Source organism: Pseudomonas sp. OG7 (genome assembly GCF_014192825.1).
In the GTDB taxonomy this organism is placed as follows: domain Bacteria; phylum Pseudomonadota; class Gammaproteobacteria; order Pseudomonadales; family Pseudomonadaceae; genus Aquipseudomonas; species Aquipseudomonas monteilii.
Genome location: NZ_JACHYK010000003.1, coordinates 55,970 through 110,681, shown reverse-complemented (window position 1 = coordinate 110,681; position 54,712 = coordinate 55,970). Strand labels below are relative to the sequence as shown.

The window sequence follows — 54,712 nt, the reverse complement described above, 5'->3', positions numbered from 1 at the left end:
GCTAGCGGCACCCTGGCCGACATGCTCGAACGCGTGGCCGACGACCAGGAGCGCGGCTTTGCCCGCCAGGTGGATACCGCCATGGCGCTGTTCGAACCCCTGATGATCCTGGTGATGGGCGCCGTGGTGCTGTTCATCGTGCTGGCGGTGCTGCTGCCGATCATGCAACTCAACCAGGGCCTGCAACTGTGACGACAAGGAGTTTTGCCATGCTGCATCGACGCAACCGCCAGCGCGGTTTCACCCTCATGGAAATCATGGTGGTGATCTTCATCATCGGCCTGCTCATCGCCGTGGTCGCGCCCAGCGTGCTGGGCAACCAGGACAAGGCCATGAAACAGAAAGTGATGGCCGACCTGGCCACCCTGGAGCAGGCGCTGGACATGTACCGGTTGGATAACCTGCGTTTCCCCAGCAGCGAGCAGGGCCTGGCCGCACTGGTGAAAAAGCCGAGCCAGGAACCACTGCCACGGGCCTGGCGCAACGACGGTTATGTGCGCCGCCTGCCGGAAGACCCGTGGGGCACTCCGTACCAGTACCGCATGCCCGGTGAACATGGTCGGGTGGATGTTTACTCGCTGGGCGCGGACGGCCTGCCCGGGGGGGAAGGCCAGGATGCCGACCTGGGTAACTGGGAACTGTAAAGGTGCGCCGTCAGCGGGGCTTCAGCCTGATCGAATTGCTGGTGGTGCTGGCCATCGCCGGCCTGATGACGGGCCTGGCGGTGGCGGGGCTTGGCAGCGGTCAAGCCAATGTCGACCAGGCGTTGCAGCGCCTGGCGGCCGAAACCCGAGCGCAGGCCGCGTTGGCCCGACATACCGGGCAACTGCGCGGGCTGCGCTGGAATGGCCCGCGTCCGGAGTTTGTGCGGCGCGAGGGCAATGCCTGGGTCGTCGAAGCCGTTGCGGTGGGCGACTGGCCCAAAGGCCTGCACCCGGACTGGCCCGTCAGCCCGCAGCCGCGCCTGGTGTTCACGCCGCATGGCTGGGCACAGCCGGGCAGCGTGATCTGGCGCTGGGCCGATGGCAGCCAGCAATGGGCCTGGGGCCGCGATGGTCGCTTGCAGGTGGCGCCATGAAGCAACGTCAGCGTGGCTTCACCTTGCTGGAGGTGACCGTAGCCTTGGCGATCGCTGCTGTGCTGGCGGTGATCACCAGCCAGGTCCTGCGTCAGCGCCTGGCCGTGCAGGACAACCTGCAGCAGCATCGCCTTGGCCTGCTGTGCGCGCGTGAGCTGCAAACCCGCTTCGCTGTCGAGCAGTTCTGGCCTGCCGCCAATCAGGCTAACGGCGAGCTGAACCAGGGCGGCCAGCCGTGCCATTGGCAATTGCAACTGCGCCGCACCGGCGTGCGCGACTTGCGCCGGGGCGAGCTGCAACTGTTCGCCGACCGTGACCAGCGCCTGCCGCTGGGCCAGTACACCGTGTTTCTGGAGCGCCCATGAAGCGCCGCCAGGCTGGCTTGACCCTGATCGAGCTGATGGTCGCCCTGGCCCTGACAGCCTTGCTCGGCATCATGCTCGCCGCTTTGGTCAACGGCTGGCTCAAGGTCCGCGAACGCCTTCAGGTCACCAGCCAACAAACCTCGGTGCTGGACTTTTGCCTGGCCTTGGAGCGTCGCTTCGACAGCCCGGTGCTGCGCCGGGTCTATGACCAGCGCCTGCCCTTGACCAGCCGCTGGCTGGACTGGCAACCGGCAAGCCACCAATTGCAATGGGTCGCCGCCACCGGCCTGCCAGAGGCCGAGGGCGGATCGCGCCTGCAGCGCCAACGCTTGCGCTTTGAGGCCCGCGATCAACGCCTGCTGCTGGAAAGCTCGGCCGACCTGTACGCGGCCGCCGCCCCGCGCTGGATACAACGCGAACACCTCGACCGGGTCAGCGTGATGAATGTCCTTTATTACCAGGGCGGCCGCTGGCTGACCTGGCCTTCTGACCAGCCCGCGCATCCCGGTCGTGGTGTGCGCCTGGAATTGCAGCGTGATGGAGCACCCTATGTCTGCACTTTCGCCCTCCCGTGGGGGCACTCATGAAATTTGAATGGCGGCGACGAACGCCGGCTCAGCCGTGGTTGTTGCTGCGCCCCGGCGTTGTCTGGCACTGGGCACTGACCGAGGGCGGCATCGTGCAGCGCCAAGGGCAGGGTGAGCCACCGGCGAACCTGCAAGCCCGGGTTGCACTGATTCTGCCTGCCGAGGCGTGCAGCTGCTTCCGCGTACCGGCTCCACCGGGGCTCAAGCGTGAAGAGTGGTCGTTGCTGCTTGAGGACTGCTTGCTGCAACCGCCGGACGAAGTGGCCTGTGCCTGCCTGGCCCGAGAACCCGGGTACCTTCGTCTGCTGGTTGTGGCACGCCAGAAACTGGAGGGCTGGCGTGGGCAGTGTGCCGCATGGGGCCTGCAAGTGGAGCGTTGCTGGGCAGAGCTGCAGTTGCTACCTGCGGTAGAAGCAGGCACTGCCTGGCACTGGCAGCGCCCACCCGGCATGTCCTTGTACAAAGGGTTGGGCGAAGACGAACAGGAACACTGGCTGGCGTGGCCGGATGCACTGGAAGAAATGCCGCAGCAACCTTGGGCACACCTGCAAAAGGTGCCACTGAGTGGCGACTGGCCAAGTGCGCTGGCGCCCCTCGCTTCGCTGCCTGGCTTGTTCGAGCGTGGCCGCAAGGCACCTTCATTGCCTGCCGTTTCGCGTCCGCAGCAACGGCTGTTGGCTGCTTGCCTGGTACTGGCGACTGTATGGGGCAGCCTGTGGTTGAGCCAGCAATGGCGCCAGGCGCAACTCTGGCGGGCCCAGGTCATTGCCGTGACAGGCGAACAGGCCAGCCCACGGCATGCCGCTCAGGCCCTCAAGCGCCTGCGTGAAAGTGGGTTGCAACAGCAAGTGCGCACACGCCAGCTCGAAGACTTGCAGGCAACGTTGCAGGCGTGGCTGCGGGATCACCCCGGCTGGCGCCTGCAAGCCGTGCGCTTCGATGGCCAGCGCTGGCGCGTGCGGTTGGCGGGCGAGGGGGCCGCGCCACCTTGGCAAGACATGGCCAGCGCAGCGGGCGCCGCCGTGCAGGTGCTAAGTGGCGAAGTGATCTTCGACTTGGGAGCAGCCCTATGAACCGTGACTGGATGCAACGTCATCGGTTGAAGTTCGCCTGGTTGTTGATTGCCGTGTTGCTGGCCTTCCTGGCCCTGCGCGGTGGCTTGGCGCAATGGCGCGAACTCAGTCAGTGGCAAGGGTTGGCTGAACAAGCCGCCAGTTTGCAAGGTGGCCCTGGCTTGAGCATGGAGCGTTTGAAGCAGTCGGCCGAGGCGCGGCGGGTGGCGCTGGCCGAGGTTGATGAACAAGGCAAAACCTGGCACATGCGCGGGCAGGTGGCCGATGAGCGGGCGCTGCAAGACTGGTTGCAGGCCCTGCGCACCGAAGGCGTACAGCCGCTGCAATGGGGGCTGGAGCAGGATGGCAAGGTGTTGCGCTTCGATCTGGTGATGCAGCCATGAGCCGTAAAGCTGCGGCGTGGGTGCTGCTCGTGTTCGCCGTGACACTGCTGGTGGAGCTACCTGCTAGCTGGGTGGCGCGCGGGCTCGGCCTGCCAATGCAGGATGCCCGTGGCAGCCTGTGGCAAGGTCACGCACAACAGTTGGGGCCAGTCGGGCCATTGCGTTGGTCGGTGGAGCCTTGGCGCATGCAGGCCACTGCGCAGCTGGGGTTCCAAGGGCAAGCCTGGCAGCTGCGTGCCGAAGGCTGGCCTTGGCGTTGGCGGCTGGAAGCAGCGGCCATGAGGCCCCAGGCTACGGTGGCGGCTGATTACCGCTTGGCTGGGCAGTGGCAGGGCGCAGTGCACCTGAGCGGGGTAGGGCGCCGGTGCCTGGCCAGCGAAGGCCGCGTAACAGTGAGTGATCTGGCACTGAGCCAACCCTGGTCGCTGGGCCTGGGGCAGGGCTGGCTGGAAATGGACTGCCGCAGTGGCTGGCGCCTGCGTGGCCAACTGGCGCAGCAGGGGCAGCATCAGTTGGCGGTGGATGCTGACCTGCCAGGTCGTCGGGCGCAGCTGGTATTCGAGTTGCAACCGGAGGCTGCGTTGACGCCTTTGTTGCGAGGGGCGCAGTGGCTGGGGCCGCAGGCGTTGGCAGGGCAACGCGACTTGCGCTGGTAAACCTGTCGAAGCGGGTACTTGCTTGTAGGGCTAAGGCCGAATCTCGATCAACGTCCCATCCCGCACCAGGTCCCACACTTCCTGCATGTCACGGTTACGCATGGCAATGCAGCCATCGGTCCAGTCCAGGGTATGGAAGTACCATTCCGGGTATTCGTCGTTGATCGGCGTGCCGTGGATCATGATCATGCTGCCGGCACTCACCCCTTCGCGGGTGGCACGGGCGGCGTCGCTGACGTTCGGGTAATTGATGTGCATGGCCAGGTTGAAGCGGTCGCTTTGCTTGCGCCAGTCCAGCCAGTACAGGCCTTCGGGGGTTTTTTTGTCGCCTTCGCGCTCTTTGGCGCCCTTGGGCTGCTTGCCCAGGGAAATGCGGTAGGTTTTCAGCGGCTCGCCACGGCTGATCAGCTGCAGGCGGCGCTCGGACTTGATCACCAGCACCTTGTCGATCAGCGGTTGCATGGCCTGCTGCGAAGGCGAAGGCGTTTGCGCTGCCGGTACGGGCTTGCGGATGATGGTCTCGGTGAAGGCCGCCTGGGACACCGAGGTAACGCAAAGGCAGAAAAGGGCAAGCAACCAACGCATGTAACGGTATCCCTGAAGGCTTTTCTATGTAGAGGTCGTGGTCGAGACGTTCATCGGCGGCAGGTACTCATGGCCAATGGGGTAGTGATGCCCGATGCGGTCGCGATAGTAGCATTCTAGTGTGCGCGTGACGGTGCGAAAAGCCAGCTCGCCCCACGGTACCTCATGTTCTTCGAACAAGCGCACCTCCAGGCTTTCGATACCCACATCAAAGGCAAGGTCCGCCAGCTCGGCGCGGAAGAACACGTGCACCTGGTTGATGTGCGGCAAATCGAACAGCTGGTACAGGCTCATCGACCCGACCCGGGCGCAGGCTTCCTCGACAGTTTCGCGACGGGCGGCCTGGTCGAGGGTTTCGCCGTTCTCCATGAAGCCGGCGGGCAAGGTCCAATAGCCCCGGCGGGGCTCGATGGCACGCCGGCACAACAGCACCTGGCTGCCCCAGGTTGGCAACACGCCAGCAACGATGTTGGGGTTCTGGTAGTGGATGGTCTGGCAAGACTCGCAGACATACCGCAGGCGGCTGTCGCCTTCGGGGATCTGCTGTATGACCGGCTGGCCGCACGCGCTGCAGAATTTCATGTGTAGGTCCTTTTGCTTGGGGCTATCTTGGCGCGCCGGCAAGGCCGCCGCAAGCGCAGGGGCTTGGGTGCTTCGCGGCTTTGGTGCATCATGCAAGGCAGGCCTTGGATACGAGTGTGCGCAATGCTGGACGAGCTACTTCGCCGAATGAGCAACCACCAACCCGCGTCATTGGAAACCGACCGGCGGTTCCCTGAAGCGGCGGTTCTTTTGCCCATTACCCGCAGCGAAGCGCCCGAACTGGTCCTTACCTTGCGCGCCAAGGGCCTGTCCACACATGGTGGCGAAGTGGCCTTTCCCGGTGGCCGTCGCGACCCGGAAGACCCGGACCTGGTGTTCACCGCGCTCCGTGAAGCCGAAGAAGAAATCGGCCTGCCGCCGGGGCTGGTGGAAGTGATCGGCCCGCTCAGCCCGCTGATTTCGCTGCACGGCCTCAAAGTGACGCCATTCGTCGGGGTTATTCCCGACTTCGTCGAATACCGCGCCAACGACGCCGAAATCGCGGCAGTATTCACCGTGCCGCTGGAATTCTTCCGCCAGGACCCGCGCGACCATACCCACCGTATCGATTACCAGGGGCGCAGCTGGTATGTGCCCAGCTACCGCTATGGCGAATACAAGATCTGGGGGTTGTCGGCGATCATGATCGTGGAACTGGTCAACCTGTTGTTCGATGCCGGCATCAGCCTGCACCAGCCCCCTGAGCGTTACATCGAAAACTGAGCGGGGCCAACCCCGCCGTCTGCGTTCCAGCCTGAGGAGCAAGCATGAAATACCGCCTGGGCGACCTGCGGGTCGAGAGCCACCCCACCAGTTGGGCCGCACCCAACGCCACACTGATTGGCAACGTGCGCCTGCAGGCCGATGCCAGCGTATGGTTTGGCGCGGTACTGCGCGGGGATAACGAGCTGATCGACATTGGCGAGGGCAGCAACGTGCAGGATGGCACGGTGATGCACACCGACATGGGCTCGCCGCTGACCTTGGGCAAGGGCGTGACCGTTGGCCACAACGCCATGTTGCATGGCTGCACGGTGGGCGACTACAGCCTGGTCGGTATCAATGCGGTGATTCTCAACGGCGCGCGCATCGGCAAGCACTGCATCATCGGCGCCAATGCATTGATCGCCGAGGGCAAGGAAATCCCTGATGGGTCGCTGGTAATGGGCTCGCCGGGCAAGGTGGTACGTGAATTGACCGAGCAGCAAAAGCGAATGCTCGAAGCCAGCGCCGCGCACTATGTGCATAATGCCCGGCGTTATGCGCAGGAACTGGTGATTGATGATGAGTGATGTTGTAGAGCGGCCGGTAGCCTCGCCGTGCGTGAGCATTTGTGCGCTGGACGAGCAGGATGTCTGCACCGGGTGCCAGCGTACCGTGGCGGAGATTGGCCGCTGGGGGCGGATGGACAATGACGAGCGCCGGGCGGTGTTGAAGCTCTGCCATGAACGGGCAGTAGCCGCCGGCCTCATCCTGTAGGTTGACGCAGAACCTGTGGGCATGCCCGCTCCCACAGGTTATGTGGTGCGGTGCCTGCGGGTTTACCCGCGAAGAAGCCAGCGGTAATCTGTAGGGCTTGCCCACAGACGACTCGCCATGTTCTATCTGATTGCCTACATCAGCAGCGTAGTGCTGATCAACTACGCCTTCTCTAGCGCCCCGCACCTGGACATCATCTGGTCCGCCTGGGGCGGCCTGGTGTTCATCCTGCGTGACATGGTGCAGACCCGCTTCGGCCACGGCGCCCTGGTGGCCATGCTGGTGGCCCTGGTGCTGTCCTACGTCACCTCGGAGCCGGCCATCGCCTTGGCCAGCGCCACCGCGTTCTTCATTTCCGAGCTGATCGACTGGCTGGTGTTCAGCATCACCCGCCGGCCGCTGCGCGACCGCCTGTGGCTGAGCTCGGCACTGAGCATTCCGGTGGATACCTTCATCTTCTTCGGCATGATCGGCGCCCTGACGCCGGTGATAGTCGGCACCGCCATGGCCTCGAAGTTTGCCGGTGTCACCGCCGTGTGGCTGGCCATGGCATTTCGCGCCCGACGGGCCGCCGTTGCGGGCTGATGGTGTAGAATAGCGGTCCTTTTTCAGCGGGCCGTACCAAGCCTGGTGCGACCCCGGATGCCTTCGAGGACCTGAAATGACCCGTATCGGAACCCCTTTGTCGCCCACCGCGACCCGTGTACTGCTGTGCGGCTGTGGCGAGCTGGGCAAGGAAGTGGTGATCGAACTGCAGCGCCTGGGCGTCGAGGTGATCGCCGTCGACCGCTACGCCAATGCCCCGGCCATGCAGGTGGCGCACCGCAGCCACGTGGTCAACATGCTCGATGGCGTGGCCCTGCGGGCCGTGATCGAAGCCGAAAAACCGCACTACATCGTTCCGGAAATCGAAGCCATCGCCACCGCCACCCTGGTCGAGCTGGAGAACGAAGGCTTCAACGTGGTGCCGACTGCCCGTGCCACCCAGCTCACCATGAACCGCGAAGGCATTCGTCGCCTCGCCGCCGAAGAGCTGGAGCTGCCAACGTCGCCCTACCACTTCGCCGACACCTATGAAGACTTCGCCAAGGGCGTGGCCGATGTCGGCTACCCGTGCGTGGTCAAGCCAGTAATGAGCTCGTCGGGCAAGGGCCAGAGCCTGCTGCGCAGCGATGCCGACTTGCAGAAGGCGTGGGACTACGCCCAGGAAGGCGGCCGCGCTGGCAAGGGCCGGGTGATCGTCGAGGGCTTTATCGACTTCGAATACGAAATCACCCTGCTGACCGTGCGCCATGTGGGGGGTACCACCTTCCTGGAGCCGGTTGGTCATCGCCAGGAGAAGGGCGATTATCAGGAATCGTGGCAGCCGCAGGCCATGAGCCCGAAAGCGCTGGCCGAATCGCAACGCGTGGCCAAGGCGGTCACCGATGCCCTGGGCGGTCGTGGCCTGTTTGGTGTTGAGCTGTTCGTGAAGGGCGACCAGGTGTGGTTCAGCGAAGTGTCGCCACGCCCGCATGACACGGGCCTGGTCACCCTGATTTCCCAGGACCTGTCGCAGTTTGCCTTGCATGCCCGCGCCATTCTCGGCTTGCCGATTCCGGTGGTGCGCCAGTTTGGCCCGTCGGCCTCGGCGGTGATCCTGCCGGAAGGGCAGTCGCAGCAGACCAGCTTCGCCAACCTGGGCGCAGCGCTGAGCGAGCCGGATACCGCCATTCGCTTGTTCGGCAAGCCGGAAATCAACGGCACCCGCCGCATGGGCGTGTGCCTGGCGCGTGATGAGTCGGTAGAGCAGGCGCGGGCCAAGGCGACCCGTGCATCGCAAGCGGTCAAGGTCGAGTTCTGATCCGATTGGGGCCGCAACGCGGCCCCATTTGTTTACAGTTCGGTATTGCGCGTCTCTTTCAGGCACAACACGGCAATCAGGCTGATCACCGCCGCCGCCGACACATACCCTCCCACCCAGCTCAACCCACCCATGCTCACCAGCTTCTGGGCAAAGAACGGTGCCGCCGAGGCCCCGACAATCCCGCCCAGGTTATACGCCGCCGAAGCGCCGGTATACCGCACGTGGGTCGGGAACAGTTCAGGCAGCAGTGCCCCCATTGGCGCAAAGGTCACGCCCATCAGGAACAGTTCGATGGCCAGGAACAGCGCTACGCCCGTGGTCGAGCCCGAGGTCAGCAGCGGCTCCATGGTAAAGCCCGACGCTACCGCCAGCAGGCCACCGACGATTAGCACCGGCTTACGCCCGTAACGGTCGCTGAGCCAGGCCGACAGGGGCGTGGCCAAGGCCATGAACACCACCGCGAAGCACAGCAGGCCAAGGAACGTCTCGCGGCTGTAGCCCAGTGTGGTCACGCCATAGCTCAGCGAGAACACTGTAGAGATGTAGAACAGCGCGTAGCACACCACCATGGCCGCAGCGCCCAGCAGGGTTGGCACCCAGTACTTGGAGAACAGGTCGACCACCGGCATTTTCACCCGCTCGTGACGGGCAACGGCCTTGGCGAACACCGGGCTTTCTTCAAGCTTCAGGCGCACATAGAGCCCCACCAGCACCAGCGCGGCGCTGAGCAGGAACGGAATACGCCAGCCCCACTCACGGAACTGCTCGTCGCTGAGCAGCAGGGCCAGGGTCAGGAACAGGCCGTTGGCAGCCAAAAAGCCGATCGACGGCCCAAGTTGCGGGAACATGCCGAACCAGGCGCGCTTGCCTTCCGGGGCGTTCTCGGTGGCCAGCAGCGCCGCGCCACCCCATTCGCCGCCCAGGCCCAGGCCTTGGCCAAAGCGCAGCAGGCAGAGGATGATCGGCGCCCACACGCCGATGCTGTCATAGCCTGGCAGCACGCCAATGGCCGTGGTGGACACACCCATCAGCAGCAGCGACGCGACCAAGGTTGATTTACGGCCGATGCGGTCGCCGAAATGGCCGAACAGCGCCGAGCCCAATGGGCGGGCAAGGAAGGCAATACCAAAGGTGAGGAACGCCGCCAGCATCTGCGCAGTGCCCGACCCCGACGGGAAGAACACCGGGCCGATCACCAGGGCAGCGGCGGTGGCGTAAACGTAAAAGTCGTAGAACTCGATGGCGGTGCCGATAAAGCTGGCTGTGGCCACCCGTGCCGGCGAGTTGACCGGCGCGGCAGGCGCTTCGGCATAGGTGCTGCTGGTTGTCATTAAGTAGGTCCCTAACAGTCTGGTCCGGCTCCATGGGCTTTGCCCGCGACGGTGTGCAATGCAAAAGGGCAGGCACAGATGCGCGGACGCCGGAGCGTTTTGTTGTTGTGTGCGCCCGACTGACGATAGCCCAAGGGGGATAGGGGCGGGGCGGGCTCTGTTCGGGGTGTTGAAGCAGGGCCGCAGGGCGTGTCAGTGGAGCGGACTGGCCGTGTAGCGCCGGGTGCGGGTAGCAGGCGGGACGGCGGGGCTGGGTAAGCGTGACCCGAGTATAGCTATCGGGTCACGGTCCACACCAGTACCTTGCTGGCACAATTGTCCTCCGTTTCGAGGATTTCCAGGCGATAGCGGCCGATCTTCAGGCAAACGGCGCTTTCCGGGATGCTCTCCAGCGCCTCGGTCACCAGCCCGTTGAGGGTTTTCGGCCCGCCGTCGCAAGGCAGGTGCCAGCCCAGGGTGCGGTTGATTTCGCGTAGCGAAGCGGTGCCATCGATGACGAACGTGCCATCGGTCTGCGGGTGTACATGGGGGTTGTCCAGGCTTTGCTCGTCCTCGAACTCACCGACGATCTCTTCGAGGATGTCTTCCAGGGTGACAATGCCAAGCACCTCGCCGTACTCGTCCACCACCACGCCCAGCCGGCGCTGTTGCTTGTGAAAGTTCAGCAGCTGCATTTGCAGCGGCGTGCTTTCCGGCACGAAATAGGGTTCGTAGCAGGCGCTGTGCAGCGCCTCCAGGGTCAGCTCGGCCTTGGGCAGCAGGTGGCTGATCAGCTTGGTGTTGAGGATCGCCTCAACCTGGTTGATGTCGTTGTGGTAAACCGGCAGGCGGGTATGGCGGCTGACGATCAGCTGCTCGATGATGCGCTCGATCGGCTCGTCGAGGTTGATGCCGTCCACTTCATTGCGCGGTACCAGGATGTCGTTGACGGTGATCTTGTCCAGCGATTGCAGGCCGTCGAGCAGCCCGTGGCGGGGTGTTTCGTGTTCTTCGTCTTCGTCGAAGTCATCGACTTCCTGCGGGTGCAGGGCCACTGCGGTTGGTTGCACGCGGAACGGGCGCAGCAGCAGTTTGGCGAAGCCGTCCAGCAGGCAGGCCAGCGGCTGCAGCAGGGCGAGGGGTGCTTTCAGCAGGCTGGCACCAAGGCTGACGAACGCCTGCGGGTTGCGCCGGGCCAGCCGCCGTGGCAGGTACTCGGCAAATACCAGCAAGGTGAAGGTAGCGGCCAACCCCGCCAGCCAGAAGCCGTGCTCGCCGCTATGACGCTGACCCAGCAGGCAGGCCAGGCCTAGCACCAGCAGCTTGCCAAGGCTGGCACACAGCACCAGGGCCTGGGCCGGCAGGGCGTGCATGCCGTCTTCGTGGCTGCGCAGCGAGCCATTGAGCTGCAGGCGGGCGGCATCCACGGCAGTGAACAGTGCTGACCACAACAGGGCCAGTGCGAGGGTGCCGAATAGCGGTGCGTACGGCAGGGTGTCCATGGGCGGCCGTCAGATATGCAGGATGAATTCGCGAACCAGCTTGCTGCCGAAGTAGGCCAGCATCAGCAGGCAGAAACCGGCCAGCGTCCAGCGGATAGCCTTGTGGCCGCGCCAGCCGAGGCGGGTGCGGCCCCACAGCAGTACGCTGAACACCACCCAGGCGACACAGGCCAGCAAGGTCTTGTGCACCAGGTGCTGGGCGAACAGGTTGTCGAGGAACAGCCAGCCGGAGATCAGCGACAGCGACAACAGGCACCAGCCGGCCCAGAGGAAGCCGAACAGCAGGCTTTCCATGGTTTGCAGGGGCGGGAAGTTGCGGATCAGCCCGGACGGGTGCTTGTTCTTCAGCTGGTGGTCCTGCAGTAGCAACAGCAGTGACTGGAATACTGCAATGGTGAACAACCCGTAGGCCAGGATCGACAGGAGGATGTGCGCGAGGATGCCGGGTTCTTCGTTGATCAGCGGCACCGTGCCGGGTGGCGCGAACTGCGCCAGCAGCGCGGTTATCGCACCCAGCGGGAACAGTAGCACCAACAGGTTTTCCACCGGTATGCGCAGGCAGGCCAGCAGGGTCAGGGCAATGACGGCTACGGCGATCAGGCTGGCGGCACTGAAGAAGTCCAGGCTCAGGCCCAGCGGGGTGATCAGCTGGAAGAACAGTGCACCGGCCTGGGCCAGCACCGCGAAGGCACCCAGCAGGCCAAGCAGGCGCTTGTCGGCCTTGCGGCCCTGGGCGAGGTGTGTGCCCTGGTAGATGGCCGCTGCTATATAGAGGCCGGCGGCGATCAGGTTGGGGATGAGGCTGGGTGAGGAGACCATAAGTCCTGGTTGGCGAGCCTTAAAGAGACGGAGTGTGGCATAGATTCCGCTGCTCTAGGAAGACTGGTAGGCCGTGTGGGAGCGGGCTTGCCCGCGAACAGGCCCTGGCAGCCACCGAATATCTCCCAGGCCTCCACCAAGGTGTGCGCCGCCGCCGCACTTCGCTATAATCGCCGCCTTGCTGTGCCCGGCGGGTGTGTATTTCCCCCAGGGCGCCTGACAAACCTCGGCTTTTACTGGGCCTGAAAGGATCACCATGTTCGAAAACCTGACCGACCGCCTGTCACAGACGCTGCGCCATGTCACCGGCAAGGCCAAGCTGACCGAAGACAACATCAAGGACACGCTGCGCGAAGTGCGCATGGCCCTGCTCGAGGCCGACGTTGCCCTGCCGGTGGTCAAGGATTTCGTCAACAGCGTCAAGGAACGTGCGGTCGGCACCGAAGTGTCGCGCAGCCTCACCCCGGGCCAGGCGTTCGTGAAAATCGTCCAGGCCGAGCTGGAAAGCCTGATGGGCGCGGCCAACGAAGACCTCGCGCTGAACGCCGCCCCGCCAGCCGTCGTGCTGATGGCCGGCCTGCAGGGCGCCGGTAAGACCACCACTGCCGGCAAGCTGGCGCGGTTCCTTAAAGAGCGCAAGAAAAAGAGCGTGATGGTGGTGTCCGCCGACGTCTATCGCCCGGCGGCGATCAAGCAGCTGGAAACCCTGGCTAACGACATTGGTGTCACCTTCTTCCCGTCCGACATCAGCCAGAAGCCGGTGGCCATTGCCGAAGCGGCCATCCGCGAAGCCAAGCTGAAGTTCATCGACGTGGTCATCGTCGACACCGCCGGCCGTCTGCACATCGACGCCGACATGATGGACGAGATCAAGGCGCTGCACGCTGCGGTCAAGCCGATCGAGACCCTGTTCGTGGTCGACGCCATGACCGGCCAGGACGCCGCCAACACCGCCAAGGCGTTTGGCGAGGCGCTGCCACTGACCGGCGTGGTGCTGACCAAGGTCGACGGTGATGCCCGTGGCGGTGCTGCGCTGTCGGTGCGTGCCATCACCGGCAAGCCGATCAAGTTCATCGGTATGGGCGAGAAGACCGAGGCCCTCGAGCCGTTCCACCCCGATCGCGTCGCTTCGCGCATCCTCGGCATGGGCGACGTGCTCAGCCTGATCGAGCAGGCCGAGCAGACCATCGACAAGGCCAAGGCCGACAAGCTGGCCAAGAAGCTGAAGAAAGGCAAGGGCTTCGACCTCGAAGACTTCCGTGACCAGCTGCAGCAAATGAAGAACATGGGCGGCCTGGGCGGCCTGATGGACAAGCTGCCGAGCATCGGTGGGGTCAACCTGTCGCAGATGGGCAACGCACAAGGCGCGGCCGAGAAGCAGTTCAAGCAGATGGAAGCGATCATCAACTCCATGACCCCGGCCGAGCGCCGCGACCCTGACCTGATCAGTGGTTCGCGCAAGCGCCGTATCGCCTTGGGTTCCGGCACTCAGGTGCAGGACATCGGCCGGCTGATCAAGCAGCACAAGCAGATGCAGAAGATGATGAAGAAATTCTCTGCCAAAGGCGGCATGGCCAAGATGATGCGCGGCCTGGGCGGCATGCTGCCTGGCGGCGGTATGCCGAAGCTGTAAACCTCTATTCCGGGCGCCTGCCTTTTGTCGGACAGGCGCCCAGAACCCCCGCCTTGGCGGGGCAACGGCCGCGGATTTCGCGGCGCAACCGGCAAATCTGGACGGTGGGGCAGGGCCTTGCCGAAAAAGTCATTTGCAAATGTCCGTGTATTCCCCGAGAATATGCGGCCTTTTGGGCACCCGTGTGCCTATTTGGCATTCAGATTTGCAGTACAAACTGCAACACCGACTATAGGAACGATGTTCACATGGTAACCATTCGTCTGGCCCGTGGCGGCTCGAAAAAGCGCCCATTCTACCACCTGACCGTGACCAACTCGCGTAACGCCCGTGACGGCCGTTTCGTTGAGCGCGTTGGCTTCTTCAACCCGATCGCATCGGGCGCCGAAGTCAAGCTGTCGGTCAACCAAGAGCGCGTCACCTACTGGCTGAGCCAGGGCGCACAGCCGTCTGAGCGCGTTGCTCAGCTGCTGAAGGACGCTGCCAAGGCCGCTGCCTGAACAGTATGAACGCGACGCCAGAAAAGGCTGATGACCTCATCGTCGTCGGCAAGATTTTTTCGGTTCACGGCGTTCGCGGCGAGGTGAAGGTGTATTCCTTTACCGATCCGATTGAAAACCTGTTGGATTATCCACGCTGGACGCTTCGGCACGAAGGCAAGGTAAAGCAGGTCGAGCTGGTCAGCGGTCGTGGCTCCCAAAAGGGCCTGGTCGTGAAGCTTAAAGGCCTCGAGGATCGTGATGAAGCCCGTCTTCTGAGCGGTTATGAAATCTGCATTTCGCGGAGCCTTTTGCCCAACCTGGCTGCCGACGAGTACTACTGGTACCAGTTGGAAGGCCTGAAGGTCATCAACCAGGACGAACAACTGTTCGGCAAGGTCGATCACCTGTTGGAGACCGGTGCGAACGATGTAATGGTGGTCAAGCCCTGCGCAGGCAGCCTGGATGATCGCGAGCGTCTGTTGCCCTATACGGCGCAATGCGTGCTCAACATCGACCTGGAAGCAGGCGTGATGCGGGTTGAATGGGACGCGGACTTCTAAACGATGGGTAACCTTCGCGTAGACGTCATCACGTTGTTCCCCGAGATGTTCTCGGCCATCACGGAGTACGGCATTACCAGCCGCGCGGTGAAACAGGGGTTGCTTCAGGTGACTTGCTGGAACCCGCGGGACTACACCACAGATCGTCACCACACGGTAGATGATCGGCCGTTTGGCGGTGGTCCGGGCATGGTGATGAAAATCAAGCCTCTGGAAGACGCCCTGGTTAGCGCCAGGCAAGCGACCGGAGCAGCGGCGAAGGTGATCTACCTGTCGCCACAAGGCCGCAAGCTGACTCAGCAGGCGGTCAAAGGCCTGGCCGAACAGGAATCGTTGATCCTGATCGCCGGTCGTTATGAAGGCATCGACGAGCGCTTTATCGAGGCTCATGTCGATGAGGAGTGGTCGATTGGCGACTATGTGCTTTCCGGTGGCGAGCTGCCGGCCATGGTACTGATCGATGCGGTTACACGGCTGCTGCCCGGAGCTTTAGGGCATGTGGACTCGGCGGAAGAAGATTCCTTCACCGACGGTCTGCTGGATTGCCCGCACTACACCCGACCTGAGGTGTATGCGGATCAGCGTGTTCCCGACGTGTTGCTAAGTGGCAACCATGCACATATCCGGCGTTGGAGGATGAAGCAGTCCCTTGGTAGGACCTTCGAACGACGCGCCGATCTTCTGGAAAGTCGCTCGCTTTCTGGAGAAGAGAAGAAGCTGCTCGAGGAATACCTCCGCGAGCGGGACGATAGTTAAACGTATCGATGGTGGATCGCGTATCCATCTTAGGAGCACAGCATGACTAACAAGATCATCCAGCAGCTCGAAGCCGAGCAGATGAGCAAGGAAATCCCGACCTTCGCACCAGGCGACACCGTTGTCGTTCAGGTTAAAGTGAAGGAAGGTGAGCGTTCCCGTCTGCAGGCGTTCGAAGGCGTTGTTATCGCCAAGCGTAACCGCGGTCTGAACAGCGCCTTCACCGTGCGCAAGATCTCCAGCGGCGTTGGCGTAGAGCGTACCTTCCAGACCTACAGCCCGCAAATCGACAGCCTGGCCGTGAAACGTCGTGGTGACGTGCGTAAAGCCAAGCTGTACTACCTGCGCGACCTGTCCGGCAAAGCCGCTCGCATCAAGGAAAAACTGTCCTGAGTACAGTTTGCCCGGTGGCCGAGGCCGCCTAGCGAGAAAAAAGCAGCCTTCGGGCTGCTTTTTTGCGTTTTGAACCTTTCAAAGATGTGAATGCCATGACTACCCGAGACCAGGAAATCCAGCGCCGTACCGAGCTGTCGGTGACTCGCGTGACCAAGGCGGTGTTCCCAAACACCACCAACCACCACAACACCCTGTTCGGCGGCACCGCCCTGGCCTGGATGGACGAAGTGTCGTTCATCGCCGCCACGCGCTTCTGCCGCCTGCCGCTGGTGACCGTGTCCACCGATCGCATCGACTTCAAGCACCCGATTCCGGCGGGCTCGATCGTCGAACTGGTAGGCACGGTAATCAAGGTCGGCAATACCAGCTTGCAGGTGCAGGTGGACGTGTTTGTCGAGAACATGTACCTGGACGGCCGCGAACGGGCCATTCACGGTGTGTTCAGCTTTGTCGCCATTGACGAGGACAAGCGCCCGGTGCCGGTGCTCCCGGGCGCCTGAGTGTCAGGGCTCCGGGGCTGGCTCGATCAACGCCACCAGGGTCCATCCCGGTTGCGGCTGTAGCGGGTTGTCGGGGCTGGCTACATGTACCCAGCCATGCCCGTCTCGGGCGAACAGCAAGTGCGCACGCTCGCCATGCAGTGCCTGGTAGGCATCCCAGCCAAAGCCTTCGGTCAGGTTGGTGCTGTACAGTTCGGCGCCCTGATGCAGCCGGTTGGCCAGTTGCAGATAGGTCATTGGGCTGGCTCCCAGTAGATGCCCCCGATGCTCTTCGGCAGCTCGGTGCTTGTCGCTGCGTTGCTTCTCCAGGCCACTGGCCAGCACGAACAGCCGGCCGTTACCGAAGTCATGGCGGAACCTTGCGCAGGCCAGGGCGTTGATTTCGCCAGCGGGAGACAGCCCCAGCAAGTGCCCGAGGCCGACCAGGTCCAGGTGCGCGTCGGCATGTTGCGAGGCGGGGTTGCCAAAGTAGGTCGGTAGCCCGTCCATGCGCGCGGCGCGAATGTTTTCCCAGCTGGAGTCTGTGAGCAAAACCCGACAGCCCAATTGCTGCAGGGCTTTGGCGATGGCCCGGGCCGGCTCGTTGGCACCGACCACCAGAAAACCACTGGGCGCCGGTTCGGCGACCTTGAGCAGACGTGCCAGCGGCCTGGCCGTGGCGCTTTGCAGTACCACCGTGCCGATGATCACGGCGAAGGTCAGCGGCACCAGCAGCAAGGCGTCCGGGTGTCCGGCCTGATGCAGGCGGATGGCGAAAATCGCTGAAACGGCGGCGGCAACGATGCCGCGTGGCGCAATCCAGGCCAGCAGTGCCCGTTCCCGCCAACTGAGCGGTGAGCCCAGTGTTGCCAGCCACACGTTCAGTGGGCGTGCCAGCAGCTGGATCACCAGCAACAACGCCAGTACCGCCGGGCCGAGGCCCAGCAGGGCATGCAGGTCAAGGCGCGCAGCCAGCAGGATGAACAGGCCGGAAATCAGCAGTACGCTGAGGTTCTCCTTGAAGTGCAGGATCTGCCGCACATCCACCCCGCGCATGTTGGCCAGCCACATGCCCATCACGGTCACTGCGAGTAGCCCGGACTCATGCACGATCTGGTTGGCTGCGATGAAAATACCCAGCACCGCCGCCAGTGATGCGAGGTTGTGCAGGTATTCCGGCAGCCATTGTTCGCGCATGATCTGCCCCAGCAGCCAACCCCCGGCCGCACCCAGGGCGCTACCGCAGAAAATGACCCCCGCGAAGGTAGTGAGGCTCTGGAGCAGGCCATTGCCGTCTGCGCTGGCGATGATGAAGCTGTACACCACCACGGCCAGCAGCGCACCGATCGGGTCGATCATGATCCCTTCCCAGCGCAGGATGTTGGCGATGGTCGACTTTGGCCGCACCACGCGCAGCATCGGCACGATCACAGTGGGGCCAGTCACCAGGGTCAAGGTGCCGAACAGAATCGCCAGCGGCCAGTCGAATCCCAGCAGCCAGTGGGTCGCCAGGGCGATGACCAGCCAGGTGACCAGCGCGCCCACGGTGACCAGGCGATGCACCACGCTGCCGATTTCGCGCCACTGCGACAGGTGCAGGGTGAGGCTACCTTCGAACAGGATCAGCGCCACTGCCAGCGACACCAGCGGCATCAGTAGCGGGCCGAACAACGCCTCGGGGTCGAGCCAGCCCAGTGCCGGACCGGCAATGATCCCGGTCAGCAGCAGAAACAGAATCGCCGGTAGCTTCAGGCGCCAGGCCAGCCACTGGCAGGCCAGTGCAGCGGCGCCGATGCCGCCGACGCTAAGTAGTATCTGCTCTTCGCTCATGTGGGCTCCCTATGCCTGCGCTGTTATGAAAGACTAAGCATCAATCCGCCGTTTGCCACCGAGTTTTCATGTCCGCCCTCGACCATCCCCTGATCGACCAGTTTCTTGATGCCCTGTGGCTCGAAAAAGGCCTGTCCGACAACACCCGCGTGTCCTACCGCAGCGACCTGGCCCTGTTCAACGGCTGGCTACAGGAACATTCGGTTTCCCTGCCGGATGCCGGCCGTGACCTGATCCTCGACCACCTGGCCTGGCGCCTCGACCAAGGCTACAAGCCACGCTCCACGGCGCGCTTCCTTTCCGGCCTGCGCGGCTTCTTCCGCTACCTGCTGCGGGAAAAACTGGTGGCCATCGACCCGACCCTGCAGGTCGAAATGCCGCAGCTGGGCAAGCCGCTGCCCAAGTCGCTCTCCGAAGCCGACGTCGAGGCCTTGCTGCAAGCCCCGGACCTGGGCGAAGCCATTGGCCAGCGCGACCGCGCCATGCTCGAAGTGCTGTATGCCTGCGGCCTGCGCGTCACCGAACTGGTCAGCCTGACCCTCGATCAGGTCAATCTGCGCCAAGGTGTACTGCGTGTGATGGGCAAGGGCAGCAAGGAGCGCCTGGTGCCGATGGGGGAAGAGGCGGTCGTGTGGCTGGAGCGCTATCAACGTGACGGTCGCGCCGAACTGCTCAATGGCCGCCCCAGCGACGTGCTGTTCCCCAGCCTGCGTGGCGAGCAGATGACTCGGCAGACCTTCTGGCACCGCATCAAGCACCATGCCCGGGTTGCCGGCATCGACAAGCCGCTGTCGCCGCATACCCTGCGCCACGCCTTCGCCACCCACCTGCTCAACCATGGCGCCGACCTGCGCGTGGTGCAGATGCTGCTTGGCCACAGCGACCTGTCCACCACGCAGATCTACACCCACGTCGCCAAGGCCCGTCTGCAGCAGTTGCACGCCCAGCACCACCCGCGTGGATGAATGTTTTTCATGTTCCGCCGACTGGTCCTTGCAAGGCCCTTCACCGGCGGTGTGATGTGGTAGGCTTGGGCGGTTTGCACCAAGGGCCGCACGGCCACCGCGTATTTTCCGCAGGTGGCGCCCTCCGGCCCCTGTCCGCCTTCAGGAGTTCCCATGCGCGTGACCCAGTTTTTCGCCGCCGCCGCGTTGGCGCTGGCCAGTACGTTTGCCGTAGCTGCGGCAACCGATAACAATGCCGGTGCCGAGCAGGCCATCCGTAAATCGTTGCAAAACCTTGAGCTGGAAGTGCCCGTGGAAAGCGTGGCCAGCAGCCCGCTCAACGGCCTCTATGAAGTGAAGCTGCAGGGCGGCCGTGTGCTTTACGCCAGCGCCGACGGCCAGTTCGTGATGCAGGGCTACCTGTTCCAGATCCAGGACGGCAAGCCGGTCAACCTCACCGAAAAAACCGAGCGCCAAGGCATCGCCAAGCTCATCAACGGCATTCCAGCCGCCGAGATGGTGGTTTATCCTGCCAAGGGTGAGACCAAGTCGCACATTACCGTATTCACCGACACCACCTGCCCGTACTGCCACAAGCTGCACGCCGAAGTGCCCGAGCTGAACCGCCGCGGTATCGAAGTGCGCTACGTCGCCTTCCCGCGTCAGGGCCTCGGCTCGCCGGGTGACCAGCAGTTGCAGGCGGTGTGGTGCTCCAGCGACCGTCGTGGGGCGATGGACAAGATGGTCGAAGGCGAAGAAATCAAGGCTGCCAAGTGCACCAACCCGGTCAGCAAGCAGTTCCAGCTGGGCCAGTCGATCGGCGTCAACGGTACGCCGGCCATCGTGCTTGAAAGCGGCCAGGTCATTCCGGGCTACCAGCCGGCACCGCAGGTCGCCAAGCTGGCACTGGCCAAGTAATCCAATTCAGTACGCCGTCGTCATGGGGTGACGGCATGTTTCACGGTCGGCAAACGTGCCGGCCGTTCAATGGGGAGTTCACAGTGAAACCGGTCAAAGTAGGCATCTGTGGGTTGGGGACCGTCGGTGGCGGAACCTTCAATGTACTTCAGCGCAACGCCGAGGAGATTGCCCGCCGTGCCGGGCGCGGTATTGAAGTGGCACAGATCGCCATGCGCTCGCAGAACCCGAACTGCCAGATTACCGGTACCCCCATTACCGCTGACGTGTTCGAAGTTGCCAGCAACCCGGAGATCGACATTGTCATCGAGCTGATCGGTGGCTACACCATCGCCCGCGACCTGGTACTCAAGGCCATTGAAAACGGTAAGCACGTGGTTACCGCCAACAAGGCGCTGATTGCCGTGCACGGCAACGAAATTTTCGCCAAGGCCCGCGAGAAGGGCGTCATCGTCGCCTTCGAAGCGGCCGTGGCTGGCGGCATCCCGGTGATCAAGGCCATCCGCGAGGGCCTGTCGGCCAACCGCATCAACTGGCTGGCCGGTATCATCAACGGCACCGGCAACTTCATCCTCACCGAAATGCGCGAGAAGGGCCGTGCCTTCCCGGACGTGCTGGCCGAAGCCCAGGCGCTGGGTTACGCCGAAGCCGACCCGACCTTCGACGTCGAAGGCATCGACGCCGCGCACAAGCTGACCATCCTGGCGTCCATCGCCTTCGGCATCCCGCTGCAGTTCGACAAGGCCTACACCGAAGGCATCACCCAGCTGACCACTGCTGACGTGAACTATGCCGAGGCCCTGGGCTACCGCATCAAACACCTGGGTGTGGCGCGTCGTACTGCCGAAGGCATCGAGCTGCGCGTACACCCCACGCTGATCCCGGCTGACCGTCTGATCGCCAACGTCAACGGCGTGATGAACGCCGTGATGGTCAACGGTGACGCCGCCGGTTCCACCCTGTACTACGGCGCGGGCGCCGGCATGGAGCCTACCGCTTCGTCGGTGGTCGGTGACCTGGTGGATGTGGTGCGTGCCATGACCTCCGACCCGGAAAACCGCGTGCCGCACCTGGCCTTCCAGCCAGACGCGCTGTCGGCTCACCCGATCCTGCCGATCGAAGTCTGCGAAAGCGCCTACTACCTGCGCATCCAGGCCAAGGATCACCCGGGCGTACTGGCCCAGGTGGCCAGCATCCTGTCGGAGCGTGGCATCAACATCGAGTCGATCATGCAGAAGGAAGCCGAGGAGCAGGACGGCCTGGTACCGATGATCCTGCTGACCCACGGCGTGGTCGAGCAGCGTATCAACGATGCCATCGTCGCCCTGGAAGCCCTGCAGGACGTGGTCGGCAAGGTCGTGCGCATCCGCGTCGAACAGCTCAATTAATTTTGTTCTCGGGCCGCCGGCGCGGCCCGGGCCTTAGCATCGAAGGTTTGCACCCATGCGCTATATCAGTACCCGCGGCCAGGCACCGGCCCTGAATTTCGAAGACGTGCTGCTGGCTGGCCTGGCCAGTGACGGCGGCCTGTACGTACCCGAGAACCTGCCACGCTTCACCCAGGAAGAAATCGCCTCGTGGGCCGGCCTGCCGTACCACGAACTGGCCTTCCGTGTGATGCGTCCGTTCGTCGAAGGCAGCATCGCCGACGCCGATTTCAAGAAAATCCTTGAAGAAACCTACGGCGAGTTCGCCCATGCCGCAGTCGCCCCGCTGCGTCAGCTGAACAGCAACGAGTGGGTGCTGGAGCTGTTCCACGGCCCGACCCTGGCGTTCAAGGACTTCGCCCTGCAACTGCTCGGCCGCCTGCTCGACCACGTACTGGCCAAGCGCAACGAGCGCGTGGTGATCATCGGCGCCACCAGCGGTGACACCGGCTCCGCCGCCATCGAAGGCTGCCGTCGTTGCGACAACGTCGACATCTTCATCCTGCACCCGCACCAGCGCGTGTCGGAAGTGCAGCGCCGCCAGATGACCACCCTCTTCGGCGACAACATCCACAACATCGCCATCGAAGGCAACTTCGACGACTGCCAGGAAATGGTCAAGGCCAGCTTCGCTGACCAGTCGTTCCTCAAGGGCACCCGCCTGGTAGCGGTCAACTCGATCAACTGGGCGCGGATCATGGCCCAGATCGTCTACTACTTCCATGCAGCCCTGCAGTTGGGCGGCCCGGCGCGTTCGGTCGCGTTCTCGGTACCTACCGGCAACTTTGGCGACATTTTCGCCGGTTACCTGGCCCGCAACATGGGCCTGCCGGTCAGCCAGCTGATCGTCGCCACCAACCGCAACGACATCCTGCACCGCTTCATGAGCGGCAACCAGTATGTGAAGGAAACCCTGCACGCGACCCTGTCGCCGTCGATGGACATCATGGTTTCGTCCAACTTCGAGCGCCTGCTGTTCGACCTGCACGGCCGCAACGGTGGCGCCATCGCCGAACTGATGGCCAACTTCAAGCAGGGCGGTGGTTTCAGCGTCGAGCAAGACCGCTGGACCGAAGCGCGCAAGCTGTTCGACTCGCTGGCCGTCAGCGACGAGCAAACCTGCGAGACCATTGCCGAGGTGTTCGCCGCCACGGGTGAAGTGCTCGACCCGCATACCGCAATCGGCGTCAAAGCCGCGCGCGAGTGCCGTCGCAGCCTGGACACGCCGATGGTGGTGCTGGGTACCGCACACCCGGTCAAGTTCCCGGAAGCGGTGGAGAAGGCAGGTGTTGGCAAGGCGCTGGAGCTGCCAGCACACCTCAGCGACCTGTTCAGCCGTGAAGAGCGTTGCACGGTGTTGGCCAATGACCTGAAAGCAGTGCAGGACTTTGTCAGCCAGCACGGCAACCGCGGCAAGCCGCTTTAAGCATTACCTTCGAAAGGGGGCCGCAGCGCGGCCCGGTCCCTAGGACTTTTCCCGTGGTCACCACAGAAAAGTCCTATTCAGGCTGCCCCGCGCAAAGCCTAAATTAGCCGGTCCTCCCACCAGGAGCGGCTCATGTACCAGCCCTACGTGTTGATTCACCAGCCTCGCCCATCCCATCAGATCCTTCTGCACCAGGCCCTCAACGCCCAAGGCCTGTTCAACGTGCGCATCAGCGCAAACGCCAACGACCTGAACGCCTGCCTGAACGCTGAGCGTCGCCCCGACCTGCTGATTCTCGACCATGCCATGCCAACTCGCTCAGGCCTCGCCTTGCTCGCCCGGCAGCATCGGTCACGCGCGTTGCTGTTCGTCGGCAAGGCCACACCGAAGCATCAGAACCTAGCTCAGGAGGCAAGAAACCAAGGCCTGTGGGTGCTCGCCGAGCTCCCCTGGCCGCTGTCGATGCCGCGCCTGCAGCGTGCCCTGCAAACACTGCAGGCACGCCCCAGGCAGCGTATTCAAACTGTCATCTCATCCCCGCATGCTCACTGACGCGGGCGCGGTTTGACGAACTTTCTGCAGCGCCTGCTGGTCAGTTCCTTTAGATCCCACCACGCAGCGAGTGATCCGGATGGAAAGAATCTGCAGCCTGCTCAACGACGCCCTGACCCCCTATCAGATCCACCTCGGCATCACCGATGCCAATGGCAATCGCCAACTGACCGTTCATGACCGCCTCGCCGGCATCACCCTGCAGCGCACGGTCAGCGAGCGCCAGTTGCAGGAGCAACGCCTGTTGATCGATCTGGTGGATGGCCTGCACCGTGACCTGCAGATTGCCGAAGGGCGCTTGCAGCCCTGTGTGATCGCGGCATTGCAACAGCGTCAACAACCGCAGGGAACCTTTGCCTGAGTGGCTTATCAGACACTGTAGGGGCAGCCAGCCAGTGCTTTGCTCCGGCGCTGGCAAGGCTGTCACGGGAAGTCCCCAAGGACTTTCGCTTGGCCCCGGGCGTCTTCCCCAGCGTCCGGGGTTTCTTTTTTCAGGTGATCAAGGGGCTTCGAAGAAGCGCTTGCTGTCTTCCAGGTAGTCTTCCTGCAACGACGGGTCCAGCCAGTGCGCATACAAGCCAGGCAGCACGTCACGGCGCAAAGCAGGCAATAGCTGGTTGATATGCGCTACCACTTTGCGGCCCGACGGATTGTCAGAGCAGGCGACATGGAGAAACTGATAGCGCTCCACCCCCTGGACAGGATGAAACTGATAGTCGGCCAGTGAGCCGCCTTGCTGCTGAAGCAAGTAACGAACTTCATGCCAGTAGCCGAGCACCAAGCGTAGGCGCCCCAGTTTTTGCATTTGCAGCAGGTTAGCTGTGGCGTCGTTGCCATAGTGCCGGCTAAGCGCAGTATCAGGTAGCTGCTGCAGAATGGCGTCGATCTGCGTGCCATAGCTACGTTCGGCAACAATGCCCAGTTTCACCGGGGCGTTGCTCAGCAGGCCATGCAGGTCCACTTCCTGGCTGTCGAGGTAGGGCGCTACCAGTGCCTGGTTTTCCTTGCGCAGCACCAGGCCACCACTGAGCACACCCAGCGTTGGCATGGAAAAAAGCGCATATTTGGCCCGTTCCGGGGTCCACAGCAGGGTCGGGTCGCAGGTGAATGTGTTTCGGTCTTGCAGCATCTGGATGCCGCGCGCCCGGTTGACCCGCACGATGGTGTGGTCGTACTCGGGCATCTGCCTGGTCAGCAGCGGCAATAGCTGGTCGATCACCCCTTGGCCTTTTTCCGGGCCTTCGAAAATGGTGAAGGGTGGCAGGTCGCGCACCAGCCAGAAGATGCGCTCCTTGGCGCTGGCAGGTTGCATGAGCAATGCGGGCAGTAGCCCGCATAGCAGGATCAGGTGGCGTAGCCAGTAGGCAGCGCGCATCGGCAAGGGCAGCGGCAGGCGTCAGACCGCGCCGGCCTGGCGCAGTCCGGCAATGGCCGCTGCGTCATAGCCCAGGCGGGTGAGCAGTGCCTCGGTGTGTTCGCCCAGCGCCGGGCCGACCCACTCGGTGGAGCCAGGTGTATCCGACAGCTTGGGCACGATGCCCGGCATGCGGAACGGCTTGCCATCCGGCAACTTGGCCTGCAGGAGCATCTCTCGCGCCAGGTATTGCGGGTCGTTGAACATGTCCTCGGCCGAGTAGATGCGGCTGGCAGGTACCTCTGCCGTGGTCAGCACCTGCATCAGTTGGTCCAGCGGCAGGCTGTTGGCCCAGCGGTCAATCACCCCGTAGAGCTCGTCACGGCGCAGGTCGCGCCCATCATTGGTGGCCAGGGTAGGGTCATCCGCCAGGTCGGTGCGGCCAATCGCCAGCATGAAACGTTTGAAGATGGCATCGCCGTTGGCGCCAATCTGCACATGCTTGCCGTCGGCGCTGGTATGGATGGAGGAGGGTGTGATGCCCGGCATGATGTTGCCGGTGCGCTCGCGGATAAACCCGAACACATCGAATTCCGGCACCATGCTTTCCATCATGGCGAAGATCGCTTCATACAGCGCCACGTCCACAACCTGGCCCTGGCCGCCATTGACCTCACGGTGGCGCAGCGCCATTAACGCGCCAATCACCCCCCACAGGGCAGCAATCGAGTCACCGATGGAAATGCCCGTGCGCACCGGCGGGCGGTCGTCGAAGCCGGTAATGTAGCGCAGGCCACCCATCGACTCGCCCACCGCGCCGAAGCCGGGCTGGTCTTTCATTGGCCCGGTCTGGCCAAAGCCCGACAGGCGTACCATGACCAGGCGCGGGTTAAGGGCATGCAGCATATCCCAGCCCAGGCCGAGCTTTTCGAGCACGCCCGGGCGGAAGTTTTCGATCAGAATGTCGGCTTCGGCCAGCAGTTTTTTCAGCACCTCGCGGCCTTCGGGGTGCTTGAGGTTAAGCGTGAGCGACTGCTTGTTGCGTGCCTGCACGAACCACCACAGCGAAGTGCCCTCATACAGCTTTCGCCACTTGCGCAGCGGGTCGCCCCCATCCGGAGACTCGACCTTGATCACTTCGGCACCGAATTCGGCGCAGATGCGCGAGGCGAACGGCCCGGCAATCAGCGTGCCGAGTTCCACAACTTTAAGGCCGGCGAGGGGTTTGCTGGGCGTCGACATGGGGCATCCGTGGCAGCTGGGCAGAGCCGTGGTTTTATCACACGTCGGTTTCGCCGGGTACTGCTGCGGCGCATGGACGGTGCGGATGGGTTAGACTGTGCCACTTTTCTTTTGCACGAAGCCCCTCGACCATGGCCCAGCCGTCCACCACCTACAAGTTCGAATTGAATCTCACCGACCTTGATCGCAATGTCTACGAAAGCGTCAAGCAGACCATCGCTCGTCACCCGTCGGAAACCGAAGAGCGCATGGCAGTTCGTTTGTTGGCGTACGCGCTTTGGTACAACGAGAACTTGTCGTTTGGCCGTGGCCTGTCGGATGTCGATGAGCCGGCGCTGTGGGAAAAGAGCCTGGACGACCGCGTGCTGCACTGGATCGAAGTCGGCCAACCCGATGCCGACCGCCTGACCTGGTGCTCGCGCCGTACCGAGCGCACCAGCCTGCTGGCCTACGGCAGCCTGCGCGTGTGGGAAGGTAAAGTGGTGAGCGCGGTCAAGAATCTGAAGAACCTGAGCATTGCCGCTGTGCCACAGGAAGTGCTGGAAACCCTGGCCACCGACATGCCGCGCAGCATCAAGTGGGACGTGATGATCAGCGAAGGCACGGTGTTCGTGACTGACGACCGTGGCCAGCATGAAGTGCAACTGCAGTGGCTGCTCGGTGAGCGTGGCTGAAGCAACCCATGCGTATCGAACCTCGCCCCCTGCCGCCGACCCTGCCATTCCTCGGTAACCTGCCTCCCTTGCTGACCCGCCTGTACGCCGCGCGTGGCGTGCAAAGCGAGGCCGAGCTGGACAAAAGCCTGGCGCGTCTGCTGCCGTATCAGCAGCTCAAGGGCATCGAGGCCGGTGTTGACCTGCTGGTCGAGGCCCTCGACCAGCGCCAGCGTATCCTGATTGTGGGTGACTTCGATGCCGATGGTGCCACCGCCAGCACTGTCGGGGTGCTGGGCCTGCGCCTGCTGGGCGCGGCCCATGTCGATTACCTGGTGCCCAACCGGTTCGAGTACGGCTACGGCCTGACCCCGGAAATCGTCGAGGTGGCGCTGCAGCGTCAGCCGCAATTGCTGATTACCGTGGACAACGGCATTTCCAGCGTCGAGGGTGTGGCCGCTGCCAAGGCTGCCGGGCTCAAGGTACTGGTCACCGACCACCACCTGCCGGGTCAGCAACTGCCTGACGCCGATGCCATCATCAACCCCAACCAGCCGGGCTGTACGTTCCCGAGCAAGGCGCTGGCCGGGGTCGGGGTGATCTTCTATGTGCTGATGGCCCTGCGCGCCCGCTTGCGCAGCCTGGGGCGCTACGAGACGCAACCGCAGCCGAACATCGGCGAACTGCTCGACCTGGTCGCGCTGGGCAGCGTGGCCGATGTGGTGCCGCTGGATGCCAACAACCGCATCCTGGTGCATCAGGGCCTCGAGCGTATTCGTGCCGGCCGTGCCCGGCCAGGGCTGAAAGCCATTCTGGAAGTGGCCCGCCGTGACCACCGGCGCATTACCTCGACCGACCTGGGTTTCATCCTTGGCCCTCGGTTGAACGCTGCCGGTCGCCTGGACGACATGAGCCTGGGCATCGAGTGCCTGCTGTGCGAAGACGCGGCCCTGGCCCAGGACATGGCTCAACAGCTGGACGACCTGAACCAGGACCGCAAGTCCATCGAGCAGGGCATGCAGCGCGAAGCCCTGGCCCAGCTCAAGGACCTGCCGGTCGAGTCCATGCCTTATGGCCTGTGCCTGTTCGATGCAGATTGGCACCAAGGCGTGATCGGTATTCTGGCTTCGCGCCTGAAAGAACGTTATCACCGGCCGACTATCGCGTTTGCCGATGCCGGCGAGGGCATGCTCAAAGGTTCGGCGCGCTCTGTGCCGGGGTTCCACATCCGTGATGCACTGGATGCCGTGGCGGCCCGCCACCCAGAGCTGATCAGCAAGTTCGGCGGCCACGCCATGGCTGCGGGGCTGTCGTTGCCCGAGGGTAATTTCCCCGCATTTGCCGAAGCATTCGACGAAGAAGTGCGGCGCCAGTTGCGTGAGGAAGACCTCACCGGCCGGTTGCTGTCCGATGGCAGCCTGGCCGTGGAAGAGTTCCACCTCGACCTGGCCAAGGCCCTGCGCAACGCCGGCCCTTGGGGGCAGCACTTCCCCGAGCCGCTGTTCCATGGCGTGTTCCAGCTGGTGGAGCAGCGTGTGGTGGGCGAACGGCACCTGAAGGTGGTGCTCAAGAGCGAGTGCGGTTCGGTGCGGCTGGATGGTATTGCCTTCGGCATCGACCGCGAAGTGTGGCCGAACCCGACCGTGCGCTGGGTCGAGCTGGCCTACAAGCTGGATGTGAACGAGTTTCGTGGCAACGAAAGTGTGCAGTTGATGATTGCCCACATGGAGCCGCGCTGAGCGCACCGACAAATCCGAGGGAACCTACCCCCCACCCATTCTGGTCTAGTCTGAAGTTATGACCGGACCTGGGCCAGGGACGTGCAATTGAGTGTCCGGGCCGGATCACCATTGGAGTCCTTGGGAGGTGCCCTCATGAGCCTGCTGCTCGAGCCTTACACCCTGCGTCAGCTGACCCTGCCCAACCGCATCGCTGTGTCACCGATGTGCCAGTATTCCGCCGTCGATGGCCTGGCCAACGACTGGCACCTTGTTCATTTGGGCAGCCGCGCCGTGGGTGGTGCGGGCCTGGTTATCACTGAAGCCGTGGCGGTAACCGCCGATGGCCGCATCACCGCCGAAGACCTTGGCCTGTGGGACGACGCACAGATCGCCCCGCTGCAACGTATTACCCGCTTCATTACCGCACAGGGTGCCGTGCCTGGCATCCAGTTGGCCCACGCCGGTCGCAAGGCCAGTACCTATCGCCCATGGCTGGGCAAGCAGGGCAGCGTCAAGCTCGAAGACGGTGGCTGGCAGCCAGTAGGGCCATCGAAGATCGCGTTCGACCCACAACACACGCCGCCACATGAATTGAACCACGAAGAGATCCAGGGTGTGATCGCTGCCTTCGTCGCCTCTACCGAGCGCGCCTTGAAGGCCGGTTTCAAGGTGGTCGAAATCCACGCCGCCCATGGCTACCTGTTGCATCAGTTCCTGTCCCCGTTGAGTAACCAGCGCCGCGACGAGTACGGCAGCTGCTTCGAGAACCGCATCCGCCTGACCCTGCAGGTGGTCGAGGCCGTGCGCAAGATCTGGCCAGCCGAATTGCCGCTGTTGGTGCGGGTATCGGCAACCGATTGGGTCGAAGACGGCTGGAACCCCGATGAAACCGTCGAACTGGCCCGCCGACTGCGCGGGTTGGGGGTTGACCTGATCGACGTATCTTCCGGCGGCACCTCGGTAAACGCCGAGATCCCCACCGGCCCCGGCTACCAGACGCGCTTCGCCGAACGCGTGCGCAAGGAATCGGAAATCGCCACCGGCACTGTGGGCATGATCACCGAACCGGCCCAGGCCGAGCACATTTTGCGCACCGGCCAGGCCGACATTATCTTCCTCGCCCGCGAACTGCTGCGCGACCCGTACTGGCCGCTGCATGCCGATGATGATCTGGGCGGTAACAAAGCTACCTGGCCCGCGCAGTACCAACGTGCGACCAGCCGGGCCAACCCGATTCACGAGTCGGATCTGCGGGATTAGGTTTTAGCAGTACCGGCCTCTTCGCGGGCTTGCCCGCTCCCACAGGTACACCACAATCCTCAAGGTCTGTGATGGACCTGTGGGAGCGGGCGAGCCCGCGAAGAGGCCGGTAGATTCAATACTGGGCTAGTGCTTTATCATCACATGCCGCACACAGGTGTAATCCTCCAGCCCATACATCGACATATCCTTCCCATACCCCGAATGCTTCTGCCCGCCATGGGGCATTTCGCTCACCAGCATGAAGTGGGTGTTCACCCAGGTGCAGCCATACTGCAAGCGCGCCGCCAGGCGATGGGCGCGGCCGGTGTCGCGGGTCCATACCGATGAGGCCAGGCCGTAGTTGGAGTCGTTGGCCCATGCCAGCGCCTGCGCTTCGTCGGTGAAGCGCGTGACCGACACCACCGGGCCGAACACTTCGTTGCGCACGATCTCGTCATCCTGCTGGGCATCGGCCAGTACGGTCGGCTCGAAGAAGAAGCCCTCGCCATCGATCGCCTTACCCCCCGTCACCAGGCGAATGTGCGGCTGGGCGATGGCGCGCTGTACCAGGCCGGCTACCTTGTCGCGGTGCTGGGCACTGATCAGTGGCCCCAGTTCGGTGTCCTCGGCATCTTGCAGGCCAGGTTTGAGGCTCGCGACGGCTTCACCCAGGCGCTCGACAAAGCGCTCGTAGATGCCGTCTTGCACATACAGGCGGCAGGCGGCGGTGCAGTCCTGGCCGGCGTTGTAGAAGCCGAAGGTGCGGATGCCGTCGATAGCAGCGTCGATGTCGGCATCGTCGAACACCAGCACCGGGGCCTTGCCGCCCAGTTCCATGTGCATGCGTTTCACGCTGTCGGCGGTGGCGCTGATGATGTGCGCGCCGGTTGGGATCGAGCCGGTCAGCGACACCATGCGCACCTTGGGGTGATTGACCAGCGGGTTGCCCACCGTCTGGCCGCGGCCGAACAGGATGTTCAGTACGCCCGGTGGCAGCAGGTCCTGAGACAGCTCACCCAGGCGCAGGGCGGTCAGTGGGGTCAATTCGGAAGGCTTGATCACCACGGTGTTGCCAGCGGCCAGAGCGGGGGCGATCTTCCAGGCCAGCATCATCAACGGGTAGTTCCACGGGGCAATCGAAGCGACCACGCCCAGCGGGTCGCGGCGGATCATCGAGGTGTGGCCCGGCAGGTACTCGCCGGCCGCCAAACCGCCCAGGCAGCGCGCGGCACCGGCAAAATAGCGGAACACGTCGGCAATGGCGGGGATTTCGTCATTCAACGCGGCACTCAGCGGCTTGCCGCAGTTCTGCGATTCCAGCCGGGCCAGTTCATCGCCATGGGCTTCGATGGCATCAGCCAGCGCCAGCAAGGCTTGCGAGCGGTCCTTGGGGCTGGTTTGCGACCATCTGTCGAAGGCCTGGTCGGCGGCGCGCACGGCGCTGTCCACCTGGGCTTCGGTGGCTTCGTTGATCTGCGCCAGCGCAGTGCCCAGCGCCGGGTTCAGTACGGTCCAGGCCGGGCCTTCGCCTGCGACCAGCCGGCCATTGATCAGCATCTGCGTTTGCATCGGGAACTCCTCCAGGGTCATTTGCCACTGCCCGCGACGCTTTCGCCGCCACGGGTCAGGTAATAGGCGCCAAGGATCGGCAGCATGGTCACCAGCATCACCAGCATGGCGACCACGTTGGTCACCGGCACGTCGCGCGGGCGGCTGAGCTGGTTGAGCAACCAGATCGGCAGCGTGCGCTCGTGGCCGGCGGTGAAGGTGGTGACGATGATTTCATCGAACGACAGGGCAAAGGCCAGCATGCCACCGGCCAGCAGCGCCGAGCCGAGGTTGGGCAGGATGATGTAGCGGAAGGTTTGCCAGCCATCGGCACCCAGGTCCATCGAGGCTTCGATCAGGCTTTGCGAGGTGCGCCGCAGGCGGGCGATCACGTTGTTGTAGACGATGACCACGCAGAACGTGGCGTGGCCGACCACGATGGTGAATACACCGGGCTCTATGCCCAGCGTCTTGAACGCCGAGAGCAGGGCGATACCGGTAATGATGCCGGGTAGGGCGATGGGCAGGATGAGCATCAGCGAAATGCTTTCCTTGCCGAAAAAGCTGCGCCGGTACAGCGCCGCCGAGGCCAAGGTGCCGAGCACCAGGGCGATCAGCGTGGCCATGCAGGCCACCTGCAGCGACAGCTTGATCGCCTCCAGCACATCGGGCCGGGCGAAGGCCACGGCGAACCACTTCAGGGTAAAGCCCTTGGGCGGGAAGCTGAATGCCGCGTCTTCGGTGTTGAACGCATACAGGAAGATGATCAGGATCGGAAAATGCAAAAACAGCAACCCGCCCCAGGCCGCCAGGCGCAGCCCCGTTGACGCATTTTCAGAGTGCATCGAAGGCCCCCAGGCGCTTGACGATGGACAGGTACACCGCAATCAGCACGATCGGCACCAGGGTGAACGCGGCGGCCATCGGCATGTTGCCGATCGCCCCTTGCTGGGCATAGACCATGCTGCCGATGAAGTAGCCGGGCGGGCCGACCAGTTGCGGCACGATGAAGTCGCCCAGGGTGAGCGAGAACGTGAAGATCGAGCCGGCCGCAATGCCCGGAATCGACAGCGGCAAGATCACCTGGACGAAGGTTTGCCCAGGCCGTGCGCCGAGGTCTGCCGAGGCTTGCAGCAGTGAAGGCGGCAGGCGCTCCAGCGAGGCCTGGATCGGCAGGATCATGAACGGCAGCCAGATGTACACGAACACCATGAAGCGCCCCAGGTGCGACGTCGACAGCGTGCTTCCGCCCACACCCGGCACGGCCAGCACCGCTTGCAGCAGCCCGTCCAGGTGCAGCTGCTGGACAAACCACTGCGCCACGCCGCCCTTGGCCAGCAGCAAGGTCCAGGCATAGGTCTTGACGATGTAGCTGGCCCACATCGGCATCATCACCGCGATGTAGAAAAACGCCTTGGTCTTGCCGCTGGTGTAGCGCGCCATGTAGTAGGCGATGGGGAAGGCCAGCACCGCGCTGGCCAACGACACGGCCACGGCCATGCCCAGGGTGCGCAGGATGATGTCGAAGTTCGACGGGTTGAACAGCGCGGCGAAGTTGCCCAGGGTGAGGTCCGGGGTCACCGCCATGGTGAAGTCGTCAAAGGTATAGAAGCCCTGCCACAGCAGGTTCAGCAATGAGCCCAGGTAGATCGCGCCAAACCAGGTCAGCGGCGGTACCAGCAGCAGCGCCAGGTACAGGTTGGGGCGCCGGTACAGCAGGTTGGACAGGCTACGCAGTGCACTCATGTCAGCGGGCCTCGGTTTCCTGCAGCACCGTCATGGCCTCGCGGGGCCAGTGCGCCAGTACCTGTTGCCCGGGCTGCCAGGCCTGGCCCTGTGCTTGCCAACGGTCGTTGGCCTGGCTGACTGCCAGCAGTTGGCCGTTGTCCAGTTGCAACTCATAGCGAGTGGCGCTGCCTTGGTACTGGACATCGCGCAGTACGCCGTTGACCTGCACCTCATGGCTGGTCACCACAGGGTCGCCCAGGCGGATGTGCTCGGGGCGGATGGAGAAGGGGGCCGAGCTGCCGTTAAGCGCCATGGCCAGCTCGCCACGCACCACGTTGGAGGTGCCGACGAACTCGGCAACGAACGTGGTGGCAGGCTTCATGTACAGGTTGCGCGGTGTGTCGACCTGTTCGATGCGGCCGCGGTTGAACACCGCAACCCGGTCGGACATCGACAGCGCTTCGGTCTGGTCGTGGGTGACGAAGATGAAGGTGATGCCCAATTGGCGCTGCAGCTTTTTCAGCTCGCCCTGCATCTGCTCGCGCAACTTCAGGTCCAGCGCGCCCAGCGGCTCGTCCAGTAGCAGCACCCGCGGCCGGTTGACCAGTGCCCGGGCCAAAGCCACGCGCTGGCGCTGGCCGCCGGACAGCTGCGCCGGCTTGCGTGCGCCGTAACCGGCCAGGGCCACCATGGCCAGAGCCTCTTCGGCGCGTTTGTGGCGTTCGGCCTTGGCCACGCCTTTTACCTTCAGGCCATAGGCGATGTTGTCCAGCACGTTCATGTGCGGGAACAGGGCGTAGTCCTGGAACACGGTGTTGACGTCACGCTGATAGGGCGGCACGCCAGCGGCCTCGACACCGTGGATACGGATCGAGCCGCTGGTGGGTTGTTCAAAGCCGGCGATCAGGCGCAGGCAGGTGGTCTTGCCCGAGCCGGAAGGGCCGAGCATGGAGAAGAACTCCCCATCGATGATGTCGATACTGACCTGGTCGACGGCCTTGACCTCGCCGAAGGTGCGGGAAACCTGGGTGAACTGGACGGCTAGGGGCATGCGTGGGCTCCGGACATCAATGTTTCTCCTGTACTGGCCTCTTCGCGGGCTTGCCCGCGAAGAGGCCAGTACAGGCATTCAGGCAACCTCAGCGACCACCCATGATCGCAATGTAATCCTGGGTCCAGCGGCTATAAGGCACGAACTTGCCCCCCTGGGCCTGCGGGGTTTTCCAGAAGGCGATCTTGTCGAAGTTGTCGAACCCGTTGGTCTTGCATCCCTCGGCGCCCAGCAGCTCGCTACCGGTACACGCTGCCGGTACCGCCGGCAACGAGCCGAACCAGGCCGCCACGTCACCCTGCACCTTCGGCTGCAGCGACCAGTCCATCCATTTATAGGCGCAGTTGGGGTGCTTGGCCTCGCTGTGCAGCATGGTGGTGTCGGCCCAGCCGGTCGCACCTTCCTTGGGAATGGTCGAGGCTACTGGCTGGTTCTCGGCCTTAAGGCCATTGACCATGTAGCCCCAGGAGCTGGAGGCAACCACGCCTTCGTTCTTCACATCGCTCATCTGTACTGTGGCGTCATGCCAGTAACGGTGGATCAGCGGTTGCTGCTGGCGCAGCAGCTCGAGCACGGCCTTGTACTGTGCCTCGTTCAGCTCGTACGGGTCCTTGATGCCCAGCTCCGGCTTGGCCGATTTCAGGTACAGCGCCGCGTCGGCGATGTAGATCGGCCCGTCGTAGGCCTGCACGCGGCCTTTGTTCGGCTTGCCGTCGGGCAGGTTCTGCGGCTCGAACACCACGCCCCAGCTGGTGGGGGGCTGCTTGAAAGTATTGGTGTTGTACAGCAGCACGTTCGGCCCCCACTGGTACGGGGTGCCATAAACCTGCTTGTCGACCACGTACCAGCCACCGTTCTGCAAGCGAGGGTCGAGGTTTTTCCAGTTGGGGATCAGTGCGGTGTTGATCGGTTGCACGCGTTTGCCCACGATCAGCCGCAGCGAAGCATCGCCCGAGGCAGTGACCAGGTCGTAGCCGCCCTTGGTCATCAGGCTGACCATTTCGTCCGAGGTGGCGGCCGTTTTCACGCTGACCTTGCAGCCGGTTTCCTTCTCGAAACCGGTCACCCAGTCGTAGGCTTTGTCGCTTTCACCGCGCTCGATGTAGCCGGGCCAGGCGACGATATCCAGGCGCCCCTCGCCAGGCCCCAGGGCCTTGGGCGGTTCGGCAGCCTGCAGGCTGGCGCTGGCCAGCACGGCGCCCGTCATGGCGCCGAGCAATGCGGTCTTGTGCACTGACATGGTGTTCCCTCTTCTTGGAGATCTTGGTCGGGGCAGTCATCAAGCAAGCCGTGAAGCAATTGTTATAAGCGTAGTGCGGTTGCGCGAGGTATTGGCGATATCGAGTCTAGTTGGCTTTTTGCCAGCCAATGCAACATCCCGAAGCAAATCCACGATGGCGTGTACTGCGCCAAGCCTTACTCTGGCGATTGAATTTCCTTACGTGGAGACACGCGAATGAACACCCGGGGCTTGCTTGATCAACTCCTCAAATCCGGCCAGCAACTGCTCGAAAAGCAAGGGGGCGCCAGCAAGGCTGGCGGCGCTGCCGGTGGGCTTGGCGGGCTGTTGTCCGGAGCCGGTGGCGGCCTGTTGGGTGGCGGGGCACTGGGCCTGCTGCTGGGTAGCAAGAAGGCCCGCAAGTACGGCGGCAAGGCCCTGACCTACGGTGGCCTGGCCGCGCTGGGGGTGCTGGCCTATAAAGCCTACGGCAACTGGCAGGCCAACCAGCGGGTGGCCGCAGCCGAACCGCAAACCGTCGACCGCCTGCCGCCCGCCCAGGCCGAGCAGCACAGCCAGGCCGTGCTGCGGGCGCTGGTGGCGGCGGCCAAGTCCGATGGCCACATCGACGAGCGCGAGCGGGCGCTGATCGAAGGTGAATTCACCCGCCTGGACAGCGACCGCGAACTGCAGCACTGGCTGCATGCCGAACTGAACAAACCGCTGGACCCGGCCGAAGTGGCCCGCGCTGCGCAAACGCCAGAGATGGCGGCCGAGATGTACCTGGCCAGCGTGTTGATGGTCGATCAGGAAAACTTCATGGAGCGTGCCTACCTGGATGAACTGGCCCGCCAACTGCGCCTGGACCCGGCGCTGCGCCAGGAGCTGGAGAGCCAGGCACGGATAGCCGCAGGCCAGTGATTGAGCGCACTGGGGCTGCAAAGCAGCCCCAGTGGCATGTCCATCAGTAGGGATGCCTGTTTACCCCTCATTTCACCCGCAAATCTGTAAGGCCTCTGGGCTATACTTCGGCGATTTTCCCGCTCGTTGTGAATTCCTGAGGGCTGAATGTGAAGAACTGGACCTTGCGCCAACGGATCCTGGCAAGTTTCGCCGTGATCATCGCCATCATGCTGCTGATGATCGTGGCCGCCTACTCGCGGTTGGTCGCCATCGAAACCGCCGAAGAGGCGGTGGGGACCGACAGCATTCCCGGGGTCTACTACAGCTCGATGATCCGCAGTGCCTGGGTCGACAGCTATGTCACCAGCCAGCAACTGGTGGGCCTGTCCAACCACCGCGAAATCACTTCGGCCGACATGGAGCTGTTCAAAAGCTTTGAAGACAGGCTCAAGCAACACATGGCCAGCTACCAGGCCACCATTCAAGAAAAAGACGACCAGACCCGCTTCGATGCCTTCGTTCAGCTCGAAGAGACCTACATGAAGCTGATAGGCCAGGTACTGGATGCTTATCGCCAGCACAATTACGACGAAGCCCAGCGACTGATTACCGATGTACTCACCCCTGCCTGGGTGGACGGGCGCAAGCACCTGAATGAAGTGATCGAGAACAACCGGGCTTCTGCCGACGCGGCCACCAACGAAATCGTCAGCGCCGTGAGCACGGCCAAAGGCAGCATGGTGGTTTCGCTGCTGCTGGCAATCGTCGCCGCCGGCATTTGCGGCCTGTTGCTGATGCGTGCCATCACCGCCCCCATGCAGCGCATCGTCCATGCCCTCGACAAGCTGCGCTCCGGCGACCTGAGCATGCGCCTGAGCCTGGACCGCAAAGACGAGTTCGGCGCCATCGAAAGCGGTTTCAACGAAATGGCCGAGGCACTGGCCAACCTGGTGGCCCAGGCCCAGCGCTCGTCGGTGCAGGTAACCACTTCGGTCACTGAAATCGCCGCTACATCCAAACAACAGCAGGCCACCGCTACCGAGACGGCCGCCACCACCACGGAAATTGGCGCTACCTCGCGGGAGATTGCCGCCACCTCGCGTGACCTGGTGCGCACCATGACCGAAGTCACCTCGGCTGCCGACCAGGCTTCCAGCCTTGCAGGCTCCGGCCAGCAGGGCCTGGCGCGCATGGAGGAGACCATGCACCAGGTGATGGGCGCTGCCGACCTGGTCAATGCCAAGCTCGGCATCCTCAATGAAAAGGCCAGCAACATTACCCAGATGGTGGTGACCATCGTCAAGGTCGCCGACCAGACCAACCTGCTGTCGCTCAACGCTGCCATCGAAGCGGAAAAAGCCGGCGAGTACGGCCGTGGCTTTGCCGTGGTGGCCACTGAAGTGCGCCGCCTGGCCGACCAGACCGCCGTGGCCACCTACGACATCGAGCAGATGGTGCGCGAGATCCAGTCGGCGGTATCGGCCGGGGTCATGGGCATGGACAAGTTCTCCGAAGAGGTGCGCCGCGGCATGTTCGAGGTGCAACAGGTGGGCGAGCAGCTCAGCCAGATCATTCACCAGGTGCAGGCTTTGGCGCCGCGTGTGCTGATGGTCAACGAAGGCATGCAGGCCCAGGCGACCGGTGCCGAGCAGATCAACCAGGCGCTGGCCCAGCTCAGCGATGCCAGCACCCAGACTGTCGAGTCGCTGCGCCAGGCCAGTTTTGCCATCGATGAGCTGAGCCAGGTGGCCGCCGGCCTGCGTGGCGGCGTGTCGCGCTTCAAAGTCTGACCGCGATGAACCACTTGCAACCGCACGCCGCACGGGCGGACAACGCCAAAGGGGCGCTGTACCTGCAGTTTCGTATCGGGGAACAGCGTTTTGCCCTGAGCGTGCACGAGGTCATCGAGGTGTTGCCGCGCCAGCCGCTCAAACCGATAGCCCAGGCGCCAGGCTGGGTCGCGGGAATCCTTTCCCATCGTGGGCAATTGGTACCGGTGATCGACCTTGCTGCGCTGAGTTTTGGCCAGCCAGCGGCACACCGCACCAGTACCCGTCTGGTGTTGGTGCATTATCGGGGTGGCCTGCAACTGGGGCTGATCCTGGAGCAGGCCACCGAGACGTTGCGCTGCCACCCCGACGAGTTCCAGCCCTATGGTGTGGACAGCGGCGAAGCCCCTTACCTGGGGCCTGTACGCCAGGATGACCAAGGCCTGCTGCAACGCATCGAGGTCAACGATCTGTTGCCAGATGCCGTGCACCAACTGCTGTACACGGTTGAGCCGACAGGGATGCCGACATGAACGAACGTTTCTTCCGTTTCTTGCGCGAGCGCATTGGCCTGGATGTCGAATCGGTGGGTGCGCCCATGGTCGAGCGCGCGCTGCGCCAGCGTTGCGTGGCCATGAACGCCATCGACCTGGATGATTACTGGCTGCGCCTGCAGCAGTCGGCCGATGAACAACAGGCGTTGATCGAAGCGGTGATCGTCCCGGAAACCTGGTTCTTCCGCTACCCGGAATCCTTCACAGCCCTGGCCAGCCTGGCACACAAGCGCCTGGCCGAATTGGCCGGGGCACGGCCACTGCGCCTGCTCAGCCTGCCATGCTCGACAGGCGAGGAGCCCTATTCCCTGGCCATGGCCCTGCTCGACGCCGGCATCGCGCCGGGGGCGTTCCTGATCGACGGCATGGACATCAGCCCCAATTCGGTGGCCAAGGCCGGGAAGGCCGTATACGGGCGCAACGCCTTCCGGGGCAGCGACCTGGGCTTTCGCGAGCGCTACTTCGATGCCCTCGACGAAGGCCATCGCCTGCATGATCGGGTGCAGCAGCAAGTGAGCCTGCAAGTGGGCAATGTGCTCGACCCGGCGTTGGCCACCCGCGATGGCCTGTACGACTTCGTGTTCTGCCGCAATCTGTTGATCTACTTTGACGTGGCGACCCAGCAGCGTGTGTTCGAAGTGCTCAAGCGTCTGCTGCATCCCCAGGGTGTGTTGTTCATCGGCCCGGCCGAAGGCAGCTTGCTGGCGCGGATGGGGATGCGCCCGCTGGGCATTGCCCAATCGTTCGCCTACGTGCGCCAACAAGGCAGTAGCGCCCCACAGGTCGTGGCCCCGGCACAACCTGCACGGCGTACCGTGCTACCGCAGGCCTCGGTGGGTTATCCACCCTCCGTCGCGCCATTGCCGCGTCCGTTACGGGCAGTACCGGTGGTCGCTAGACCCGCGCCGGCCCGCGAACCCAAACGCGAGGACGCAAACGAACTGCTGGCCAGTATCGCCCGGCTTGCCAATGCTGGCGCCAGCGAACAGGCGCGTGCCGAATGCCAGCGCTACCTGGGCCAGTACGCGCCGTCGGCACAGGTTTACTACTGGCTGGGGTTGCTCAGTGATACCGACGGCGATGCGCAACAGGCACTGACCCACTACCGCAAGGCGCTGTACCTTGAGCCGCAACACCCTGAGGCGCTGGTGCACCTGGCGGCCTTGCTGGCGGCCCAGGGCGACCAGGCCGGTGCCCGACGCCTGCAGGAGCGTGCAGCGCGGGTTGGCCGGGAGCCTGAACGATGAAGGGTGACTCTGCGATGCAGCTACTCGCCGAAGACGACGCGCACATCGACGATTGCTGGAACCGTATTGGTGTGCACGGCGACAAGCAATGCCCACTGTTGGAACGTCATGTTCACTGTCGCAATTGCGACGTGTATGCGGCAGCGGCCACACGCCTGCTTGACCGCTACGCACTGATGCAGGACCACCAGGCCGCGGCGGCGCAGCCGGTCGAGGAAAACACTGGCCGTTCCATGCTGTTGTTCCGTCTGGGCGAAGAGTGGTTGGCACTGGCCACCGCCAGCCTGGCCGAAATCGCCCCATTGCAGGCTGTGCATTCGCTGCCGCACCAGCGCTCGCGGGTGTTGCAGGGGGTTGCCAATGTTCGCGGTGCCCTGGTGCCGTGCCTGTCACTGGCCGATTTGCTGGGCGTACAAGCCGGCACCGCCGAGCAACGTAGCGGCAGGGTGATGCCACGCATGCTGATTCTGGCTGCCGAAGGTGGCCCTGTGGTAATGGCCGTAGAGGAAATCGACGGTATTCACCGGCTCGACCCGCTGCTGCTGGACAGTGGCCAGGACGCCACGCGCTTCACTGCCGCAGTGCTGCAGTGGCGCGGCCGTAGCGTGCGAGTGCTGGACGATCAACACTTACTGTCTGCCGTGCAGCGGAGCCTGTCATGACCCCAGAGCAAATGCGCGATGCATCGTTGCTCGAGCTGTTCAGCCTGGAGGCCGAGGCGCAAACCCAGGTGCTCAGCGCCGGCCTGATGGCGCTGGAGCGCAACCCCACCCAGGCCGACCAGCTTGAGGCCTGCATGCGCGCCGCCCATTCGCTGAAGGGGGCCGCGCGTATCGTCGGGGTGGATGCCGGCGTGAGTGTCGCCCACGTCATGGAAGATTGCCTGGTAGCCGCCCAGGAGGGTCGCTTGCGGTTGAGCGCCGAGCACATCGACGCGCTGTTGCAGGGGACCGACTTGCTGATGCGCATCGCCACACCAGGCGATGCCGTGGCGCAGGCGACCTTGCCGGTATTTCTTGCGCAAATGGCCAGCTTGCTCGACCCTGGCGCTGCAACCGTGCCTGCGGTGCCGCTGGCGGCCCCCCTGCAAGCGGAACCGCTGGTGGCAACCTTGCCGTCTGAACCGGCGGTAGTGCCAGTGGACCCGGCTGAACCCGAGCCGGAGCCCGAGCCTGCCCTGCGGCGCAAACCCGGCAAGCGCGTTGGCGAAGGTGCCGAGCGGGTACTGCGTGTCACCGCCGACCGCCTTAACAGCCTGCTCGACCTGTCCAGCAAGTCGCTCGTGGAAACCCAGCGGCTCAAGCCGTACCTGGCCACTTTGCAGCGCCTCAAACGCATGCACGGTCAGGGCATGCAGGCGCTTGACGGCCTGCGCTTGCAACTGGAGGACAGTGGCCAAAGCAACGAGGTGCTCGAAGCCCTGGCGCAAACCCAGCGGCTGCTGGCGGAAACCCAGCAAATCCTGCAGCAGCAGGCGGCTGACCTGGACGAGTTCGGCTGGCAAGCCAGCCAGCGTGCGCAGTTGCTCTACGACACCGCCCTGGCCTGCCGGATGCGCCCGTTCGCCGACGTGTTGACCGGGCAAAGCCGTATGGTGCGTGACCTTGGGCGCTCGCTGGGTAAACCGGTGCGACTGGTGGTGGACGGCGAGAAGACCCAGGTCGACCGCGATGTGCTGGAAAAGCTCGAAGCGCCCCTGACTCACCTGTTACGCAATGCCGTCGACCACGGTATCGAACTGCCAGAAAGGCGGCTGCTGGCGGGCAAGCCAGACGAGGGTGTGATCCGCCTGCGCGCTTCGCACCAGGCCGGCATGCTCAGCCTGGAGTTGATCGACGATGGTGCCGGCATCGACTTGGAGCGCCTGCGCAGCAGCATCGTCGAGCGTGCCCTGTCACCTGCCGACACGGTGGCGCGGATGAGCGATGCGGAGCTGCTGACGTTCCTGTTCCTGCCCGGTTTCAGCTTGCGTGACAAGGTCACCGAAGTGTCCGGGCGCGGCGTGGGGCTGGATGCGGTGCAGCACATGGTTCGCGAACTGCGCGGCTCGATCGAGCTGACGCAGGTGGCGGGGCAGGGCTGTCGCTTCCATTTGCAGGTGCCGCTGACCCTGTCGGTGGTGCGTAGCCTGGTAGTCGAGGTGGGCGGTGAAGCCTACGCCTTCCCGCTGGCCCATATCGAACGCACGCTGGAAGTGACCGCTGAACAGATCGTTCAGATCGAAGGCCGTCAGCACTTCTGGCACGAAGGCCGGCACATTGGCCTGGTGGCGGCCAGCCAGTTGCTCAACCGTCCAGCCAGGCAAAGTGACGAAGCCAGCCTGCGGGTGGTGGTAATCCGTGAGCGCGAGCAACTCTACGGCGTGGCCGTGGAGCGGCTGGTGGGCGAGCGTGTGTTGGTGGTGATGCCTCTCGACCCCCGGCTGGGCAAGGTGCAGGACATTTCCTCCGGCGCCTTGCTGGATGATGGCTCGGTGGTACTGATCGTCGATGTCGAAGACTTGCTGCGCTCGGTGGAAAAACTGCTCAGCACCGGCAGCCTGGAACGCATCGAGCGCGGCAGCAGTGGCGTTCGTGGCGTGACCCGCAAGCGGGTGCTGGTAGTCGATGACTCGCTGACCGTGCGCGAACTGCAGCGCAAGCTGCTGGGTAACCGTGGCTACGACGTGGCGGTGGCGGTGGATGGCATGGACGGCTGGAACGCCCTGCGCGGCGAGGACTTCGACTTGCTGATCACCGACATCGACATGCCGCGCATGGACGGTATCGAACTGGTGACCCTGGTGCGCCGCGATCAGCGCCTGCAATCGCTGCCCGTGATGGTGGTGTCCTACAAAGACCGTGAGGAAGACCGACGGCGCGGCCTGGATGCCGGCGCTGACTACTATTTGGCAAAGGCCAGTTTCCACGACGATGCGTTGCTGGATGCTGTGGTGGAGCTGATCGGAGGTGCTCAGGGATGAAGATCGCCATCGTCAATGACATGCCCATCGCCGTCGAGGCGCTGCGTCGCGCGGTCGCCTTCGAGCCCGCGCACCAGGTGGTGTGGGTAGCCAGCAATGGCGCCGAAGCGGTGCAGCGTTGCACCGAACAGTTGCCGGACCTGATCCTCATGGACCTGATCATGCCGGTCATGGACGGCGTGGAGGCCACCCGGCGGATCATGGCCGAAACCCCGTGCGCCATCGTCATCGTCACGGTCGATCGCAAACAGAACGTGCATCGGGTGTTCGAGGCCATGGGCCATGGCGCCCTCGACGTGGTCGATACGCCGGCGCTGGGGGCTGGTGATGCCCGTGAAGCGGCCGCACCACTGCTGCGCAAAATTCTCAATATCGGCTGGCTGGTCGGCCAGCAGCGAGCCCCGGCAGCAAGGCCGGTGGCGACACCGCTGCGCGAGGCTTCCCAACGTCGCGGGCTGGTGGCGATCGGCTCGTCGGCGGGTGGCCCGGCAGCGCTTGAAGTACTGCTCAAGGGCTTGCCGGCCGCGTTTCCGGCGGCCATCGTGCTGGTCCAGCATGTGGACCAGGTGTTTGCCGCCGGCATGGCCGAATGGCTCAGCAGCGCAGCGGGCCTGCCGGTGCGCCTGGCCCGTGAAGGCGAACCACCGCAGCCCGGGCAGGTGTTGCTGGCCGGTACCAACCACCACATTCGGCTGCTACAGAACGGCCAACTGGCCTACACTGCCGAACCTGTCAATGAAATCTACCGGCCCTCGATCGATGTGTTCTTCGAGAGCGTGGCACGTTACTGGAATGGCGATGCGGTGGGTGTGCTGCTTACCGGCATGGGGCGCGACGGCGCCCAAGGCCTGAAACTGATGCGTCAGCAGGGTTTTCTGACCATTGCCCAGGACCAGGCCAGCAGTGCAGTGTACGGCATGCCCAAGGCCGCTGCGGCCATCGATGCCGCCGTGGAAATCCGCCCGCTGGAACGCATCGCCGGGCGCTTGATGGAATTTTTCGCAAAATGACGAAATGTATTGAATCACGCCGCCAGACCGGTCGTGATCGGGTGAACAGGTATGAATGATTTACCGATCGAAGGTTTCGTGACCCCCAACGAAAACTCGGCGATGGTGCTGCTGGTCGACGACCAGGCCATGATCGGCGAAGCGGTGCGGCGTGGCCTGGCCAATGAAGACAACATCGACTTCCACTTCTGCGCCGACCCGCACCAGGCGGTGACCCAGGCCATGCGCATCAAACCCACGGTCATCCTTCAGGACCTGATCATGCCTGGCCTGGACGGCTTGACCCTGGTGCGCGAATACCGTAATAACCCGGCGACCCAGGACATCCCGATCATCGTTCTGTCGACCAAGGAAGACCCGCTGGTCAAGAGCGCGGCCTTTGCCGCCGGTGCCAACGATTACCTGGTCAAGTTGCCCGACACCATCGAGCTGGTGGCGCGTATCCGCTACCACTCGCGCTCGTACCTCACCCTGCTGCAACGCGACGAGGCCTACCGTGCCCTGCGCGTCAGCCAGCAGCAGTTGCTCGATTCCAACCTGATGCTGCAGCGTCTGATGAACTCCGATGGCCTGACCGGGCTGTCCAACCGCCGCCACTTCGACGAGTACCTGGAGCTGGAGTGGCGCCGGGCGATGCGTGAACAACAGCAGTTGTCGTTGCTGATGATCGACGTCGACTACTTCAAGGCCTATAACGACAGCTTTGGTCACCTGGCCGGCGACGAGGCGTTGCGCCAGGTCGCCGAAGCCATTCGGGCTTCGTGTTCGCGGCCCACCGACCTGCCGGCACGTTATGGCGGCGAGGAGTTTGCCCTGGTACTGCCCAACACCTCGCCTGGTGGGGCACGCCTGGTGGCCGAGAAGCTGCGCCAGACCGTATTGGGGCTGGGCATCCCGCATACCGCGCCAGTGGCCGACTCGTACCTGACCGTGAGCATTGGCCTGGCCACCCAGACCCCGGCCGTCGGCAGCCATTGCCGGCAGTTGATTTCTGCGGCGGACAAAGGCCTGTACCTGGCCAAGAATGGCGGCCGTAACCAGGTCGGCATCGCCTGACATGGGTTTTTTGTTGGTCTTTTCGCGTGTGCTGACTGCCCGGCGGGTCTGCCGCCGTGCGGCGGACTCGGTTATACTCGCGGGCTTTTCACCGAATTCGCACGAGTAGCCAGCCCATGGAAATCCAACCGATCCTGAACACCATCAAGGACCTCACCGAGCGTTCCCAGTCAATTCGGGGGTATCTTTGACTACGATCACAAGCATGACCGCCTGATCGAAGTCAACCGCGAGCTGGAAGACCCCAACGTCTGGAACAAACCCGAGTACGCCCAGGCCCTGGGCCGTGAGCGTGCCATGCTGGCCCAGGTCGTCGAGACCCTGGACAAACTGTCCAACGGCCTGGGCGACTGCCAGGACCTGCTCGACATGGCCGTCGAGGAAAATGACGAAGGCGCCGTCAGCGACGTCGTGACCGAGCTGGAAGGCCTGGAAGAAAACCTGGCCCAGCTTGAGTTCCGTCGCATGTTCAGCGGCGAGATGGACATGAACAACGCCTACCTGGACATCCAGGCCGGGTCCGGTGGTACCGAAGCGCAGGACTGGGCCAACATCCTGCTGCGCATGTACCTGCGTTGGGCCGACAAGCGTGGTTTCGACGCCACCATCATCGAGCTCTCCGAAGGCGAAGTCGCCGGTATCAAAGGCGCGACCGTGCACATCAAGGGTGAATACGCCTTCGGCTGGCTGCGGACTGAAATCGGCGTGCACCGTCTGGTGCGCAAGAGCCCGTTCGACTCCGGTGCCCGTCGTCACACCTCGTTCTCGGCAGTGTTCGTGTCGCCCGAAATCGACGACAAGGTCGAGATCGAGATCAACCCGTCCGACCTGCGCATCGACACCTACCGCTCCTCCGGTGCCGGTGGTCAGCACGTTAACACCACCGACTCGGCCGTACGTATCACCCACGTACCGACCAACACCGTGGTGGCCTGCCAGAACGAACGTTCCCAGCACGCCAACAAGGACACCGCCATGAAAATGCTGCGGGCCAAGTTGTACGAGCTGGAAATGCAGAAACGCAACGCCGCCTCGCAGGCGCTGGAAGACAGCAAGTCGGACATCGGCTGGGGCCACCAGATCCGCTCGTACGTGCTGGATGACTCGCGCATCAAGGACTTGCGTACCGGCGTCGAGCGCAGCGATTGCCAGAAGGTGCTGGACGGCGACCTCGACCAGTACCTGGAAGCGAGCCTCAAGCAAGGGCTGTAAGCCGCACACCACTGCCGCGATACCTGGCAACTGCCGGTGTCGCGTGCCCTGCCCGAAAAGGGCAACGAACACCTGATGGAAAGAATGACGACATGAGCGACCTCAAGACCGAATCGCAAGACCTGCAACAGGAAGAAAACGCCTTGATCGCCCTGCGCAAGGAAAAACTTGCCGCCGAGCGTGCCAAGGGCAATGCCTTCCCCAACGACTTCCGTCGCGACAGCTACTGCAACGACCTGCAGAAGCAGTACGCGGACAAGACCAAGGAAGAGCTGGAAGCAGCCGCGATCCCGGTCAAGGTAGCCGGCCGTATCATGCTCAACCGTGGCTCGTTCATGGTGATCCAGGACATGACCGGTCGCATCCAGGTCTACGTCAACCGCAAAACCCTGCCAGAAGAAACCCTGGCCGCCGTCAAAACCTGGGACCTGGGCGACATCATCAGCGCCGAAGGCACCCTGGCCCGCTCCGGCAAGGGCGACCTGTACGTCGAAATGACCAACGTACGCCTGCTGACCAAGTCGCTGCGCCCGCTGCCCGACAAGCACCACGGCCTCACCGACACCGAACAGCGCTACCGCCAGCGTTACGTCGACCTGATGGTCAACGAAGAAACCCGCCACACCTTCCGTGTGCGTTCGCAGGTGATTTCGCACATCCGCAAGTTCCTCATCGAGCGTGACTTCCTCGAAGTGGAAACCCCGATGCTGCAGACCATCCCGGGTGGTGCCGCCGCCAAGCCGTTCGAAACCCACCATAACGCCCTGGACATGGCCATGTTCCTGCGTATCGCGCCGGAGCTGTACCTCAAGCGCCTGGTCGTGGGTGGCTTCGAGAAGGTGTTCGAGATCAACCGCAACTTCCGTAACGAAGGCGTTTCGACCCGTCACAACCCAGAATTCACCATGCTTGAGTTCTACCAGGCCTACGCCGACTACCGCGACAACATGGACCTCACCGAGGAACTGTTCCGCGAGCTGGCGCTGCTGGTGCTGGGCAGCACCGACGTGCCGTACGGCGACAAGGTGTTCCACTTCGGCGAACCGTTCGCCCGCCTGTCGGTGTTCGACTCGATCCTCAAGTACAACCCGGAGCTGACCGCTGCCGACCTGCAGGACGTCGACCGCGCCCGTGACATCGCCAGGAAGGCCGGTGCCAAGGTGCTGGGCCACGAAGGCCTGGGCAAGCTGCAGGTGATGATTTTCGAAGAGCTGGTCGAGCACAAGCTGGAGCAGCCGCACTTCATCACCGAGTACCCGTTCGAAGTGTCGCCGCTGGCCCGCCGTAACGACGACAACCCGGCGGTTACCGACCGCTTCGAGCTGTTCATCGGTGGCCGCGAAATCGCCAACGCCTACTCCGAGCTCAACGATGCCGAAGACCAGGCCGAGCGCTTCCTGGCCCAGGTGGCCGAGAAGGACGCCGGTGACGACGAAGCCATGCACTACGACGCCGACTTCGTGCGTGCCCTGGAGTACGGCATGCCGCCGACCGCCGGTGAAGGCATTGGCATCGACCGCCTGGTGATGCTGCTGACCAACTCGCCGTCGATCCGCGACGTGATCCTGTTCCCGCACATGCGTCCGCAGGCCTGAGTGATGTGAACGAGCCGCCTTTCGAGGCGGCTTTTTCTTGCCTGAAGCTTTATGTTGTCTGTACTGGCCCATGAGGTAACCCCTGTGACACCCGCCATGCCTGACCAAGGCGCCGCCGGCATCGCCACCGCCGTCGCCGAAAGCGTGCAATACCAAGGCCGCAAGACTGCCCGCCAAGGCAGCGAGCAGCGCCGCCAGCTGATCCTCGACGCCGCCATGCGCATAGTCGTGCGCGATGGCGTGCGTGGTGTGCGCCACCGTGCCGTGGCCGCCGAGGCCGGTGTGCCGCTGTCGGCCACCACCTACTACTTCAAGGACATCGAAGACCTGCTCACCGACACCTTCGCTCAGTACGTCGAGCGCAGCGCGGCCTACATGGCCAAGCTGTGGGCCAACACCGAGGTCGTGTTGCGCCAGTTGCTGGCCCAGGGCGACGGCAGCCCGCAGGCACGGGCGCGGCTGGCTGACGATGTGGCCCGCATGACGGCCGACTACGTACAGCGGCAACTGTTGACCCGGCGCGACTTCCTGATGGCCGAACAGGCCTTCCGCCAGGAGGCATTGCTGTGCCCACGCCTGGCCGAGCTGGTGCGCGCCCATGAGCAGATCCTGTTGCACGGGACCCGGCAATTGCTGCAAGTGGTAGGCTCGCGGCAACCGGAACAGGACGCCCAAATGTTGACGGCGATTATCGAGCAGATGGAATATCAGGGCCTGCTCAAGGATGCGAATGCGCAAGCCGATGGGCAGATGCTCGCTATGCTTACCCGATACCTGCAGCTGGTGCTGGCATCGGCCTGAGCCGAGACCGACTTTTCAAGGAGAACCTGATGAAAGCCTGGCGTGTGGTGCTGTTGACTTTGTCATTCCTGCTGCTGGGCGGTTGTCTGGTGACCTTCCATGAGCCGTTGCCGAGTAACCAGGCGGCGCCCAAGGCCCTGTTGGGCAAGTGGAGCAGCAAGGACGCCTGGGGCGAGCCGTTGAAGCTGACCATCAGCCGCAGCGGTGCAGATGCCTATAAGGCCGTTGCCACGGCCAAGGGCAAGAAGCCTGAGGAATATGTATTCACCGTCTCCCGCCACGGCAACCGCTGGTACCTGTCGGCCGGCGTGCCCAAGCGCCTGGGTGGCAACTTCCTGATTGGCGGTTTCGATATCGTCGATGGCAAGGAACTGGTGGTGTACAACCTGGACGTCGAGCAGGTGCAGCAGGCGGTGGACAAGAAGGAACTGACCGGGCGTGGTATCGAGGTGCCGGAAGACAACGGCGACGGCGTGCTGATCGACAGCCCGGCTGCGCGGGTGCTGGCCTATCTGGATGACCCGGCCAACTCCGACCTGTTCGTTGAAGTGGCGCGGTTCCAGCGTTCTGGCAAGTAGTTGCCTGTACTAGAAAGGAGTCCCCGGTGGACGAATACCAGCGAACCATCCGCGCCTTGTCCGACCGCATCGTTGCAGCCCAGACCCCGATCCGGGTACTGGACGCGGTGAAGTGGGACGACAACATTCGCCAGGGCTTTCTCAAGGCCAAGGGCAAGGAGCCGCCGGCCGTCGACCGCGCTTATTACCAGTCGCGCCCGCTGGCGTTCGACTCCGGCGCGGTCAAGGCCGAGTTCCAGGCCATCGAGCGCGACATCATTCGCCAGCTTGGCCAGTTCAACCCGGTCGGGCAGATCATGAAGCGCATGTGCCGCGAATACCGCATGGTGGTGCGCATGCTCGAAGCGCGTGGCACCGAGGATTTCGGCCTCATCTCTCAGGAACTGTACGGCGCCGCCTCCGATGCCTTCCACGCCGGTGACCCGACCTTGGCCGACCTCGGCCTCATGCTCTCGGATTACCTGAACAACATCGATGGCCGTGGCGATCTCAAGGACGAACCGAAAAACCTCACCGCCAAGGAGGCCGTAGATATCCTCCAGCGTCGGCTGAACAAGGTGTTCGGTGAAGCCGAGGAGACCATTCGGGTATTCGAATCTGACGGGATCGTGGCCGATGCCGCCGCTGGCGCCGACTACATCAAGGTGCGCGCCGATGCCATGTTCAACAGCCGTGATGTGCGTGCCCTCGAAGTGCACGAAGGGCTGGTCCATGTGGGCACCACGCTCAACGGCCTGAACCAGCCGATCTGCACCTTCCTGGCCAAGGGCCCGCCCTCGTCGACGGTAACCCAGGAAGGCCTGGCGATTCTCATGGAGGTCATCGCCTTTGCTTCCTACCCCAGCCGCCTGCGCAAGCTCACCAACCGCACCCGCGCCATCCACATGGTCGAGGAGGGCGCCGATTTCCTCCAGGTGTTCAATTTCTTCCGCGAGCAAGGCTTCGAGATGGCGCAGAGCTACAGCAACGCCAGCCGGGTGTTCCGCGGCTCGGTGCCCAATGGCCTGCCATTCACCAAGGACTTGTCCTACCTCAAGGGCTTCATCATGGTTTACAACTACATTCAGTTGGCCGTGAAGAAGGGCAAGCTCGAACAGATCCCGTTGCTGTTCTGTGGCAAGACCACGCTGGAAGACATGCGTACCTTGCGCCAGTTGGTGGAGGAGGGGCTGGTCGAGCCGCCCAAGTACCTGCCCGAACAGTTCCGCGACCTTAACGCACTGTCGGCGTGGATGTGCTTCTCCAACTTCCTCAACCACCTGAGCCTGGACCGTATTGAAGCCGACTACGCGAACATTCTCTGAGTGCTGCCGCCTGCTGGCGCTTGGCCTGGTCCTGCTGGGCCTTGGCGGCTGCAGCAGCCTGCTGTTCTATCCCGAGCGTGGCCAGGCATTCACCCCCGAACGGGCCAGACTCGACTACCGCGATGTCACCCTTGTCACGTCGGACGGCCTGCGCCTGCACGGCTGGTGGTTGCCGGCCAAGGCGGGTGTCGAGGTGAAGGGCACGGTACTGCATTTGCACGGCAACGGCGGCAACCTGCCTGGGCACCTGGGGGGTAGCTATTGGCTGCCGGAGCAGGGCTACCAGGTGCTGATGATCGATTACCGTGGCTATGGCCTGTCGCAGGGCACGCCGACCCTGCCTGAGGTGTATGAAGACATCGCGGCGGCCATGGCCTGGCTGGACCAGGCACCCGAGGTCAAGGGCAAGCCTTTGGTGCTGCTGGGGCAAAGCCTTGGCGGCGCCATGGCAATCCACTACCTGGCGGCCCACCCCGAGCAGCGCCAGCGCTTCAGCGCCCTGGTGTTCGATGGCGTACCGGCCAGTTACCGTGGGGTAGGGCGCTATGCCCTCAGCACGTCATGGATGACCTGGCCGTTGCAGGTGCCACTGTCGTGGCTGGTGCCGGACGGCGACAGTGCAATCCGTTCGATCGAGCAGTTGAGCAGCCCGCCCAAGCTGTTCTTCCACAGCATCGACGACAACCTGGTGCCGATGGACAACGGCATCCGCCTGTACCAGCACGCACCGCCACCACGGGTACTGCAGCTGACCCGAGGCGGCCATGTGCAGACCTTCGCCGACCCTACCTGGCGCCAGGTGATGCTGCGTTTCCTTGATGACCCCAGCCATTTCAACGGCCTTCGGCGCCTGGCCGAAGTGCCCAATTACCCTGACGAGAAGAACAAGCAATGAGTGAAGAGCGCAACGCCATCCCGCTGATCCTGACCGGCGTCGGCAGCATCATCGTGACGGTGGGGGCCTTGTGGTACTACGGTTACCTGCATTTCGCCAAACCCGAGGATGCCCTGTTGTTGCAGGACTTCACCATGCTCAAGACCATCCCGGGCGAGGACTACAAGGTTTCGCTGGACCCGGCGCCGCAAGTGGCCCAGTGCGTCGATGGCGTGCTGGTGCTGTTCGACACCCAGCAGAAAGGCCTGACCGGCGTGCTGGTGGACAACCGCAAGCGTGCCGTGCGCTGCATGGGCGAGGAAACACCGCAGCAGGTGCAGTGAGGGAGCGAAGTGATTTTTGTGGCGCCTGGGAAATCGAGCGCCGCCCGCGATGCGCCGCGCGGGCGGCGCTCGGTCTCCCAATCACCACATCTCTAAAGGCACGAGACCAAACGCCCAAATAAAAACCCCGCCAGGAAGGCGGGGTCTTGGGTTAAGCCAACCGGTCTTACTGGCTGACCTGGCTCACCGAACGTGGCGCCACCGGCTGGTTGTCGTTGGAGATGGTCACCTCCACCCGACGGTTTTGCGCCCGGCCCGAATTGCTGCCGTTGTCCGCTACCGGGTACTCCTTGCCGTAACCCTGGGCGACGATGCGCGCAGGGTCTACGCCGGCACGCACCAGCGCCATGCGCACGGAACCCGCGCGGCGTTCGGACAGGCTCTGGTTGTAGTTGGCCGAACCGACGCTGTCGGTGTAGCCCTCGACAATCACCTTGCGCTCAGGGTTTTCCTGAAGGAACTGGGCCAGCTTGGTGATGTTCGGGTAGGCGTTGCTCTTGAGCTCGGCCTTGTTGAAGTCGAACAGCACGTCCCCGAAGGTGACCAGCGTACCGCGATCGGTCTGCTTGGCGTTGAGGCTGTCCTGCAGCTTGGCGATCTGTGCGTCGCGGGCGTCCAGCTTGGCCTGGGCGCGTTGCGCAGCGGCGTTTTTCAGCTCGCCTTCGGCGGTACGCAGGGCGATGGTCTGCTTGGCCACCTCGACACGCTGGTTGGTCAGGTAGGCGAGTTGGTCGACCTTCTTCTGGTCTTCCCGGTCCATGTAGGCCTTGTCGGCCTTGTTAAGCCAGTCCTGGGCGTCCTTGGTCTCCAGCGCCGCCACCTTGCTCGATTGCGGGTCGCTCTGCAGCGAGGAGAAGTTGGTGCGGGCCGCCTCCAGGTTGGCGTTAGGGTCGTGCGAGCAGGCAGCAAGGCCGACGCTCAGGGCCAGCAGGGCGGGAATCATGACGTAATTGCGCATAGTGTTCATCCTTTGATCGTGTGCGAAGGCTAAGGTTGGCGGGGCAGGGCTCACTGAGCGCTGCGCAGGCCTTCCTCACGTACGTCCTGGACACCCTGGCGGGCGTCCTGCACGGCCTTCTGGGCCTTGGCCGCCTGGGCCTTGCGTTCGGCGAGGCGTGCGTCCCACTCGGCTTGCTGGGCCAGCAGTTTGGCTTCGTCATACTTTTTGTCGTGCATGGCGATTTCGGCCTGCTTGAACTTGTCCTGGGCCGCTTTCATCTCCACGGCGGCGAACTCGGTACCGCCAGCGCTGACGGCGGCGTTCACGGCGGACTGGGTAACGGCATACTGCTCGGTAGGCGGGTTGCCAGCACAGCCGGCCAGGACCAGGCTACTGCCCAGGGCCAGCGCGGCCTGCTTGAACCCGCGCACGTGAGTGGATGACAGTTTGCTAGTGCGGGTTTTCATGGTGGTCAGCTCCATTGGATCACTCCTGATTACGACGATGTCCGTAGCAGTCCATCGCTCATTCCCTGACAACTCCGTGCGCTTCAGCTGAACGGTGCACAAGGACAGGTGTGCAGGGTTTTAGCGTGATGGCTATTGGCTCCGACTCGATCGTTTTTCGAATGGTTCCGAAAAAAGTGATCCGCACGAGCGATTATTTCTGACTGATTGGTCAGCGAGGATTTTCTTGAACTTTCGCGGGCGAAAGCGGTATTCCGGGCCTCGAGCAGGCCCGGAACGGTGGCGCGGAGGTTATTCGTCGTTGTCGGCAGCGGTGTTGCTCAGGCTGTGCAGGTGCTGGCGCGAGAGCGACAGAAAGCGTGGGGTAGGCCCTATATCTTCGTACAGCGGGTCGCCTTCTTCATCGGTGGCGATGACCTGACGGCCCTGCACATAGGGGAAGCTGGCCTCCACCTCTTCAAGGGCGGCGGCTACCAGTTCGCCGAGCAATTCCTCGGCGGTACGTTTGGGGTACATGTCGATCAGCGCGGCCAGACGCGCCTCTGACTCCAGGTCAAGGTGCAGGACATGGCCCGTGCGGCTGAGGGTGCCGGCGGCATTCTGTTCCCAGTGCTGGGCGAGTTCACGGATTTTCATGATGACCTCTGGTTACGCCTGCTAAGGCATGCATGGCATGGGAGTGTTATGCCTTCACTTTAGTTTGCTTTAGCCGATCACGGCTTGCCATTGCCTCCAGCCTGGGGGCACTCTTCGGGAGAGCTGTGTACAGGAGTGCGCCAGAGCCGCGCCAAAGAGAGGGCCAATGACCGATATCGATGTGCGTTTGCGTGAAGATGTCCATGTGTTGGGTGAGCTGCTCGGCGAAACCATTCGCCAGCAGCATGGCGATGCGTTCCTGCAGAAGATCGAGGACATCCGCTACAGTGCCAAGGCCGACCGGCGCGGCCCCGGCGAGCAACTGAGCTCGACCCTGGCAGACCTGGCCGAAGAAGACCTGCTGCCCGTGGCCAGGGCCTTCAACCAGTTCCTCAACCTGGCCAACATGGCCGAGCAGTACCAGTTGATCCGCCGTCGCGACGCTGACCAGCCCGAACCCTTCGAGGCCCGTGTGCTGCCCGAGTTGCTGGCGCGCCTGAAGCAGGCCGGGCTTGGTAACGATGCCCTGGCTCGGCAACTGGCCAAGCTCGACATCCAGCTGGTACTGACCGCACACCCCACCGAAGTGGCCCGCCGCACCCTGATTCAGAAGTACGACGCCATCGCCGGCCAGCTGGCTGCCCAGGACCACCGCGACCTGACCCCGGCCGAACGCCAGCAGGTACGCGAACGCCTGCGCCGGCTGATTGCCGAGGCCTGGCACACCGAAGAAATCCGCCGCACCCGCCCCACGCCGGTAGACGAAGCCAAGTGGGGCTTTGCAGTGATTGAGCATTCGCTCTGGCACGCCATCCCCAGCCACCTGCGCAAGGTCGACAAGGCGCTGCTGGAGGCCACCGGCCTGCGTCTGCCGCTTGAAGCCGCGCCAATCCGCTTTGCCTCGTGGATGGGCGGTGACCGTGACGGCAACCCCAACGTGACTGCCGCCGTCACCCGCGAAGTGTTGCTGCTGGCCCGCTGGATGGCCGCCGACCTGTTCCTGCGTGACATCGATGCATTGGCTGCGGAGCTGT

Annotated in this window: 60 protein-coding genes (2 of these 60 cut by a window edge); 44 read left to right on the top strand and 16 right to left on the bottom strand. The window is 63.5% G+C overall.

What is annotated here, in order from left to right:
- The 8 genes in view from gspF to FHW75_RS08645 are tightly spaced (at most 17 nt apart) and all read left to right on the top strand, a layout consistent with a single transcriptional unit that may run on beyond the window.
- Positions 1-192: the 3' portion of a type II secretion system inner membrane protein GspF gene (gene gspF, locus FHW75_RS08680; protein WP_016713018.1), read on the top strand. The gene continues 1,011 nt to the left of window position 1, outside the view; 192 of the gene's 1,203 nt are visible here — the last part of the coding sequence; its start codon lies off the left edge, out of view; it ends in the stop codon at positions 190-192.
- A 17-nt stretch (positions 193-209) separates the two neighbouring features.
- Positions 210-644 (top strand): type II secretion system major pseudopilin GspG, encoded by a 435-nt coding sequence (gene gspG, locus FHW75_RS08675; protein ID WP_019098381.1) that lies wholly within the window; start codon positions 210-212, stop codon positions 642-644.
- A 2-nt stretch (positions 645-646) separates the two neighbouring features.
- Positions 647-1,078: a type II secretion system minor pseudopilin GspH gene (gene gspH / locus FHW75_RS08670; RefSeq protein ID WP_025753753.1), complete on the top strand. Its 432-nt coding sequence runs from the start codon at positions 647-649 to the stop codon at positions 1,076-1,078.
- Positions 1,075-1,443 (top strand): type II secretion system protein GspI, encoded by a 369-nt coding sequence (locus tag FHW75_RS08665; RefSeq protein ID WP_019098314.1) that lies wholly within the window; start codon positions 1,075-1,077, stop codon positions 1,441-1,443. The genes gspH and FHW75_RS08665 overlap by 4 nt, the downstream gene beginning before the upstream one ends.
- Complete coding sequence (locus tag FHW75_RS08660; RefSeq protein ID WP_025753752.1) at positions 1,440-2,030, top strand: prepilin-type N-terminal cleavage/methylation domain-containing protein; 591 nt, start codon at positions 1,440-1,442, stop codon at positions 2,028-2,030. The genes FHW75_RS08665 and FHW75_RS08660 overlap by 4 nt, the downstream gene beginning before the upstream one ends.
- A complete protein-coding gene (gene gspL, locus FHW75_RS08655; protein WP_183673498.1) occupies positions 2,027-3,103 on the top strand; it encodes a type II secretion system protein GspL in 1,077 nt (358 codons plus the stop codon). Before FHW75_RS08660 ends, gspL begins: the two co-directional genes overlap by 4 nt.
- Positions 3,100-3,486, top strand: a complete 387-nt coding sequence (gene gspM / locus FHW75_RS08650) for a type II secretion system protein GspM (protein WP_025753750.1) — start codon at positions 3,100-3,102, stop codon at positions 3,484-3,486. The genes gspL and gspM overlap by 4 nt, the downstream gene beginning before the upstream one ends.
- Complete coding sequence (locus tag FHW75_RS08645; RefSeq protein ID WP_019098703.1) at positions 3,483-4,142, top strand: type II secretion pathway protein GspN; 660 nt, start codon at positions 3,483-3,485, stop codon at positions 4,140-4,142. The genes gspM and FHW75_RS08645 overlap by 4 nt, the downstream gene beginning before the upstream one ends.
- A 30-nt stretch (positions 4,143-4,172) precedes the next feature.
- Here the strand turns inward: FHW75_RS08645 and FHW75_RS08640 are convergent, their stop codons facing one another.
- A complete protein-coding gene (locus tag FHW75_RS08640) occupies positions 4,173-4,727 on the bottom strand; it encodes a murein L,D-transpeptidase family protein (RefSeq protein ID WP_016713010.1) in 555 nt (184 codons plus the stop codon).
- Between the two features lie 24 nt (positions 4,728-4,751).
- Positions 4,752-5,309 carry an NUDIX hydrolase gene (locus FHW75_RS08635; protein WP_019098704.1) on the bottom strand — a complete coding sequence of 186 codons (558 nt, stop codon included), beginning with the start codon at positions 5,307-5,309 and terminating at the stop codon, positions 4,752-4,754.
- A 123-nt stretch (positions 5,310-5,432) separates the two neighbouring features.
- On the opposite strand from FHW75_RS08635, the gene FHW75_RS08630 reads away from it, so the two are divergent.
- The 5 genes from FHW75_RS08630 (at position 5,433) to purT (ending at position 8,631) form a co-directional block, all read left to right on the top strand.
- Positions 5,433-6,032 (top strand): CoA pyrophosphatase, encoded by a 600-nt coding sequence (locus FHW75_RS08630; protein ID WP_019098705.1) that lies wholly within the window; start codon positions 5,433-5,435, stop codon positions 6,030-6,032.
- Between the two features lie 44 nt (positions 6,033-6,076).
- The gene (locus FHW75_RS08625) at positions 6,077-6,601 is read left to right on the top strand and encodes a gamma carbonic anhydrase family protein (protein ID WP_025753749.1); all 525 of its coding nucleotides are present in this window, start codon (positions 6,077-6,079) and stop codon (positions 6,599-6,601) included.
- Complete coding sequence (locus FHW75_RS08620; RefSeq protein WP_027609560.1) at positions 6,591-6,788, top strand: DUF1289 domain-containing protein; 198 nt, start codon at positions 6,591-6,593, stop codon at positions 6,786-6,788. The genes FHW75_RS08625 and FHW75_RS08620 overlap by 11 nt, the downstream gene beginning before the upstream one ends.
- Positions 6,789-6,905: 117 nt before the next feature.
- The gene (locus FHW75_RS08615; RefSeq protein ID WP_019098707.1) at positions 6,906-7,373 is read left to right on the top strand and encodes a VUT family protein; all 468 of its coding nucleotides are present in this window, start codon (positions 6,906-6,908) and stop codon (positions 7,371-7,373) included.
- Between the two features lie 76 nt (positions 7,374-7,449).
- A complete protein-coding gene (gene purT / locus FHW75_RS08610; RefSeq protein ID WP_019098708.1) occupies positions 7,450-8,631 on the top strand; it encodes a formate-dependent phosphoribosylglycinamide formyltransferase in 1,182 nt (393 codons plus the stop codon).
- 32 nt (positions 8,632-8,663) lie between these two features.
- Here purT and FHW75_RS08605 read toward each other — a convergent pair whose 3' ends face one another.
- From FHW75_RS08605 to FHW75_RS08595, 3 genes are all read right to left on the bottom strand, one after another.
- Complete coding sequence (locus tag FHW75_RS08605) at positions 8,664-9,965, bottom strand: MFS transporter (protein WP_016713003.1); 1,302 nt, start codon at positions 9,963-9,965, stop codon at positions 8,664-8,666.
- A gap of 275 nt (positions 9,966-10,240) precedes the next feature.
- Positions 10,241-11,446 carry a transporter associated domain-containing protein gene (locus tag FHW75_RS08600; protein WP_019098709.1) on the bottom strand — a complete coding sequence of 402 codons (1,206 nt, stop codon included), beginning with the start codon at positions 11,444-11,446 and terminating at the stop codon, positions 10,241-10,243.
- Positions 11,447-11,455: 9 nt separating this feature from the next.
- Positions 11,456-12,265 (bottom strand): inner membrane protein YpjD, encoded by an 810-nt coding sequence (locus FHW75_RS08595; RefSeq protein ID WP_016713001.1) that lies wholly within the window; start codon positions 12,263-12,265, stop codon positions 11,456-11,458.
- Between the two features lie 256 nt (positions 12,266-12,521).
- Between FHW75_RS08595 and ffh the strand changes: the two genes are divergently transcribed.
- The 6 genes from ffh to FHW75_RS08565 all read left to right on the top strand — a co-directional run bounded on the left by ffh (position 12,522) and on the right by FHW75_RS08565 (position 16,592).
- Positions 12,522-13,898: a signal recognition particle protein gene (ffh, locus tag FHW75_RS08590; protein ID WP_012270758.1), complete on the top strand. Its 1,377-nt coding sequence runs from the start codon at positions 12,522-12,524 to the stop codon at positions 13,896-13,898.
- Positions 13,899-14,146: 248 nt separating this feature from the next.
- Entirely contained in the window at positions 14,147-14,398 is a 252-nt protein-coding gene (gene rpsP, locus FHW75_RS08585) for a 30S ribosomal protein S16 (protein WP_008094480.1), read from the top strand.
- 5 nt (positions 14,399-14,403) lie between these two features.
- Entirely contained in the window at positions 14,404-14,940 is a 537-nt protein-coding gene (gene rimM, locus FHW75_RS08580) for a ribosome maturation factor RimM (protein ID WP_016712999.1), read from the top strand.
- A 3-nt stretch (positions 14,941-14,943) separates the two neighbouring features.
- Complete coding sequence (gene trmD, locus FHW75_RS08575) at positions 14,944-15,696, top strand: tRNA (guanosine(37)-N1)-methyltransferase TrmD (RefSeq protein ID WP_003252146.1); 753 nt, start codon at positions 14,944-14,946, stop codon at positions 15,694-15,696.
- A 42-nt stretch (positions 15,697-15,738) separates the two neighbouring features.
- On the top strand, positions 15,739-16,089 hold the full coding sequence (gene rplS / locus FHW75_RS08570) for a 50S ribosomal protein L19 (protein ID WP_003252148.1): 351 nt from the start codon (positions 15,739-15,741) through the stop codon (positions 16,087-16,089).
- A 95-nt stretch (positions 16,090-16,184) separates the two neighbouring features.
- Complete coding sequence (locus FHW75_RS08565; RefSeq protein WP_010952562.1) at positions 16,185-16,592, top strand: acyl-CoA thioesterase; 408 nt, start codon at positions 16,185-16,187, stop codon at positions 16,590-16,592.
- Positions 16,593-16,595: 3 nt separating this feature from the next.
- Here FHW75_RS08565 and FHW75_RS08560 read toward each other — a convergent pair whose 3' ends face one another.
- On the bottom strand, positions 16,596-18,401 hold the full coding sequence (locus FHW75_RS08560) for a sodium:proton antiporter (RefSeq protein ID WP_183673496.1): 1,806 nt from the start codon (positions 18,399-18,401) through the stop codon (positions 16,596-16,598).
- A 68-nt stretch (positions 18,402-18,469) separates the two neighbouring features.
- Between FHW75_RS08560 and xerD the strand changes: the two genes are divergently transcribed.
- The 6 genes from xerD (at position 18,470) to FHW75_RS08530 (ending at position 24,029) form a co-directional block, all read left to right on the top strand.
- Complete coding sequence (xerD, locus tag FHW75_RS08555; protein WP_016712997.1) at positions 18,470-19,366, top strand: site-specific tyrosine recombinase XerD; 897 nt, start codon at positions 18,470-18,472, stop codon at positions 19,364-19,366.
- Between the two features lie 153 nt (positions 19,367-19,519).
- The gene (locus tag FHW75_RS08550) at positions 19,520-20,263 is read left to right on the top strand and encodes a thioredoxin fold domain-containing protein (RefSeq protein WP_016712996.1); all 744 of its coding nucleotides are present in this window, start codon (positions 19,520-19,522) and stop codon (positions 20,261-20,263) included.
- Between the two features lie 83 nt (positions 20,264-20,346).
- Positions 20,347-21,651, top strand: coding sequence for a homoserine dehydrogenase (locus tag FHW75_RS08545; RefSeq protein ID WP_183673494.1), 1,305 nt, complete (start codon positions 20,347-20,349; stop codon positions 21,649-21,651).
- A gap of 55 nt (positions 21,652-21,706) precedes the next feature.
- On the top strand, positions 21,707-23,116 hold the full coding sequence (gene thrC, locus FHW75_RS08540; protein ID WP_019097654.1) for a threonine synthase: 1,410 nt from the start codon (positions 21,707-21,709) through the stop codon (positions 23,114-23,116).
- Positions 23,117-23,248: 132 nt separating this feature from the next.
- The gene (locus FHW75_RS08535; RefSeq protein WP_027615503.1) at positions 23,249-23,668 is read left to right on the top strand and encodes a response regulator; all 420 of its coding nucleotides are present in this window, start codon (positions 23,249-23,251) and stop codon (positions 23,666-23,668) included.
- Positions 23,669-23,747: 79 nt separating this feature from the next.
- Positions 23,748-24,029 carry a DUF3509 domain-containing protein gene (locus tag FHW75_RS08530; protein ID WP_019097652.1) on the top strand — a complete coding sequence of 94 codons (282 nt, stop codon included), beginning with the start codon at positions 23,748-23,750 and terminating at the stop codon, positions 24,027-24,029.
- 138 nt (positions 24,030-24,167) lie between these two features.
- Here the strand turns inward: FHW75_RS08530 and FHW75_RS08525 are convergent, their stop codons facing one another.
- Entirely contained in the window at positions 24,168-25,043 is an 876-nt protein-coding gene (locus FHW75_RS08525; protein WP_019097651.1) for a TIGR02285 family protein, read from the bottom strand.
- A 21-nt stretch (positions 25,044-25,064) separates the two neighbouring features.
- Entirely contained in the window at positions 25,065-26,264 is a 1,200-nt protein-coding gene (locus FHW75_RS08520; RefSeq protein ID WP_019097650.1) for a CaiB/BaiF CoA-transferase family protein, read from the bottom strand.
- A 131-nt stretch (positions 26,265-26,395) separates the two neighbouring features.
- Here FHW75_RS08520 and FHW75_RS08515 point away from each other — a divergent pair, with 131 nt between their 5' ends.
- The 3 genes from FHW75_RS08515 (at position 26,396) to FHW75_RS08505 (ending at position 29,898) form a co-directional block, all read left to right on the top strand.
- Positions 26,396-26,938 carry a YaeQ family protein gene (locus tag FHW75_RS08515; RefSeq protein WP_003252169.1) on the top strand — a complete coding sequence of 181 codons (543 nt, stop codon included), beginning with the start codon at positions 26,396-26,398 and terminating at the stop codon, positions 26,936-26,938.
- 8 nt (positions 26,939-26,946) lie between these two features.
- Positions 26,947-28,656 (top strand): single-stranded-DNA-specific exonuclease RecJ, encoded by a 1,710-nt coding sequence (gene recJ / locus FHW75_RS08510; RefSeq protein WP_025753741.1) that lies wholly within the window; start codon positions 26,947-26,949, stop codon positions 28,654-28,656.
- A gap of 135 nt (positions 28,657-28,791) precedes the next feature.
- A complete protein-coding gene (locus FHW75_RS08505) occupies positions 28,792-29,898 on the top strand; it encodes an NADH:flavin oxidoreductase/NADH oxidase (protein ID WP_019097649.1) in 1,107 nt (368 codons plus the stop codon).
- A 126-nt stretch (positions 29,899-30,024) separates the two neighbouring features.
- On the opposite strand, the gene FHW75_RS08500 is transcribed toward FHW75_RS08505, so the two are convergent.
- The 5 genes from FHW75_RS08500 to ydcS form a co-directional block, all read right to left on the bottom strand.
- On the bottom strand, positions 30,025-31,449 hold the full coding sequence (locus FHW75_RS08500) for a gamma-aminobutyraldehyde dehydrogenase (RefSeq protein ID WP_027615506.1): 1,425 nt from the start codon (positions 31,447-31,449) through the stop codon (positions 30,025-30,027).
- Positions 31,450-31,466: 17 nt separating this feature from the next.
- Positions 31,467-32,273: an ABC transporter permease gene (locus FHW75_RS08495; RefSeq protein ID WP_027615507.1), complete on the bottom strand. Its 807-nt coding sequence runs from the start codon at positions 32,271-32,273 to the stop codon at positions 31,467-31,469.
- Complete coding sequence (locus FHW75_RS08490) at positions 32,263-33,174, bottom strand: ABC transporter permease (protein WP_016712985.1); 912 nt, start codon at positions 33,172-33,174, stop codon at positions 32,263-32,265. Before FHW75_RS08490 ends, FHW75_RS08495 begins: the two co-directional genes overlap by 11 nt.
- A 1-nt stretch (position 33,175) precedes the next feature.
- The gene (locus FHW75_RS08485) at positions 33,176-34,207 is read right to left on the bottom strand and encodes an ABC transporter ATP-binding protein (protein WP_019097645.1); all 1,032 of its coding nucleotides are present in this window, start codon (positions 34,205-34,207) and stop codon (positions 33,176-33,178) included.
- Between the two features lie 88 nt (positions 34,208-34,295).
- Positions 34,296-35,447 carry a putative ABC transporter substrate-binding protein YdcS gene (ydcS, locus tag FHW75_RS08480; protein WP_016712983.1) on the bottom strand — a complete coding sequence of 384 codons (1,152 nt, stop codon included), beginning with the start codon at positions 35,445-35,447 and terminating at the stop codon, positions 34,296-34,298.
- 216 nt (positions 35,448-35,663) lie between these two features.
- Between ydcS and FHW75_RS08475 the strand changes: the two genes are divergently transcribed.
- The 15 genes from FHW75_RS08475 (at position 35,664) to FHW75_RS08405 (ending at position 51,635) form a co-directional block, all read left to right on the top strand.
- On the top strand, positions 35,664-36,347 hold the full coding sequence (locus tag FHW75_RS08475; RefSeq protein ID WP_019097644.1) for a tellurite resistance TerB family protein: 684 nt from the start codon (positions 35,664-35,666) through the stop codon (positions 36,345-36,347).
- A gap of 149 nt (positions 36,348-36,496) precedes the next feature.
- Complete coding sequence (locus tag FHW75_RS08470; RefSeq protein ID WP_016712981.1) at positions 36,497-38,119, top strand: methyl-accepting chemotaxis protein; 1,623 nt, start codon at positions 36,497-36,499, stop codon at positions 38,117-38,119.
- A 5-nt stretch (positions 38,120-38,124) separates the two neighbouring features.
- Positions 38,125-38,631: a chemotaxis protein CheW gene (locus FHW75_RS08465; RefSeq protein WP_016712980.1), complete on the top strand. Its 507-nt coding sequence runs from the start codon at positions 38,125-38,127 to the stop codon at positions 38,629-38,631.
- On the top strand, positions 38,628-39,899 hold the full coding sequence (locus FHW75_RS08460) for a protein-glutamate O-methyltransferase CheR (protein WP_027609567.1): 1,272 nt from the start codon (positions 38,628-38,630) through the stop codon (positions 39,897-39,899). The genes FHW75_RS08465 and FHW75_RS08460 overlap by 4 nt, the downstream gene beginning before the upstream one ends.
- Positions 39,896-40,561, top strand: a complete 666-nt coding sequence (locus FHW75_RS08455) for a chemotaxis protein CheW (protein WP_019097642.1) — start codon at positions 39,896-39,898, stop codon at positions 40,559-40,561. The genes FHW75_RS08460 and FHW75_RS08455 overlap by 4 nt, the downstream gene beginning before the upstream one ends.
- Positions 40,558-42,861, top strand: coding sequence for a hybrid sensor histidine kinase/response regulator (locus tag FHW75_RS08450; protein WP_019097641.1), 2,304 nt, complete (start codon positions 40,558-40,560; stop codon positions 42,859-42,861). Before FHW75_RS08455 ends, FHW75_RS08450 begins: the two co-directional genes overlap by 4 nt.
- Complete coding sequence (gene wspF, locus FHW75_RS08445; protein ID WP_019097640.1) at positions 42,858-43,871, top strand: Wsp signal transduction system protein-glutamate methylesterase WspF; 1,014 nt, start codon at positions 42,858-42,860, stop codon at positions 43,869-43,871. The genes FHW75_RS08450 and wspF overlap by 4 nt, the downstream gene beginning before the upstream one ends.
- Before the next feature lie 51 nt (positions 43,872-43,922).
- The gene (gene wspR / locus FHW75_RS08440) at positions 43,923-44,927 is read left to right on the top strand and encodes a Wsp signal transduction system regulator diguanylate cyclase WspR (RefSeq protein ID WP_019097639.1); all 1,005 of its coding nucleotides are present in this window, start codon (positions 43,923-43,925) and stop codon (positions 44,925-44,927) included.
- Between the two features lie 116 nt (positions 44,928-45,043).
- Positions 45,044-46,139, top strand: a protein-coding gene (gene prfB / locus FHW75_RS08435) for a peptide chain release factor 2 (RefSeq protein WP_097083287.1) whose coding sequence is annotated in 2 segments (ribosomal slippage) — positions 45,044-45,115 and positions 45,117-46,139 — 1,095 coding nt in all. Because the reading frame shifts where the segments join, the coding sequence is not laid out codon by codon here.
- A gap of 92 nt (positions 46,140-46,231) precedes the next feature.
- On the top strand, positions 46,232-47,734 hold the full coding sequence (lysS, locus tag FHW75_RS08430; RefSeq protein WP_019097638.1) for a lysine--tRNA ligase: 1,503 nt from the start codon (positions 46,232-46,234) through the stop codon (positions 47,732-47,734).
- A gap of 96 nt (positions 47,735-47,830) precedes the next feature.
- Positions 47,831-48,535, top strand: coding sequence for a TetR/AcrR family transcriptional regulator (locus tag FHW75_RS08425; protein ID WP_016712971.1), 705 nt, complete (start codon positions 47,831-47,833; stop codon positions 48,533-48,535).
- A 29-nt stretch (positions 48,536-48,564) separates the two neighbouring features.
- Positions 48,565-49,113 carry a hypothetical protein gene (locus FHW75_RS08420; protein ID WP_019097637.1) on the top strand — a complete coding sequence of 183 codons (549 nt, stop codon included), beginning with the start codon at positions 48,565-48,567 and terminating at the stop codon, positions 49,111-49,113.
- 26 nt (positions 49,114-49,139) lie between these two features.
- On the top strand, positions 49,140-50,417 hold the full coding sequence (locus tag FHW75_RS08415; RefSeq protein ID WP_019097636.1) for a flavohemoglobin expression-modulating QEGLA motif protein: 1,278 nt from the start codon (positions 49,140-49,142) through the stop codon (positions 50,415-50,417).
- The gene (locus tag FHW75_RS08410) at positions 50,389-51,312 is read left to right on the top strand and encodes an alpha/beta hydrolase (RefSeq protein WP_025753736.1); all 924 of its coding nucleotides are present in this window, start codon (positions 50,389-50,391) and stop codon (positions 51,310-51,312) included. Before FHW75_RS08415 ends, FHW75_RS08410 begins: the two co-directional genes overlap by 29 nt.
- Positions 51,309-51,635 carry a hypothetical protein gene (locus tag FHW75_RS08405; protein WP_003252219.1) on the top strand — a complete coding sequence of 109 codons (327 nt, stop codon included), beginning with the start codon at positions 51,309-51,311 and terminating at the stop codon, positions 51,633-51,635. The genes FHW75_RS08410 and FHW75_RS08405 overlap by 4 nt, the downstream gene beginning before the upstream one ends.
- Before the next feature lie 166 nt (positions 51,636-51,801).
- Here the strand turns inward: FHW75_RS08405 and FHW75_RS08400 are convergent, their stop codons facing one another.
- The 3 genes from FHW75_RS08400 to FHW75_RS08390 form a co-directional block, all read right to left on the bottom strand.
- Positions 51,802-52,593: an OmpA family protein gene (locus FHW75_RS08400; protein WP_016712967.1), complete on the bottom strand. Its 792-nt coding sequence runs from the start codon at positions 52,591-52,593 to the stop codon at positions 51,802-51,804.
- A 50-nt stretch (positions 52,594-52,643) separates the two neighbouring features.
- Positions 52,644-53,057 (bottom strand): DUF4398 domain-containing protein, encoded by a 414-nt coding sequence (locus tag FHW75_RS08395; RefSeq protein ID WP_183673492.1) that lies wholly within the window; start codon positions 53,055-53,057, stop codon positions 52,644-52,646.
- 276 nt (positions 53,058-53,333) lie between these two features.
- Positions 53,334-53,678, bottom strand: a complete 345-nt coding sequence (locus FHW75_RS08390; RefSeq protein ID WP_019097635.1) for a hypothetical protein — start codon at positions 53,676-53,678, stop codon at positions 53,334-53,336.
- A gap of 166 nt (positions 53,679-53,844) precedes the next feature.
- Here FHW75_RS08390 and ppc point away from each other — a divergent pair, with 166 nt between their 5' ends.
- Positions 53,845-54,712: the 5' portion of a phosphoenolpyruvate carboxylase gene (gene ppc / locus FHW75_RS08385; protein WP_183673490.1), read on the top strand. 1,760 nt of this gene lie beyond the right edge of the window; the window shows 868 of its 2,628 coding nt (coding positions 1-868); the start codon lies at positions 53,845-53,847; the stop codon falls past the right edge of the window.

Bases quoted from the DNA above. Each gene is read 5' to 3' on its own strand.
- trmD (WP_003252146.1), top strand. From the start codon at position 14,944: ATGGGTAACCTTCGCGTAGACGTCATCACGTTGTTCCCCGAGATGTTC.
- FHW75_RS08640 (WP_016713010.1), bottom strand. From the start codon at position 4,727: ATGCGTTGGTTGCTTGCCCTTTTCTGCCTTTGCGTTACCTCGGTGTCC.
- FHW75_RS08465 (WP_016712980.1), top strand. From the start codon at position 38,125: ATGAACCACTTGCAACCGCACGCCGCACGGGCGGACAACGCCAAAGGG.
- FHW75_RS08550 (WP_016712996.1), top strand. From the start codon at position 19,520: ATGCGCGTGACCCAGTTTTTCGCCGCCGCCGCGTTGGCGCTGGCCAGT.
- recJ (WP_025753741.1), top strand. From the start codon at position 26,947: ATGCGTATCGAACCTCGCCCCCTGCCGCCGACCCTGCCATTCCTCGGT.
- FHW75_RS08505 (WP_019097649.1), top strand. From the start codon at position 28,792: ATGAGCCTGCTGCTCGAGCCTTACACCCTGCGTCAGCTGACCCTGCCC.
- FHW75_RS08455 (WP_019097642.1), top strand. From the start codon at position 39,896: ATGAAGGGTGACTCTGCGATGCAGCTACTCGCCGAAGACGACGCGCAC.
- rplS (WP_003252148.1), top strand. From the start codon at position 15,739: ATGACTAACAAGATCATCCAGCAGCTCGAAGCCGAGCAGATGAGCAAG.
- xerD (WP_016712997.1), top strand. From the start codon at position 18,470: ATGTCCGCCCTCGACCATCCCCTGATCGACCAGTTTCTTGATGCCCTG.
- FHW75_RS08525 (WP_019097651.1), bottom strand. From the start codon at position 25,043: ATGCGCGCTGCCTACTGGCTACGCCACCTGATCCTGCTATGCGGGCTA.
- FHW75_RS08645 (WP_019098703.1), top strand. From the start codon at position 3,483: ATGAGCCGTAAAGCTGCGGCGTGGGTGCTGCTCGTGTTCGCCGTGACA.
- FHW75_RS08530 (WP_019097652.1), top strand. From the start codon at position 23,748: ATGGAAAGAATCTGCAGCCTGCTCAACGACGCCCTGACCCCCTATCAG.
- FHW75_RS08665 (WP_019098314.1), top strand. From the start codon at position 1,075: ATGAAGCAACGTCAGCGTGGCTTCACCTTGCTGGAGGTGACCGTAGCC.
- FHW75_RS08515 (WP_003252169.1), top strand. From the start codon at position 26,396: ATGGCCCAGCCGTCCACCACCTACAAGTTCGAATTGAATCTCACCGAC.
- FHW75_RS08400 (WP_016712967.1), bottom strand. From the start codon at position 52,593: ATGCGCAATTACGTCATGATTCCCGCCCTGCTGGCCCTGAGCGTCGGC.
- FHW75_RS08425 (WP_016712971.1), top strand. From the start codon at position 47,831: ATGCCTGACCAAGGCGCCGCCGGCATCGCCACCGCCGTCGCCGAAAGC.
- FHW75_RS08395 (WP_183673492.1), bottom strand. From the start codon at position 53,057: ATGGAGCTGACCACCATGAAAACCCGCACTAGCAAACTGTCATCCACT.
- FHW75_RS08405 (WP_003252219.1), top strand. From the start codon at position 51,309: ATGAGTGAAGAGCGCAACGCCATCCCGCTGATCCTGACCGGCGTCGGC.
- FHW75_RS08630 (WP_019098705.1), top strand. From the start codon at position 5,433: ATGCTGGACGAGCTACTTCGCCGAATGAGCAACCACCAACCCGCGTCA.
- ydcS (WP_016712983.1), bottom strand. From the start codon at position 35,447: ATGTCAGTGCACAAGACCGCATTGCTCGGCGCCATGACGGGCGCCGTG.
- FHW75_RS08660 (WP_025753752.1), top strand. From the start codon at position 1,440: ATGAAGCGCCGCCAGGCTGGCTTGACCCTGATCGAGCTGATGGTCGCC.
- gspL (WP_183673498.1), top strand. From the start codon at position 2,027: ATGAAATTTGAATGGCGGCGACGAACGCCGGCTCAGCCGTGGTTGTTG.
- rimM (WP_016712999.1), top strand. From the start codon at position 14,404: ATGAACGCGACGCCAGAAAAGGCTGATGACCTCATCGTCGTCGGCAAG.
- FHW75_RS08420 (WP_019097637.1), top strand. From the start codon at position 48,565: ATGAAAGCCTGGCGTGTGGTGCTGTTGACTTTGTCATTCCTGCTGCTG.
- FHW75_RS08500 (WP_027615506.1), bottom strand. From the start codon at position 31,449: ATGCAAACGCAGATGCTGATCAATGGCCGGCTGGTCGCAGGCGAAGGC.
- lysS (WP_019097638.1), top strand. From the start codon at position 46,232: ATGAGCGACCTCAAGACCGAATCGCAAGACCTGCAACAGGAAGAAAAC.
- FHW75_RS08475 (WP_019097644.1), top strand. From the start codon at position 35,664: ATGAACACCCGGGGCTTGCTTGATCAACTCCTCAAATCCGGCCAGCAA.
- rpsP (WP_008094480.1), top strand. From the start codon at position 14,147: ATGGTAACCATTCGTCTGGCCCGTGGCGGCTCGAAAAAGCGCCCATTC.
- thrC (WP_019097654.1), top strand. From the start codon at position 21,707: ATGCGCTATATCAGTACCCGCGGCCAGGCACCGGCCCTGAATTTCGAA.
- wspF (WP_019097640.1), top strand. From the start codon at position 42,858: ATGAAGATCGCCATCGTCAATGACATGCCCATCGCCGTCGAGGCGCTG.
- FHW75_RS08535 (WP_027615503.1), top strand. From the start codon at position 23,249: ATGTACCAGCCCTACGTGTTGATTCACCAGCCTCGCCCATCCCATCAG.
- FHW75_RS08625 (WP_025753749.1), top strand. From the start codon at position 6,077: ATGAAATACCGCCTGGGCGACCTGCGGGTCGAGAGCCACCCCACCAGT.
- FHW75_RS08635 (WP_019098704.1), bottom strand. From the start codon at position 5,309: ATGAAATTCTGCAGCGCGTGCGGCCAGCCGGTCATACAGCAGATCCCC.
- FHW75_RS08615 (WP_019098707.1), top strand. From the start codon at position 6,906: ATGTTCTATCTGATTGCCTACATCAGCAGCGTAGTGCTGATCAACTAC.
- FHW75_RS08560 (WP_183673496.1), bottom strand. From the start codon at position 18,401: ATGAGCGAAGAGCAGATACTACTTAGCGTCGGCGGCATCGGCGCCGCT.
- ffh (WP_012270758.1), top strand. From the start codon at position 12,522: ATGTTCGAAAACCTGACCGACCGCCTGTCACAGACGCTGCGCCATGTC.
- FHW75_RS08495 (WP_027615507.1), bottom strand. From the start codon at position 32,273: ATGCACTCTGAAAATGCGTCAACGGGGCTGCGCCTGGCGGCCTGGGGC.
- gspG (WP_019098381.1), top strand. From the start codon at position 210: ATGCTGCATCGACGCAACCGCCAGCGCGGTTTCACCCTCATGGAAATC.
- FHW75_RS08460 (WP_027609567.1), top strand. From the start codon at position 38,628: ATGAACGAACGTTTCTTCCGTTTCTTGCGCGAGCGCATTGGCCTGGAT.
- FHW75_RS08600 (WP_019098709.1), bottom strand. From the start codon at position 11,446: ATGGACACCCTGCCGTACGCACCGCTATTCGGCACCCTCGCACTGGCC.
- wspR (WP_019097639.1), top strand. From the start codon at position 43,923: ATGAATGATTTACCGATCGAAGGTTTCGTGACCCCCAACGAAAACTCG.
- FHW75_RS08485 (WP_019097645.1), bottom strand. From the start codon at position 34,207: ATGCCCCTAGCCGTCCAGTTCACCCAGGTTTCCCGCACCTTCGGCGAG.
- FHW75_RS08390 (WP_019097635.1), bottom strand. From the start codon at position 53,678: ATGAAAATCCGTGAACTCGCCCAGCACTGGGAACAGAATGCCGCCGGC.
- FHW75_RS08520 (WP_019097650.1), bottom strand. From the start codon at position 26,264: ATGTCGACGCCCAGCAAACCCCTCGCCGGCCTTAAAGTTGTGGAACTC.
- FHW75_RS08450 (WP_019097641.1), top strand. From the start codon at position 40,558: ATGACCCCAGAGCAAATGCGCGATGCATCGTTGCTCGAGCTGTTCAGC.
- FHW75_RS08605 (WP_016713003.1), bottom strand. From the start codon at position 9,965: ATGACAACCAGCAGCACCTATGCCGAAGCGCCTGCCGCGCCGGTCAAC.
- FHW75_RS08490 (WP_016712985.1), bottom strand. From the start codon at position 33,174: ATGAGTGCACTGCGTAGCCTGTCCAACCTGCTGTACCGGCGCCCCAAC.
- FHW75_RS08595 (WP_016713001.1), bottom strand. From the start codon at position 12,265: ATGGTCTCCTCACCCAGCCTCATCCCCAACCTGATCGCCGCCGGCCTC.
- FHW75_RS08565 (WP_010952562.1), top strand. From the start codon at position 16,185: ATGACTACCCGAGACCAGGAAATCCAGCGCCGTACCGAGCTGTCGGTG.
- purT (WP_019098708.1), top strand. From the start codon at position 7,450: ATGACCCGTATCGGAACCCCTTTGTCGCCCACCGCGACCCGTGTACTG.
- gspM (WP_025753750.1), top strand. From the start codon at position 3,100: ATGAACCGTGACTGGATGCAACGTCATCGGTTGAAGTTCGCCTGGTTG.
- FHW75_RS08620 (WP_027609560.1), top strand. From the start codon at position 6,591: ATGATGAGTGATGTTGTAGAGCGGCCGGTAGCCTCGCCGTGCGTGAGC.